Consider the following 57671-nt stretch of genomic DNA (forward strand, 5'->3'; position numbering starts at 1 on the left):
TCCTTGCGTGATCGGAGCGCCCGCGAGGCGCTTGTCGAAATTGTCGTCATGGCAGTTGGTGCAGGCAAGGTTGAGCTGGCCTTCGCGCTGCATGAAGAGGTCGCGGCCCTGGTCGACAAACGGCTTGAGTTGCGGATCGTCGCCGGCCGTGATCGGATTGCCACGCGACTGGTGGGCGACGAAGGCGGACAATGCGAGCAGGTCGCGGGTCTCGTAAGGTAGCGGCGTCGCCTGCTGATGATTGGCCCGGCAGAGATTGATGCGCTGGTCGAGCGTGACGGGACGGCCGAGGGCCTTGTCGAAGGCAGGATAACGCGCCGCGACGCCCTTCATGCTGGTGCGCGCATCGCCATGACAATCGGCGCATGCCCTGTCGGCGCTGCCGGTCTTCTTCTTCCACAGCTGCTCGCCGTCGAGCACGAACAGCATGCCGGGATTGGCGGTGTCGTCGTCCTGCATCGCCCGGGTGTCCGGGCCCATGAAGGCATAGCCGGAGCGGCGCGCATCGGGCGGGATCTCTGCGGCGAGCAGGGCTGGGCCCGTGACGAGGAATATCGCCGCCGCCGCTATCGCGCGCCAAGCGATCATTCGACCCTGATCGATGCGGATGCGGTGGACGAATAGCCGTTGTCGCCAATCCACTCGAACTCGAACTTGCCGCTCTCCTTGGCCACCGTGAAGAACGACAAATATGGGTTCGCCGCGATCGCCGGAAACAGGTCGGCACGAAAGATTTCGGCGCCGTTGTAGCGGCAGTTGAAGCTCGTGATGATGTCGCGCGGCACGAGCTTGCCGTCCGCGGTATGGCGGAATCCTGTTTCCATGATGTGCGAGGTCAGCGTGCGGATCTCGATGATCTCGCCGCGTTTGGCTTTCGAGGGAACGTTGATGAGGGCGGCCATCAGTTCATCTCCTCGGTGCAGGCCGCCAGCGTCACGACGACATCGGCGGCAACCTGCCAGAACGTGTCGTCGGACAGGCGCGCGATCGCGACCACCTTCTGGGTGTCGGCGAGCCGGATCCGGGTCGAGACCTGGGCGCGGCCGGAGGAGGGACCAAGATAGAAATTGCCGATGTTCGGCTGCGGGTTCTTCTCGTTGAAGACGTGGATGCTCTTGACGTGGTCGTCCGCCGTCATCGGGCTTGCAACGCTGACCGTTATCGGCACCGTATTGCCGTTCTCGACCAGCGACGGAATGTCGAGCCTGATCCTGCCGCTGCGAAGCTGGGCTTCGCCGACGAGGTTACGGATCGCAGCGTTGAGCATCGCCGGCGTCGCTTGAAGCGGCCGCAGCGTCACGATCGGGACCGTGCCGGCGACTGTCACGCCTCCGGCGAGGTTCAAGAATTGTCGTCGCGTGGTTGGCATGAAACCTAGTCCCGAAGCGTTGCAAGAAAAGCCACGATGTCCTCGATCTCCGCAGCCGACAGGATCGGCTTGCCGGCGAAGTTGCGTCCGACGCGGACGAGGCCGTCGTTGCGATAATAGGACGGCATGATGGTGTCCGGATTGAAGCGCGAGGCATCGACCAGTCGAAGCCGCAACTGGCTCGCGGACCACCGGTTCCCGGCACCGGCAAGATCAGGCGCGAGGTCGCCCTGAAACCGCGTTTCCGGAAATGGGCCGGAATGGCAGAGGATGCAGGTCGTCGTGCGTGCGAGCACCAGCGCGCGCCCACGCGTGGCATCGCTGGGCGAGCCGGTGAGCGAGGCGGGAATGCCGTCGCCGACGATTGTGTAGGGCACGAGCTCGTCCGCGCTCGCGCTGCAGGCGAGGCTGGCAGAGATCAGCGCTGCGATATGGATCGGTGCTCTAGCCAAAGGTGTCCGCCGTGATGGTTTCAAACCAGCGCTCGGCCTCGTCCGCCTCGCGGGCGCGCAATTCGCGCGGCGCGTCGACCGGGCTGGTGGCGCCGCCCTCGACCTCGGCGAAGATGTCGCCCCTGGGCTCGTAGTTGCCGGCCAACGAAAAGCCGTAACCGGGCGCGACGACGTTGTAGCAGACGCCTGTCAGGCGTGGCGTCTCCGGCGCGCGACCTGCAAAGAGATTCACGATCGCGCCAGCACAGGCCCTGCCTTGCGCGCTCGCAGCGGATGCTGATTTGGGAATGCCGCCGCCGAGGCAGGCATCGCCGATGACGTGGACGTTCGAAACGAGTTTCGACTCGAACGTGACGGGATCGATCGGGCACCAGCCCGTCGCGTCCGCAGCGCCCGCGATGGCGGCGATGCGCCCCGCGCGCTGCGGCGGGATGACGTTGGCGACGTCAGGGGTGTAGTTGCCGAACTCCGTGACGATGGTTCGCATCGTCGGATCGACCGAGGTGACGCGGCCGCCTTGCGACAGTGCGACGCGCTCGATCATGTCGCCATAGAGCTCCTTCCACGCTTTCTCGAACAGCCGCTGCTGAGAGAACGCGTCCTTGGCGTCGAGGATCAGAACTTTCGACCGCGGCTTTCTCGACTTCAGGTAATGCGCGATCAGGCTCGCGCGCTCGTAGGGCGCTGGCGGGCACCGGGAAGGATTGGCCGGGATTGCAATGGCGATCGTGCCGCCGTCCGCCATCGCTTCCAATTGCCGGCGCAGCAAAAGCGTTTGCGCGCCGGCCTTCCAGCCGTGCGGCATCGTCTCCGATGCGGCGTCGTCGTAGCCGGGCAGGGCTTCGAAATGGAAGTCGATGCCGGGCGAGAGCACGAGGCGGTCATAGCCGAACGTGGTGCCATCCCCCGTCGTCACACGACGCGTTTGCGTGTCGATGCCCGTCGCAGCCTGGATGACGATGCTGATGCCCCCGGCGGCAAGCTTGTCATAGCCGAACTGCTGCGCCTCGATCTCGCGCAGGCCCGCGATCACCTCGTTGCTGAATGGACAGGAGATGTAGGTCTGGTTCGGCTCGATCAGGGTGACCTGCAATTTAGCATCGGCGCGCGCGAGCGCGCGGGCGCAAGCCGCGCCGCCGAAGCCGCCGCCGACCACGACGACGCGGCCCGCCGATTGCGCGCGCAGGATCGAAGGGGCGGCGAGCGATGTAGCCGCGACGGCGATGCCGAGGACGGCATTCCGCCGCGTCACCGGCGCATTCATGAGACCTGTCCGGAAAATGCTGCGGCGGCCGATACGGCCGCCGCGATTTGTCCTTTGAGCATGATCTTTTCGGACAACAGCTCCACACTTCTCCGGATCATGCTTTACGCGAAGGTGATGTTCTGGTCGCGCAGCGGCACATGGCGGATGCGCTTGCCGGTCGCGGCGAAATACGCGTTCAGCACCGCCGGCGCCGCGATGCCGATGGTCGGCTCGCCGACGCCACCCCAGAACCCGCCGCTCGGCACCATCACCGCCTCCACCTTCGGCATCTCGTTGATGCGCATCGAGTTGTAGGTGTCGAAGTTGGTCTGCTCGATCTTGCCGTCCTTCACCGTGCAGCCGCCGTAGAACAGCGCGGAGAGGCCATAGACGAAGGAGCCGGCGACCTGTCGCTCCACCTGCGCCGGATTGACGACGTAGCCCGGATCGGTGGAGGCGACGATGCGATGCACCTTGATCTTGCTGCCCTCTGTCACCGAGATCTCGGCGGCGCCGGCGACATAGCTGCCATAGCCCATCACCTGGGCGATGCCGCGATAGACGCCTTGCGGCGCCGGCGTGGTCCAGCCGATCTTCTCGGCCACCGCATTGAGCACCGCGAGGTGCTTGGGGTGGTTGCCCATCAGCTTGCGACGGAATTCGAGCGGGTCCTGGCCTGCGGCATGGGCGAGCTCGTCCATGAAGCATTCCATGTAGATCGCGTTGTGATTGACGTTGACGCCGCGCCAGAAGCCGGGTGGGACGTGCGGGTTGCGCATCGCATGCTCGACCAGAAGGTTCGGCACCGAATAGCCGAATGCGGCTTCGCCGGATTGGGCGACGCCCTGGAATGCCGCGGGATCCATGCCGTTCTGCAACGCTTCGGGGCGGAGCGAGAACAGGATCGATTGCCCGGACAGGCGGTAGTGCAGCGCGATCAGGTTGTTGTTAGCATCGAACGCGCCGGTCATCTTGCACTGGGTGATCGGGTGATACCTGCCGTGCGCCATGTCCTCTTCGCGCGACCACAGCAGCTTGATCGGCGTGCCCGGCATCTGCTTGGCGATCATAACCGCCTGGCGGACATAGTCGGTCTGGCCGCGCCGGCCGAAGCCGCCGCCTAACATCACCTTGTGCACGTCGCACTTCTCCGGCGGCAGGCCGGACGCTTCCAGCACCGCTGCAAACGCCGCCTCGCCGTTCTGCGTGCCGCACCAGACCTCGCATCGGTCCGCCGTGTAGAGCGCGGTGGCATTCATCGGCTCCATCGTGGCGTGGTTCTGGTAGGGATAGGAGTAGACGGCCTCGACCTTCTTGGCGGCGCCGGCAATCGCGGCCTTCGCGTCGCCGTTCTTGTTGCCGACATAGGCCGGCTGCGCATTGTCGAGGCCCTCGGCCAGCCATTTCGCAATCGACTCGCTGGAGACTTTTGCGTTGTCGCCTTCGTCCCAGACGATCGGCAGTGCTTCCAGCGCGGTCTTGGCGTGCCACCAGGTGTCGGCGACGACCGCGACGGCGGTGTCGCCGACCCTGACGACCTTCTTGACGCCTTTCATGTTGGCGATCTTGGCTTCGTCAAAGCTCTTCAGCTTGCCGCCGAACACCGGGCAGTCCTTGATCGCAGCGTTCAGCATGCCCGGCAGCTTGACGTCGACGCCGTAGATCATCGCGCCGGTGGTCTTGTCGACCGTGTCGAGCCGATTGACGCCCTTGCCGATCAGCTTCCAGTCCTTCGGATCCTTCAGCTTGACGTCCGCCGGCGGCGTCAGCTTCGCCGCAGCTTCGGCGACCTTGCCATAGGTCGTGGTCCGGCCCGAGGGCGTATGGGTGATGACGCTGTTCTGGGCCCTGCATTCGGAGGCCGGCACCTTCCAGGCGTCGGCTGCGGCCTGGATCAGCATCACGCGCGCGGTGGCGCCGCCCTTGCGGACATAGTCCTGCGAGGAGCGGATGCCGCGGCTGCCGCCAGTCGAGAAATCGCCCCAGACGCGCTTGCGCGCGACGCTCTGGCCGGGCGTCGGATATTCGGTCGTGACCTTGGTCCAGTCGCATTCGAGCTCCTCGGCAACGAGCTGGGCGAGGCCGGTCAGCGAGCCCTGGCCCATCTCCGAGCGGGCGATGCGGATCACCACGGTGTCGTCGGGCCTGACCACGACCCAGGCGCCGATCTCCGGCGAGCCGTCGGCGGCGCGGACCACGGCGGGGCCGCCGAAGGGCAGGTCGAGGCCGATGGCAAGGCCGGCACCGACCGCAGCGGTGCCGATGACGAAGGCGCGGCGGTTGAGCCGCGGCGATATATGCTTGTTCATGTGGGGATTTCCTTACGCGCTCGCGATCGTGTGGATCGCCTCGCGCACCTGCTGGAAGGTGCCGCAGCGGCAGATATTCGTGATGGCCTCGTCGATGTCGGCGTCGGTCGGCTTCGGCTTCTCGTTCAAGAGCGCGGCCACCGCCATGATCATGCCGCTCTGGCAATAGCCGCATTGCGGCACGTCCTGGGCGATCCAGGCCTCCTGCACCTTGTGCAGCGTATTGCCCGAGGCGAGCCCCTCGATGGTGGTGATCTGCTTGCCCTCGGCCTCGCTGACCGAGATGCCGCAGGAGCGCATCGCAACGCCATCGAGGTGAACCGTGCAGGCACCGCATTGTGCAATGCCGCAACCGTATTTGGTGCCGGTCAGGCCGGCATTCTCGCGGATTGCCCAAAGCAGCGGCGTATCCGGCTCGACGTCGAGCGTGAAGGGTTTTCCGTTGATTGTTAGGTTTGCCATCGCAAGTCCCCTGATTGGCCCAATCCACCGATTGAACTCAGGGGCGCAATGTGTGCGGCAAACTGGAACGGTTCAAATCAACAGTCCGAGGTTCAAATCAACAAACCGAGCGCGACCAGGGCGCTTGGCCCCCGCTCTGGGTATGGACCGGGACGCCGTTTTGGCTCATCCCTTCGCAATCGATTCGGGTTGAGGCCTTGTTCCGAGGGCGCCAATCCGCGGCTTGAGGCGACGTCCGCCTGTGAATGCCGGTTCCAGGGCCCCGCGCGGCTTGCGCTGCGGCGACAGTTTGTCCCTATTGCCGGGGTGCAAGTCGCGGGCGCTTTGGTACACTGCGCCGACGCAAAAGGAGTTCCATGAACGTGCCGAGTCCCTGCAACGTACTGATGCTCTACCCGCTGTTCTCGGCAGAGTCCTTCTGGACCTTCGGCGAATCCTGCAAAGTGCTGGGCGTCAAGCGCCCGGCCGCCCCCCTGGGCCTGATCACCGTCGCCGCGATGCTGCCCGAGAGCTGGACCGTCCGGCTGATCGATTGCAACACCGCGCCGTTCGGGGAGGAGGATCTCGCCTGGGCCGACGTCGTGTTCACCGGCGGAATGTTGCCCCAGCAGGCCGACACCTTGCGTCTGATCGAGCTCTGCCGCGCTGCCGGCAAGCCGGTCGTGGTCGGCGGACCCGACCCCACCTCGAGCCCCCATATCTATGAACGGGCCGATTTCCGGGTGCTCGGCGAGGCCGAGAGCGTCATGAACGAATTCATCGCGGCCTGGGAGAGCGGCGCGCGATCCGGCCTCTTCACCGCACCGAAGTTCCAGGCCGACGTCACCAAGACGCCGGTGCCGCGTTTCGACCTGCTCAAGTTCGAGGACTATCTCTATCTCGGTGTGCAATATTCGCGCGGCTGTCCCTTCACCTGCGAGTTCTGCGACATCATCGAGCTCTACGGGCGCGTGCCGCGGACCAAGACGATCGAGCAGATGTTCGTCGAGCTCGAGACGCTCTACAAGATGGGCTATCGCGGCCATCTCGACTTCGTCGACGACAATTTCATCGGCAACAAGAAGTCGCTACGGCAGTTCCTGCCGAAGCTCGCCGAATGGCAGCGCACGCACGGCTATCCGTTCGAATTCTCCACGGAAGCCTCGGTCAATCTCGCCGACGACCCGGAGCTGTTGGAGCTGATGGGTGCGGCCAATTTCTTCGGCATCTTCGTCGGCATCGAAAGTCCGGACCCGGCGACGCTGGTCGCGATGCGCAAGAAGCAGAACACGCGGCGCAACATCGCCGAGAGCATCCACAAGATCTACGCCGCCGGCATGCTCGTCACCGCGGGCTTCATCGTTGGCTTCGACAACGAGAAGGTCTCGATGGCGGAGGCGATGATCGACTTCATCGAGGAGGCGGCAATCCCCGTCGCCATGGTCGGCCTGCTCTATGCCTTGCCCAACACGCAGCTCACGCGCCGGCTGGAGCGCGAAGGCCGGCTGCATTCCGGGCACGACGTGGCGCCGACGATTGGCGCCGATCAGTGCACGGCGGGCATCAATTTCGATCCGGTCCGCCCGTTGCGCGACATTCTGACGGACTACAAGCGGGTGCTGGAACACATCTACAGCCCGGCGGCCTATGCAGCACGTGTCGACCGCCTGATGACGCTGCTCGACCGGTCGAGGCAGCGTTCCGAGCTTGCCGAAGGCGATATCCGCTCCAAGCTCGGAGCCATGGAGACCGTGCACAAGGTGGTGTCCGCGCTTCCTGAGGCGCGGGGGCCGCTCTGGCAGACCTTCATGAACTGCGCCAAGCGCGACACGTCATCGGCGCGCATCGCCGTGCAGATGATCGCGGCCTATGCGCATCTCGGACCGTACTCGCGCAAGGTCATCGCGGCGATCGACCAGCGCCTGGCCGCGCTGGACAACGAGGCCGTCTCTCCTGTGGCTGTCGGCGTGACGGCGGCCTGAGGCCTTACTTCACCGCGAGCCGCAGGAAGCTCATCACGCTGCCGAGCGCGGCAAAGCCCGCGCCGAGCGCCAGCGCCAGCGTCGCGCCCTCGTGGCCAGCGAGTGCGAAGCAGGCGGCGGCGAGCGCCGCGCCAGTGGTCTGCCCAGTTAGGCGCGCGGTCGCGACGATGCCGGAGGCGCTGCCGCTGCGGTGCGGCGGCGCGCTTGCCATCACCGCCTTCATGTTCGGCGCCTGGAAGAAGCCGAAGCCCATGCCGCAGATCACCATCCGCCAGATGATGTCGGCAATGGCGGGATTGGGCGGCAGTGTCGCGAGCAGCGCCATGCCGAGACCCAGCAGGACGAGGCCGATGCCGCCGAGCAGCCCGACGGCATGGCGGTCGGAGAGGCGGCCTGCGATCGGCGCCATGATGCCGACCACCAGCGGCCAGGGCGTCATGAAGAAGCCGGTCTCGACCTGCGAGCGGCCGAGCACATCCTCGAAATAGAACGGCAGCGAGACGAAGGCGAGGCCCTGGACGGCGAAGGAGCACACCGCCGTTGCCGCCGACAGCGCGAACATCGGCCTGGCGAACAGGTCGATCGGCAGCATCGGCGCGGGATGGTCGGCGTGGCGGCGGGTCAGGATCACACCGAGCACGAGGGCGGTGACCAGCTCGATGCCGACCACGAATGGCGACAGATTGTGCGCGGCGCTGCCGATGCCGGTGATGAACAGGCCGAGGCAGGCGGTGGCCAGGATCGCGCCGAGCAAGTCGAAGCCGTGATCGGCGCGCGGGGTCTTCGGCAGCATGGCAAAGCCGATGCCGATGGCGATGAGGCCGAACGGGATGTTGACGGCGAACAGCCACGGCCAGGGTCCGAAGGCGAGGATGGCGGAGGCGATCGAGGGTCCGAAGGTGAAGGCGGTCGCGACCACGAGCGCGTTGTGACCGAAGCCGCGGCCGAGCATGCGGCCGGGATAGACGAAGCGCACCAGCGCCGTGTTGACGCTCATGATGCCGCTCGCGCCCAGCCCTTGCAGCGTGCGCGCCAGCAACAGGCTGTCGAGCGACCATGCCACCGCGCAGAACATCGAGGCAATGGTGAACAGGATCAGTCCGCCGAGATAGATGCGCTGGTGCCCGACGATCTCGCCGAGCGCCCCGAGCGGCAAGAGCGTCGCCACCAGCGCGATCTGGTAGACGTTGACGACCCAGACCGACTGCTCCGGCGTGACGTGCAGGTCGGCGGCGATGGCGGGCAGGGCGATGTTGGCAATGGCAGTGTCGAGCGAGGCCATCGCGAGCGCAGTGAAGATCGCGGCAACCGCCCAGCGCCGCTGCGTCGACGGAAGACCGTCGGCGGTGGGATGGTCGGGCTCGCGCGCGGCGGCAGGTAACGTGATCGTCATTTTGTTGGCGCGCTGCTCCGGCGGCGTAGCCATGGGGGACGTTCGGCATGTACTACGGAGGCGCCGGCTTCCACAGGCGCAAGCTTGCATGCTGTGTATGCGCGAAGGTCAGGCGATGCGGCTGCGCTGCGAGCGCAGGGCCAAATGAAAAGAGTCGAAAAATAACCCCATGCACAGTAGGAGGCCCTTTGATCGACAAGGCATTTTCCCGCCGTGTCGAAAACGGCGGTCGCAGCCGCAATCAAGTTGACCCGTCGGGCAAAACACTGGCAGGATGCCAGCGTGCCGGCGATCGGCCGGGAGCAGGCCGCATGCGCGTCCTGCGCGCGCCTTCTCCACCACGCCGGCGTTGAGACAGATCAACACTCGACCTGCGCGGCCGCCCGACCTTTCCATCAGCGCATCGATGGAAGGGCGGCTACATGCAGATTCTGCTCAGGGAAATCCGGAATACCCCTTTGCTCTGGATGCTGGCCTTCGTGCCCATCGTGCTGGTGGCCGAGGCGGTGGCGCCGCATTCCCACACGCTGCTGTTCGTGCTCGCGGTGCTGGCCATCGTTCCGCTGGCGGCGCTGCTCAGCCACGCCACCGAGGCGGTCGCCGCCAAGACTGGCGATGCCGTGGGCGGATTGCTCAATGCAACGCTCGGCAATCTGACCGAGCTGATCATCGCCATCACGGCGCTGCGCGCCGGCCAGTACATGCTGGTGAAGGCCTCGATCGCGGGCGCGATCGTCACCAACGCGGTGTTCATGCTGGGCGCCTGCCTGTTGCTGGGCGGCCTGCGCTATCATGTGCAGGAATATAACCGCGCCGGTGCGCGGCTCTCGTCCGGCCTGTTGCTGATGGCGACCGTCGCGCTGCTTGCGCCTTCGGCGGTCGCCGATCTCGACCACCTGCCGCAGGGCGGGGGCATCCTCAACAAGCTCAGCCTCGGCATTTCGGTCCTGCTCATCACAGCTTACGGGCTCGGCCTGTTGTTCTCGCTTCGAACGCACAAGGAATTGTTCGCAAGCGCCGGTCACGGCGACGACGACAAGGAGGCGCACTGGCCGATCGGAACGGCCGTCGGCACGCTGCTGGTCGTCACCGTGCTGGTCGCGCTGGTCAGCGAGATCTTCGTGGAATCGGTGCAGAAGGCGGCGGAAACCTTCGGAATGAGCCCGGCCTTCGTCGGCTTCATCGTCGTCTCGCTGGTCGGCGCCGCCGCGGAATTCGCGGTGGCCTTCGCCGCGGCACGCAAGGACCGGCTCGACATGGCCGTCAGCATTGCGCTCGGCAGCGCCTCGCAGATCGCGTTGTTCGTCGCACCCGCTTTGGTGCTGCTCAGCTATGTCGTGGGGCCGAAGCCGATGGACCTGCAGTTCTGGCCGGGCGCGGTCACCATGATGATGATCGCGACGGTGACGTCGGCCTTCATCACGGCCAGCGGGCGCTCGGCCTGGTTCGTCGGCGCCCTGCTGATCTTCATCTATTCCGTGTTCGCGCTGACGCTGTACGTGGTCCCGCCGGCGGGGCAGGGGTGAAGTTCGGTGCCCCTCGATCTCGCTCCGGCAGGCTATTGGTCGTACGAGAAAATGTCGGCTCCAGGCCGCGATCGTCGGCGTCAGCTCGGGTGCATGGCGGCGCGATGCGCAGGGATCAGCAAACCGCGAAGGTTAGGCGTGCTTCGTCGAACCCACCTTACGGCACAAACGTGCTGAGCTCGTAGACGACGACCGCAGCGCCGAGGCAGCGCCGCCAGGGATTCACGCCGCGGATAATCTCATCGGCGCCCCAAATCACTAGTCCGCTTTTAAAGACGATTGTCAGGGCGACGCTGGCTCTTCCCGCGGAAGGCCAGATCCAAAGCAGAAGGCCCGCGACGATCACGATCCATAGAATGAGGTTGGGCCATTGCGCGATGGTGATGGCACCGGTTTCGCGGCTCCTGAAGAACCAATCGAGGAATCGGCGCACGATCACCGCCTCAGTCAGATCACGACCTCACCCTCTTCGCGGCCCGTCCAATAAGTGATGCGCTTGGCTTTGACCTTGATCAGGACGATGCCCGGCGTATCGATTCCGTTTTCGAACCACTTGTCGAGGTCGCTGGTCCAATGCTGTTGGAAGGCGGCCTTGTCGCGGATCAGCTCGGCAGTCCCTTCGACCGCGAGGTAGATTCCCTTCGAGAATAGGCCCGCCTCCGATGAGAATCCGAGCGCTACCTTGGGATTTCGTTGGATGTCCGACACCGTTCGCGCCTGTTCGTAGGTGAAGTAGTACGAGGTGCCGTCGTAGGCGACGTCGCCGTTGTTGCTCATCGGACGGTTGGCAATCTCGCCGTTCTCGGTGTGCGTCGAGAGAATGGCGATGTCGATGCCGGCCATTTCCTTTGAGATTTCGGCGAGCGATTTCTTGGGCATGAACTTTCCTCCAGTGGAGCGGAGGCAACGATTGGATTGGGCCCATGTTCCCCGAAGCCGGGCACGAAGTGCGCGCCCGCGGTTCAGCAATGACTCGCTTATTGCCGGCGGCGGTCTGGCGGTTGGCCGCCATGCTCGCCGAAAATGGCCGCAGGTGCGGCCCTGCGCTGGTTGTCGCGCTGGCCGGCTCGTCAAGACCCGACGTGACGACCGACCTCGACCTGATCCTCCCAGTCCTCCCATTCGACATTGTTGATGTGGAGGTAGCTCGAGACGGCCGAGCCGATGGTCGGAAAGAACTGGGCTTCGCCGACCTGCGCATACAACCCGAACCGCTTCAGCTTGTCCTTCACGGGATCCTTCAGCTCGGCAAAGCAAAGTTCGATGCTCCTGACGTGGAGCGCCTCGTCCAGTTCGGCAATTGTGTCGCAGGCGGTGACGTCGACGCTCGTGACCGGTTCGGCGGCGACGACCAGCCAGCGCACGGGTGTCGGCGATTGCTCGACCGCGGCCAGAATACGTTCCTTGAAGAACTCGGCATTGGCGAAGAACAGCGGCGCGTCCCAGCGGAACAGCACCAGTCCGGGTATCAGGCGGGCATCGGGATATCTCGTGATGTCGTGATAGCCCTTGACGCCCTGCGCCCGCCCGAGAATTGCGGAGTGCGGACGCCAGCCGTCCCACAGAAACTCGGCAATGGCGACCGCGATGGCGAGGCCGATTCCGGGAATTGCGCCGAGCACGGCTACGCCCACGAAGCACAGCACGGTCAACCAGAATTCCCAGCGCTGGATCCGGTAGATTCGTTTGAGATCACTGATCTCGATCAGGCCGATTGCGGCTGCGATCACCACGGCGGCCAATGCGGCATTCGGCAGGTGCTGCAACAGGTTTGGCGCAGCCAACAGAAGGAACGCGATCGCAAACGCGCCGACGACACATGTGAGCTGGGTGCGGGCGCCGGCGGCTTCGGCAACGGGCGTGCGCGAGGAACTGCTGCTGATCGGGAAGCCTTGGAAAAAGCCGGTCGCCAAATTGGCCGCGCCGAGGCCCACCATCTCTTGGTTCGGATCGACCTTGTCGCCCAGACGAGCAGCATAGGTTCGCGACAACACGCTGGTATCGGCGAACGAGACCAGAGCGATGGCGCAGCCGCCGGCCAGCACGGGGATCAGATCGCCATAGCCGATCCTGGGAATGGAGAAGGCCGGCAGACCTTGTGGAAGTGGCCCCAAGACTTTCACACCATAACCAGTTCCCAGATCAAGGAGTGAGACGACAAGGGTCGCTCCGACGACGGCAATCAGGATTCCCGGCAGTCGCTTGCTGTCCTTGAGCAGCAGTATGACGATCAACGTACCAAATCCGACTGCGAATGCGGCCCAATTGATCTTGCCATCACCGATCCCAACGGCGATCGCCCATAGGTCTCTCAGCGGTCCTTCGCTTTCGATCGAGAAGCCGAGCAGCTTTGGCAACTGGCTGATCAAAACGGTCAGCGCGATCCCGTTCATGTAGCCGTACCGTATCGGCTTGGACAGCAGCTCCGTCACGAACCCTAACCGTGCGATGCCGGCCACAATGAGCACCGTTCCCGAAACGAGCGCCATCATGGCGGCAAGCATTGCGGCGCGGACCGGATCGCCGCCGGACAGGGGGACGATGACGCCGAGGATGACAGCTGCCAGCGCCGAGTCCGGTCCGAGCACGATGATGCGGCTCGGACCGAACATCGCGTAGGCCAGAAGCGGGACGATGGTCGCGTAGAGGCCGTGGATGCCCGGCAGACCGGACGCCACGGCATAGGCAATTCCGACCGGGACAAGCATGGTCGCCAGCACGAGACCTGCGAAGACATCATGCCGAAGCCAGGCCGCTTCGTAGTACCGAAGCGTATCGATCCCGGGCACCCAACGCGTCCAAACGTTCACCGCGCGCACTCCAAAGGCCGGTCGCCATGCAAAGCGATCGCCGGTCAACAGACGATCAACACGGATATCTGCAGTCACGTGTCGGCTCGCCGATAGCGCGCGACGATCTCGCAACGACTCGACCACTCGCTTGACGCAAATCAACGTTGCCGTAACCCCGACTATTCCGCGGCGCAGCAATCCTTGAGACGAGAGCCTTCGCTCCTAGACCTGATACCGCAACCCGCCATCCACCGAAGGGCCGAGAGCCTTTTTCTGTGCCATCCTTCGCGACGCCCGCTCAGGCGGGCTCCTGAGCAGGGCGTGTGTGGCTGCAGTCTCGGAAGACACTGACGCCGATTAGCCTCATCCTGAGGAGGCGCGTAAGCGCCGTCTCGAAGGACGAGGCGTGCGCACCGGCCAAGTCATGTGCGATAACCTGGCCATCCCTCACGTTCGTCCTCACCGCACGATCATCGACTCCGGCCAGTTCGGTGCTTGCCACACCGTCGACCACGGCTGGTCACCCCCACAGCCGCGCGCCGTGACATCCACGCGGACGAGCACGAAGCTGCTGGTGCCACTGGTAAAGCCTTCGGTCCTTCCAAGGCGGTAGACGTGACGAAGGCGAGAGCTCGGACACATGTCTGTTCCGGTCTCAGCCTCGAACTCACCGGCCTCCTTTCGCCAGGTGATGAGGCCCGGCCGCGGCGTGGTGCCGAACCCGGTGTTCTGTGCGAGGAATGGAAACACGACGAGCTTCGGGTGGCGCGCGTCCCTGAGGTCGAAGACGAGATGACTTCCCAAGATCCACTGACAATAAACGAGGACGAGACGGCGCTCTCTCTCTCGACCAAGAAGCGAAGCGGAATCTGTTTCATGCCTTTTTCGACGTCGCAGTTTTCGCGTTGTGCCGCGCGCGCCACCTGCCGCGGGACTTCGGCGAGGGCTGAGACCTGGAAATCCGTTCTGCCTCCAAACCGAATGGGATCGAACGCAGCGGCGTCATCTCGACTGCCGGCGCTCTGCTTGTCCTCGCCAAACGCGGCGGAGGTCAAGTGAACTGCGGCAACGAGCATCAAGAGGCCGACCCCAACCCTCACGCTCTTCAATGTCGAACGCATCGCATGAATTCCTAGAACTGATACCGCCGCAAGCCCCCCATCCACCGGGATCACCGCTCCCGTGATGTATCGCACCCGCGAGGCCCAAAACACTACGAGCGCACGCACTCATGCGGTCAAGCCGGGCCGTTTCGGCGATCTCGAGCCAGCTGTGGTGGCACGAGAACAACTGAAGGGACACGCCTGGGTGTGTAACGGGCATGGGCGCGATGAGGCAAGTGAAGGACCCGCATCCGGGAGTTACGATCCTCGAAATTTGAGGCGCTCCCAACGCGGGCTTGGGCTGTCGACTCGCCTACTGCCAAGATCGGCGTCGCATCGCCAAGCTACCAGTAACTTTTGAACGTTTGCGCATTCGTCGTTCCTCAGCCTTTTCCAGGCGGGTACGAAGGTTCTGAAGCTCCGTCAGTTGAGAGCTGAGCGACAAAACACGTTGACGCAGAATCGCAATACGGTCGCACTGACCACGAGTACTCATGACGCGCCCTAAACTATGACTGTCAGGAAATGAACAGCTGGGCCAAGAAACAGAATGGACTTAAACCTATGGGTGTTGATGACCATAGCAAAGGTTCATGAAATTTGATTGACACGCGCGGCAGGGACATCGCCGACCGCGATCGGAACATGCCAAAGATCAAAGCGCCGTTGGATCGGTGATTTTGCGCGACCACCCCAGTTCGATTCCGAGTTCTTACGGAAAACCGCTGCTAGAGCACAAGCCCGAGCACCAACCAGCTGGCAACAGACAAACAGACGCCAATTCCCAAATACGGCAATGCAATGCGCATGGTCATTCCTCCATGCCTAGACGCGACGAGAACATGGTCAGATACGCAGATTCGGGGCGCCAGCCCTATATTCCATGCGATGTATGAGGTGTTTAACGGCATCCGACGAGCATATTTAATTTGACTTTTGAATATGGTCAAAATTATATGTATTTGAGTTAATTGCTATATTTAATTTGGGCGTGTCGCCGCGCCGCAACACATTATCTACGCGTGTTCTGATCGGGTGCCGAAACCATGCGAACAGGCTGGGCGATCGCTCCATTGGAGTTGCTCTTGAGAGAGGCGTGATGCATGCGCCAATCAATCGATACTGCACCCAGGGACCGAGAAAGCACCCGAATAGAAGATGCGGCGGAGGAGCTCGGTCACGGGTCGCCCGAGACGGGCAGATGGGGCGCAAAGGACGGCTCAGCGCTCCGCTCTTCACGGACCCATTGGTGGGGTGAGACCGAGGATATCGATCCGGAGGAGACGGGTAGTTCGCTCATTGCAGCTGTCGTTCTGGTCGCCCTTATCTTCGCTGGGGTGACCCTGCTCGGTGCTTTCGACCCGTTCAACGCACAACCGACTGCCGAAACAACTCGAATCGACGGCGGGAGCGCCGCCGGCCTCGACCAGCGGCCTCACTTCGCGACCGGATCGCCAGCACTCCTTCAGAGCGAAATGTCCGAGGCCCCGATTCAGGCGGTCTCCGCAAGCGCGGCGGGCCCGCCACCACGGCTCGACGCCGACGGGCGCAGTGACGCGCTCTCCGGTGAACTGGCCGGCGCGCGCAGGGAGCTCGAAGAGGCGGTCCAGCGCACGCATGCAGCGGAAACTGCCACGGAGGAGCTGCGGCAGTCTCTTCAAATTGAGCGAGCCCGCAGCGCCGCCTTCGCGGACGAACTTGCCGGAACCCGCCGCGAAGTAGAGGCTCGTATCGCGCAGGCGCGCGAGGCGGACGAGGTGGCCGCACAGCAGAGGGATGCGGCGGCGTGGGAGATCGCTGAACTGCGGCAGTCCCTGCAGCAGGAGCGGGAAAAGAGCGCCGTCCTGGCGAAGCGAGTGAGCGCCGCGCAGGCGATAGCGGCAAGCGCTGAGCAAGAACGCTACGAGGCGCAGTCACGCGCCGCCGCCCTCGCGAGCGAGCTTGCCGGCATGACTGGCGGATCGGCTACGGCCGACGGTGCGACGGCGGAGCAAAGCGAGGCGGTGGGCGGGGAGATCGCGGAATTGCGGCAGTCCTTGCAGCAGGAGCGCGAAAGGAACGCAGCCCTCGCGCAACAAGAGGACGCCGCGCGGTCGGCAACGGCGAACGCCGAGCAACAACGCCGTGCCCTCGAAGAGGCCCAGGCTCATGCTGCCGCGCTGGAGAGCAAGCTTGCGCAAACGCGCGGCGTCATCGAATCGCTGAACGGGCATCTGCGCGAGGCGAACGATGCAGCCTCGCAGCAGAGACAGGCAGCGAACCGGGAGATCGCCGAACTGCGACAGTCGCTGGAGCGGGAGCGGAGCAGGACTGAAGCCAGGGAGAGCGAGATCGCCTCGGTATCGCGCCTTATCGATCAGCACGCCCCGGCGGCGCAAAGAAACGGCGGCCCGACCTTGTCGACGGCGCAGAACGTGACCGCAACGGAGCCGCCGACGAATCCAGGCCAGGACGAGGTGGAGGCCCGATTGATCCCGCGTGCCAGAGCGTTGCTCGATCAGGGCAATATCGGTGCAGCGCGGATTGTGCTCGAGCTTGCGGCTGAGAAGAACAGTGCGCAGGCGACCTTCATGCTCGCGGAGACATATGATCCGGCGGTTCTGTCGGCTTGGGGTGCCTATGGAACGCGCGGCGAGGCGGCCAAGGCGCGCGAGCTCTACGCGAAGGCACAGAGGAGCGGCATTCGCGGAGCCAAGGAACGACTGGATGCATTGCATCACTGAGAGTGGGCTTTGCATTCATGCCGGGAAGAGTGGTGAGGGTGGGCAATCCGGAAAGGAACGACATGAACAAGCTGCCAAGGTCGCTCTCGTCGCTCGTGCTCGCCGCGCTGGTGCCGATTGCCGTGCTGCTTCAAACGACTTGCCTGGAAGCACAAACCGCAAGATCCGCCAAGGCCGATGCACAAATGCTCCGACGGCCGCTCCCTCAGGAGAGCGAAAAGGGCCGGATGAACGCCTGGACCGTCGGGCTCGCCGGCGGCCTGCTCGAGGGCGCGCCGATCCGCCTCGCGGCAGAAATGGCCCGTGTCGTCGACGACGGAGCAGAGCTGCATCTCCTGCCGATCGTCACCCGGGGCGCCACCGACAATCTGAATGCGCTGCTCTATCTGCGTGGTGTCGATACCGCGATCATCAATTCCGACGCGCTCGAGGAGTACAAGCTTCAGGTTCCGCAGATCCAAAGCCGCATCACTTATCTGCTCAATCTGTTTCCGTCCGAGTTGCACATCTTCGTGCGGCCGGAGATCACGAGCCTGCAGGACCTTGCCGGCAAGAAGGTGAACTTCAATACTCAGGGCACCGCAGCCGCCTATTCCGGTCCGCTGATCTTCAGCCGCCTCGGCATCGACGTCGACAAGACGTTCATTCCGCATCAGCTTGCCCTGGAACAGATGCGCAAGGGGGAGATGTCGGCCGTCGTGTTCATCACGTCGAAGCCCGTGGACGCCTTCGTGCGAGGCCGCTGGGAAGCTGGATTCAAGTTCCTGCCGGTCCATTACGACAGGAAGTTCGAGGACTATTATCTGCCGGCGACCTTGAACGCCAACGAGTATCCCAATCTGATCAAACAGGGTGAGCGGGTTGCGACTCTTGCCGTGCCGACGGCTCTCGTTGCATTCAACTGGCCGCCACGCTCAAACCGCTATCAACGCGTGGCGCGCCTCGTCGAGTACCTGTTCTCGCGGATTGACCGCCTGCAGGCACCAGGCTTCGATCCGAAATGGCAGTCCATCAATCTCGCGGCGTCCGTCCCCGGGCTCACCCGCTTCCCGGCTGCGCAGGAATGGCTGGATCGCAAGGCACGCAGCGTACAGGCGAGGCCATGAAGAGTGCCGTTCCTCCGTTCGCCGTCGCCTTGAACGTAGCCTGCGGAATCGCTTACGCGCAAGACACGGGCGATGCCGTCGAATCACTTCGGGCTTGTTCGGCGATGGAAGGGCGGGGCCGGCTGGAATGCCTGCAAGAACTGTCACGTAAGATTCCGCCGCCCGGGCGGCGGGCGTCAGACGGCGGCTGGCTGATCAGCGAGACCACCTCGCCGGTCGACTATTCACCCGTCGTCACCGCCACCACCTTTTCGGTTGGCGGCTCGGATGGAGCCACGATGCAACTCGCAATCCACTGCCGCAAAGGCCGAACGGAAGTCACGGTCGCCGGACCGGCGCTGTCACGGAGCGCCAACGAATACGTCATCTCCTTTCGGCTGAATGCGGACACGCCGATGCAACTCGCGGCGGCGTCGCCGTCATTCGGCTCCGGCGTCGCTTTCGGGGGCGACGTCGTAAAGTTGCTGAACGCGCTACCCGACGAGGGTCACATCGTCGTGCGCCTTTTCGCCCGCACTGGTCAGGTGCAAGACGGACAGTTCCTGCTCAGCGGATTCGAGAACGTGCGCAAGAGAATGGCGGCTGCATGCAAATGGCCACATAGCGTCGCCAGACCGGGAAGGTGATGGTCAAGGAACGGGAGACACGAGATGATCAATCCGAAGTTGACGATAGCAATCATCGGCGGCCTGGCGATGGTGCTTCTGGTCGAACCAAGCGCGCAGGCGCAACAGGACAACCAGTTGATCCCGCAGATGAGCGAGAAGAATCAAGCACGCGATCCGAAGCAACCGACTAGACGGATGCACGTGAGCAAGCCGGGGCAGACTCACACGAGCAAGCAAACCGCTGCGACACGGGCGGCGATGGCTCAGGCGACAAAACCCGAGATCGTCAAAAAGCCGCACCAGCTGATATTGCAGGTCAATTCCAACGAACCTGCGATGATGAGCCTCACGCTCAACAATGCCACCAATGTCGCGCAATATTACCGCGATCTCGGTGAACCAGTCTCAATCGAGATTGTCACCTTTGGTCCCGGTCTTCATATGCTGCGCGATGATACCTCGCCGGTAAAGCCACGCATCGAGGTGCTCGCGATGAGCAATCCCGAAATCTCCTTCAAAGCCTGCGGCAACACCCAGGAAAATATGCGGAAGGCGGAGAACAAGGACATCAATCTGATTCCGCAGGCGACGGTGGTCAAATCGGGTGTCGTCCGCGTCATGGAGCTGCAGGAACAGGGCTGGAGCTACGTCAAACCGTGAGGTCCGGCGACAATGAGGCTGTCGGATGCGCAGTTAGAGCGGAATGGCTTTAGGTTGAATCGATTGCCACGGGCTCGGTGCAACCTCTCCCGCTCTTGTCAGCCGAAGCCTTGGCGAAGGCGGATGCGGGAGAGGTCACGCCACCGGCTCGCGCCCACGGCGCGCCCGACGACAGGCTCCGGCGCGGGTCAGGGCTTTCTCCTCTCGGGGCTATCCCATTGCGGAAACATTCCCCAGCCCTCTCTCACAAGCGGGAGAGGGAGTGCACTTGCCTTGTAGCAATCTCCTTCACCAGCTCGGCGAGGAGATCGGTACGGCGCGCCACGCCGATGACGCGCACGCCTTCGGCGGCGAGGCCCCTGGCGATGGCGCGGCCGATGCCGATGCTCGCGCCGGTGATGACAGCGGTTTTCGATTTGAGCCCGAGGTCCATGGTCGCACGCTCCCTTGGTCCTGCCTGCTTTTTGTTGTTCGTTTGCCGCTCTGTCCCGCGGGCTTGCGAATTGCCCGACCGGGACGAGCAGTGGTAACCAAGAGGCTTGCCGAAGGACAAGAGCCTTGGCGAGGGAAATACGAAGAACAAAGGCGTCGAAGGATGGTCTGGGATCCGCAGCAATATCTGAAGTTCTCCGGCCATCGGCTCCGGCCCGCCGTCGACCTGTTGATGCGGATTCCCGATTTTGCCCCACGCGCGATCGCCGATCTCGGCGCCGGCGCCGGCAACGTCACCAAATTGATCACGGAGCGCTGGCCGGAGGCACGCGTGACCGGGGTCGAGGGCTCGGCGGAGATGGTCGCGGCAGGACGCAAGGCCGCGCCTGACGTGGAATGGTCACATGAGGATCTCGGCCATTGGAGTCCCGCTGGGCAGTACGACTTGATCTATTCCAATGCCGCACTGCATTGGTTGCCCAATCATGCGGCACTGTTTCCCTCGCTGATGGAGAAGGTGACGCCCGGGGGCATGCTCGCGGTGCAGATGCCGCGCAATTTCCTCGCGCCTTCGCATGTGCTGATCGGCGAGACTGCGCTCGACGGCCCATGGCGGTCCAAGGTGGAGCATCTCGTCACCCGGCCGCCGGTGGAAGGGCCGGCCTTCTATCACGATCTGCTCGCGCCGATGTCGGCCAACATCGACATCTGGGAGACCGAATACCTGCAGGTGCTCGAAGGCGACAATCCCGTGAAGGAATGGACCAAGGGCACCTGGCTGACGCGCTATCTCGACGTGCTCCAAGGCGAGGAGAAGGCCGCATTCGAAGCCGCCTACGGGATGCGCGTCGCGAGCGCCTATCCGAAGAATGCGGCGGGGCAGACGCTGTTCCCGTTCCGGCGCCTCTTCATGGTCGCGCAACGGAAAGGCTGATGGCGCTGCCGCAACGCGGCATAGCACGCGTTGCCTTGGACACGCGCGGATGCCGGCTTGCGCATCCGGCGGTCATCACGTTAGCTTGGCAGCGCTTAGCTCTCGTTGTTACCGACGGCTGCGGCCCAATAACAACAATACCAACGGTCGGGGGCAATTGCGCTCCCGGCCGTTGCGCTTGAATGATCCAATCCGGGGGGACCAAGTTGCTGCGTGTGCTGAATCGTTTTCTCGATCATCTCGAGGAATGGCTGATCGCGACGATGATCGCGGCTGCGACGTCGCTCATCTTCGTCGCGGTGGTGCACCGTTACGGCGCCGGGCTGTCGATCGACCTCGCCAAATGGGCGGAAGCCCGCAACCTCACCGTCCTCGCCGTGCCCGCGCGCGCGACGTTCGCCTGGCTTGCCGCCCTCGATTTGTCATGGGCGCAGGAGCTCTGCATCTACATGTTCATCTGGATGGCGAAGTTCGGCGCCGCCTACGGCGTGCGGACCGGCATCCATGTCGGCGTCGACGTGCTGGTCAACATCCTGCCGGGCGGCTCGCGCCGCCGCATCATCACCTTCGGCCTCCTGTGCGGCGCGCTGTTCACGGCCATCGTGGGCTATTTCGGAGCCGCCTTCGTCAGCCACATGTGGCACAGCGGCCAACAGTCCAACGACCTCGAGGCGCCGATGTGGGTGGTGTATCTCACCATTCCGATCGGCTCCGGCCTGATGTGCTTCCGCTTCCTGCAGGTCGCCTGGTCGTTCTACCGCACCGGCGAGCTGCCGCATCATGATATGGCGGGCGTCGAGGGCGTCGAGGCGGATCCGGTGCATCCTGCGCCGGTCACGCCCACCCAGGTGGTCCGGGACGAGCGCAGCCCGCTCGGCTGGATCCTGATGCTGCTGCCGGTCCTGATCGTCGCGCTGTGCTTCGCGCATGCGGCCCATGTCATCACCTTGCCGCAGGGCCTGCGCGTCTTCATCGTGTTCGCGCTGCTGATCTCGCTGATGCTGACCGGCATGCCGATCTCGATTGCGCTGGGTCTGACCGTGCTCAGCTTCATGTTCACGCTGACCGACGTGCGAACCGAATCGGTGGCGCTGAAGCTGTTCACCGGCATCGAGAATTTCGAGATCATGGCGATCCCGTTCTTTATCCTCGCCGGCAACTTCCTGACCCATGGCGGTGTGGCGCGGCGGATGATCACCTTCGCAACCTCGCTGGTCGGCCATTGGTATGGCGGGCTCGCGCTGTCGGGCGTGGTCGCCTGCGCGCTGTTCGCCGCGATCTCCGGCTCCTCGCCGGCGACCGTGGTGGCGATCGGCTCAGTGATCCTGCCCGCGATGGTCGCGCAAGGCTTTCCGAAACGATTCGGCGCCGGCGTGATCACGACGTCGGGCTCGCTCGGCATTCTGATTCCGCCATCGATCCCGATGGTGCTCTACGCCGTCTCCACCAACAGCTCGGTGGGCAAGCTCTTCATCGCCGGCATCGTGCCGGGGCTTGCGCTCGCCACGCTGCTCGGCATGACGACGTTCTATCGCGCCTGGCGCAACGACTATCCGCGGATGCCGAAGGCGACCTTCATGGAGCGTCTCGATGCGTTCCGCAAGTCGATCTGGGGCATCCTCCTGATCGTGATCGTGATCGGCGGCATCTACAGCGGCCTGTTCACGCCGACTGAAGCTGCCGCCGTCAGCGCGGTCTACGCCTTCATCGTCGCGGTGTTCATATACAAGGACCTGAAGCTGCGGGACGTGCCGCGCGTGCTGCTGTCGTCGGCCAACCTTTCGGCGATGCTGCTCTACATCATCACCAATGCCGTGCTGTTCTCGTTCCTGATGACCTACGAGAACGTGCCGCAGGCGCTGGCGCAATGGATGATCGACCAGGGCCTGGGCTGGATCGGTTTCCTGCTGCTCGTCAACATCCTGCTGCTGCTCGCAGGCAATGTGATGGAGCCGTCCTCGATCATCCTGATCATGGCGCCGATCCTGTTTCCGGTCGCGGTCAAGCTCGGCATCGACCCGATTCATTTCGGCATCCTGATGACGGTCAACATGGAGGTCGGCCTGTGCCATCCGCCGGTCGGCCTCAATCTCTACGTCGCCTCGGGCATCGCCAAGATGGGGATCACCGAGCTCACGGTCGCAGTGTGGCCGTGGCTGCTGACGATGCTGGGCTTCCTCGTGGTGGTGACCTATTGGCCGGGCCTGTCGCTGTGGCTGCCGCGGCTATTGGGGATGTAGCGGGGTGAGCGGCGTAGGAAGGATGTTCGAGATCGCCGAGCCGAAGCGGGTGAGGGTCGGGTAGGAGGCCGTCGCCAAGTCCTCCGTCATTGCGAGCGCAGCGAAGCAATCCAGAGTCCCTCCGCGGAAAGATCCTGGATTGCTTCGCTGCGCTCGCAATGACGAATTGATAGGCCGGGCGCTTACGCAAATCATGGCCGGTACTGGCCCGGCCATGAGGTTTGCGCCTAAGTTGCCTTCCTACTCTGCGCTGCTCACCAGCTTGATCCGCGGTGCCTGCGCCTCGGTCAGGCTGCGATATGCGGCGAGGTAGTCCAGGGCCATGCGCCGCGCGGTGAAGCGCGTTTCGAACTGCTTGCGGATCGCGGCGCGGTCGAGTTGCGGAAGCCGGTTCACCACGCCCGCGGCGCTGATGACGTCCTCGACGATGAAGCCGGTGAGGCCCTCGTCGATGATCTCCGGCACCGAGCCGCGGTTGAAGGCGACGACCGGCGTTCCGCACGCCATGGCCTCGATCATGACGAGGCCGAACGGCTCCGGCCAGTCGATCGGCAGCAAGAGGCCGAGCGCGCCGCTGAGGAAATCCGACTTCTCGTGATCGCTGATCTCGCCGATGAAATCGACCAACGGATTGTTCTCGATCATCGGCCGGATCAGCTCGTCGTAATAATCCTGGTCGGCACGGTCGACCTTGGCCGCGATCTTGAGCGGAATGCCGCAATGGGTCGCGATCTTGATGGCGCGATCGACGCCCTTCTCGGGCGCGATGCGGCCGAGCACGGCGAGGTATTCCTGTTTCGCCGGCTTCGGCGTCAGCAGCTTCTCCGGCAGGCCGTGGTGGATCGTCGTCACCCAGTTCGCCTGCGGCACCGGCCGCCGCTGCGCATTGGAGATCGAGATGACCGGCATCTTGGTGAAGGTGTTGAAGACCGGCTGATGCTCGGGAAGATCGAGCCGGCCGTGCAACGTCGTCACGAACGGGGTCGGCTGGCGGTGGAACAACGACCAGGGATAATAGTCGAGATGGAAGTGGAGGAAATCGAACTCCTCGTCGTCACATTTTTGCCGCACCCGCTCCAGTAGCACCATGTGCAGCGCGTTGGGATCGCGCACGGAACCGTCGAGCCGAAGCGCCCGCGGCCATAATGCATCGAGCTTGGCCGATGTCCGCGAGTCGCCGCTGGCGAAAAGCGTCACGTCATGGCCCAGGGCCACCAGCTCTTCCGTCAACCAATGCACCACCCGCTCGGTGCCGCCATACAGCTTGGGTGGAACAGCCTCCGTCAACGGAGCTACCTGCGCGATGCGCATCTCACCATCTCCTCTGCGATCATGAAGTTGAAACCCCCGCCTTAACGGCACCGGCAATGCCAGACGAGGGAACGTTCCCGCACCTGCGAAGTTCCTTCCCCCGAACGTTACATATTCGACACGTCGGCGGAGCGTCGCGATGCTGCCACTACATCTTCGCACATCGTCCGCATCCGCATGTCGTGATGGGATTGCCCGGGAACCGAGGCGAAGCGGTCGATGTTCACTCGACCAGTAACGAAACGAAAAATCAGCATAACGGGGCGACAGCCATATGGATCAGCTTTCTGGGTACGCGCGTAGGCCATTTGCCTTTGTCCTGCGCTATCTCCGGCGTCGTCTCGCGTCGCATTTGGTGATCCTGACCGCGGTCGTGGGGGCCGTTGCCTGCTCCGTAGGCACCCAGTATGGCGTCAAAGCTCTGGTTGACGCCTTGTCGGCCGGTCCCTCGTATGGCGGTGGCGTATGGCTGGCATTCATTCTGCTCATGTCACTGATTGCCGCCGACAACTTCCTGTGGCGGATCGCTAGCTGGACGGCGAGCTTCACCTTCGTCCGGGTCACGGGCGATTTACGGCGTGACATATTTCGTCATCTGACCGGGCACGCCCCGAGCTACTTCTCGGACCGGATGCCCGGCATGCTGACGAGCCGCATCACCGCGACCTCGAACGCGGTGTTCACCGTCGAGAACATGTTCGTCTGGAATGTGTTGCCGCCGTGCATTGCCACAATTGCGGCAATCATCCTGATTGGAACCGTCAGTCCCTACATGGCGCTCGGCCTGATCGCGATCGCGGGCGGCATGGTGGTTGCGATGTTTCGTCTGGCCGCGGCCGGCAAGCCGCTGCATGACGATTTCGCCGACAAGGCCGCATTGGTCGACGGCGAGATGATCGACGTCATCAGCAACATGCCGCTGGTGCGCGCCTTCTGCGGCATCAGCCACGAGCATGAGCGGTTCGACGCGACCGTGAACCAGGAGCTGACCGCGCGCAGCCGCAGCCTGCGTTATCTGGAGAAGCTGCGGCTGTTGCATGCCGTCATCACCGTGCTTCTGACCATTGCGCTGATGGCCTGGGCGATCTCGCTCTGGCAGAAGGGCCAAGCGACGACCGGCGACGTCGTGCTGGTCTGTACGCTCGGCATCTCGATCCTGAGCGCAACGCGCGATCTCGCGGTGGCGCTGGTCGACGTCACCCAGCACGTCGCGCGTCTGACAGAGGCGATCGCCACGCTGCTGGTGCCGCACGAGCTCCGCGATCATCCCGAGGCCGAGCCCCTGGTCAAAAGCGGCGCGGCCATCGCGTACAACAACGTCACCTTCGGCTATCCCGGCAGCGACAAGATCTTCGAGCGCTTCAGCCTGCGCCTCCAGCCCGGCCAGCGCGTCGGACTGGTCGGCCAGTCCGGCGGCGGCAAGTCGACGCTGTTCACGCTGCTGCAGCGCTTCTACGACGTCGACGAGGGCAATATCACCATTGACGGCCAGGACATCTCGAAGGTGACGCAGCTGAGCCTGCGCGAGGCGATTTCCGTCGTGCCGCAGGACATTTCCTTGTTTCATCGCTCCATTCGCGAGAACATCCGCTATGGCCGGCCGAACGCGACCGACGACGAGGTGCTGCGCGCGGCGATCGCAGCGCGCTGCGACTTCGTCGAGAGCCTGCCCGAGGGCCTCGACACCATGGTCGGCGACCGCGGCGTCAAGATGTCGGGCGGCCAGCGCCAGCGCATCGCGATCGCGCGCGCCTTCCTGAAGGACGCGCCGATCCTGCTGCTGGACGAGGCGACCGCCGCGCTCGACAGCGAATCCGAGGAGGCGATCCGCGAGGCGCTGTCCCGCCTGATGCGCGGCCGCACCGTGATCGCGATCGCTCATCGCCTTGCGACGCTGCGCAATTTCGATCGTGTCGTGGTGTTGAGGAATGGTAAGATCATCGAGGACGGCTCGCCCGAGCGCCTGATGCAGGGTCACGGGCCGTATCGTGAGCTGGTCACGCAGGAAATGAGCCGGCTCGCGCAAGCCGCCGCGTAAACCAACAGTCGCGTTCTCGAGTCGGTCGCGTTTCGAATCAAGCGCAGGGGAGCAGCTCATGTCGGCAGAAGCCGTAACCCAGTTCGTCTCCGTGACGCGGACCCCGGAACAGGTCGCGGAACAGCCCTTCTACATTCCGATGACCGGGCCCTCGGCCCGGCCGCGGCGTTCGCTCAAGCACGACGACACCTTCATCGTGCTCGACAGCCACGGCGACATCGGCGCGTCCGCTGGCGGGCCGGACGGACTGTTCCATCACGACACGCGCTATCTTGCGCGGCTGGAGCTCGTGCTCGACGATCTCCAGCCGCTGCTGCTCGGCTCGAATCTGCGCGACGACAATTCGGCGTTGACCGTCGATCTTACCAATCCGGACATCTACCGGCAGGGCAACCTCGTTCTGCAAAAGGACCTGTTGCACGTCGTGCGCACCATCTTCCTGTGGCGCGGCACCGCCTACCAGCGCATCGGCGTGCAGAACCATGGCGACCGGCGCACCAGCTTCGAGCTGACGCTGCTGTTCGGCAACGACTTCGCCGATCTGTTCGAGGTCCGCGGCGAGCGGCGGCCGCGCCGCGGCGTCGGAACCGGCCGGCTGCTCGGGCCGACCGACGTCCTGTTCGAGTATCGCGGCCTTGACGACGCCGAGCGGACCACCGGCCTGCATTTCGATCCGCGTCCGACGCGGCTCTCGGTCAACGCTGCGACCTGGGAGCTCGACCTGGAGCCGCACCAGGCCAAATCGCTGTTCGTGGCCGTGTCCTGCAACCGGCCGCTGACGGAGAAGCCGGTGCGGTTCTTCCCGGGTCTGCTGGCGCACCGCCGCGAGATGCGGCAGTCGACCATGGGCGCGGCCAGCATCGAGACCTCCAACAACATCTTCAACGAGGTGCTGTGCCAGGCCATGGCCGACCTCAACATGCTGATGACCGAGACGCCGCAGGGACGCTATCCCTATGCCGGCATTCCCTGGTACTCGACGACGTTCGGGCGCGACGGCCTCATCACCGCGCTGCAGATGCTCTGGGTCGATCCGCGCATTGCCAAGGGCGTCCTGCGCCGGCTCGCGCATTTCCAGGCCGCGGCGGTCGATCCGCTCGCGGACGCCGCGCCCGGCAAGATCCTGCACGAGATGCGCGGCGGCGAGATGGCGGCGCTCGGGGAAGTCCCGTTCGCGCATTACTACGGCAGCGTCGATTCGACCGCGCTGTTCGTGCTGCTCGCAGGCAGCTATTTCGAGCGCACCGGCGACGAGGCCACGTTGATCGAGCTGTGGCCCGCGATCGAGGCGGGGCTCGCCTGGATCGACGGTCCGGGCGATCCCGATCAGGACGGCTTCGTCGAATACCAGCGCGCGACCGAGAAGGGTCTGGCCAACCAGGGCTGGAAGGATTCCTATGACGCGATCTTCCATGCCGACGGCCGGCTTGCCGAGGGCAATATCGCGCTCGCGGAGGTCCAGGGCTACGTCTTTGCCGCCAAGCAGCTCGCGGCGCGTTGCGCGCTGCGGCTCGGCAAGCCGGACCGCGTGCGCAAGCTCGAGGCCGAAGCCAGGGCGCTCGCCGAGCGCTTCGAGCAGGCGTTCTGGTGCGAGGAGCTCGGCACCTATGCGCTCGCGCTCGACGGCAAGAAGCGGCCCTGCAAGGTGAGGACCTCGAATGCCGGGCAGATCCTGTTCAGCGGCATGGTCCGCGAGGACCGCGCGCGTCTCGTCGCCGCCGATCTGATGCGGCCGCATTTCTTCTCGGGCTGGGGCATCCGCACCGTCGCGCAAGGCGAGGTGCGCTACAACCCGATGTCCTACCATGACGGATCGATCTGGCCGCACGACAACGCGCTGATCGCGCTGGGGCTGGCGCGCTACGGCCTCAAGCATTCGGTGGCGCATGTCTTCAAGGGGCTGTTCGACGCCGCGACCTACATGGATTTGCGCCGGCTGCCCGAATTGTTCTGCGGCTTCCGGCGCGAGAAGCGGCGCGGGCCGACGCTGTACCCGGTCGCCTGCGCGCCGCAGGCCTGGGCCAGCGCGACGCCGTTCACGTTGCTGGAGGCGGCACTCGGCCTCGAGTTCGACGTCGCGCGCGGCGAGATTCGCCTGCGCAACCCGCATCTGCCGGCGTTCCTCAACGAGGTGATCCTGCGCGATCTGCGCCTTGGCGAATCCAGCGTCGATCTTCGCGTCAGCCGTCACGGCGACGACGTGGCGCTGGAAGTGTTGCGCACGCGCGGTCAGATCCAGGTCTCGATCGTGCTGGCGCGCTAGAGGCGCGAGGAGGAGGTCATGCGTGCGATCGGAAGGTTGATCTTGGGCGTGGCGATCGTCGCGGGCTTGACGGTCGCCGAATCGCGCGCGGCCGAGGAGCCGCCTGCATCCCCGAGCGAGGCAAAGGCACCGGCAAATGTGCAACCGCCGGCTTCCACGGTGCCCGTTACGCCCAAGGACGCCGCGCCGCCGCCATCGGTGACCATCATCGGCGCGAGCGAGGCCCACGGCGTTCTCGGCCGCGACGTTCGCAGCGCCGCCGGCGAGGACATGGGTCGCATCGTCGACGTCATCGTCGATCGCACCGGCCATGTCCGCGCTGCGGCGATCGATTTCGGCGGCTTCCTCGGCGTCGGCAGCCGCAAGATCGTCGTCGACTGGAACGCGCTGCGCTTCGGCAAGATCGCCAACAAGAAGGACAGCATCACGCTGGAATTGACCAAGGCGCAGGTCGCGGCCGCACCGGAATACAAGGAGGACACGCCGATCGTCGTGCTCGGCGCGTCCGGCAGCCTTCAGCCGCTGCAAGCGATTCAGTGAGGTGCAGGGAGGGCTGACCGCCCGTGCTGTTGTCGAGGAAGCCGAATCATGCAGATCGCGGCGGCGTCGTCGAGCAGGACAACGTCGCGGAGCCGGCGGCTGAGGGCATTCCGGCGCCGTCGCGCCAGAGCCTGCGCGGCCTCGACTGGTTCATCTTCTTCCTCGCCGACGTGCAGACCGGATTCGGTCCCTTCATCGCGGTCTATCTGACGACGCAGAAATGGACCCAGGTCGAGATCGGGTTCGTGCTGTCGATCGGCGGCATCGTCGCCCTGATCGGCCAGATGCCGGGCGGCGCGATCATCGATGCCGCGAAATCGGAGCGCCTCGTCGCTGCCCTCGCGATCGCGACCATCGGCGCCTGCGCGCTGGCCTATGCGGCGATGCCGATCTTCGCCGTCGTGGTGACCGCCGCCACGCTGCATGCGATGGCGAGCTGCGTGCTCGGGCCGGCGATCGCCGCGATCAGCCTCGGCCTCGTCGGCCCGCTCGCGATCGGCGAGCGGCTCGGGCGCAACGCGCGCTTCGCCTCGCTCGGCAACGGCGTCGCGGCGGCGGTGATGGGCACCGCGGGCTACCTGTTATCGAGCCGCTCGGTCTTCCTGGTCACCTTCCTGCTCGTGATTCCAACCCTGATCGCTCTGTCGCGCATCCGCGAGAACGAGGTCGACATCAGGCGCTGTCACGGCGAGCTGCCGCCTGAAGCCGCCGACCGCGGCGATCCCAATATCTGGCACCTGATCCGGCAGCGCCCGCTCATCGTGTTCGCGCTCAGCGTGCTGCTGCTGCAGCTCGCGAACGCCGCGATGATGCCGCTGATGGCGAGCGCGGTGACGGCGCGATCGAGCCAATGGGCGACCGTGCTCGTCGCCTTTTGCATCGTCGTTCCGCAAGCGATCGTGGCGCTGCTGTCGCCGACGGTGGGGCGCAAGGCGCAAGCGTGGGGCCGGCGCCCGCTGCTGCTGATCGGATTCGGTGCTCTGGCGATTCGCGGCCTGTTGTTTGCGACCGTGCGCGATCCGTATCTGTTGGTGCTGGTGCAGGTGTTCGACGGCATCACCGCGGCGGTCTTCGCGGTGATGATCCCGCTGATCGTCGCCGACGTCGCGTTCGGCAGCGGGCATTTCAACCTGGCGCAGGGGATCGTCGGCACCGCAACGGGCATCGGCGCGTCGCTGAGCACGGTGCTTGGCGGCTATGTCAGCGACAAGTTCGGCAATGCCACCGCATTCATCGGGCTGTCCGGCGTTGCCGCAGCGGGGCTCCTGCTGATCTTCTTTGTGATGCCGGAGACGCGGCGCACGGGTCTGACCGCCACCAAAGAAGTGGCCGACTGAAACGAATTCAGCCGGCCAAAGTGGGGGGAGGAAGAAGCATCAGGCGTCGAGATTGTGCAGGCGCTGGCGGTTGCGCAGCACGATTTGGCGGGCACCGGAGAAACCGAGGATGCCCTGAGCGTGAAGCTGCGACAGCGCGCGCGACACGGTCTCCAGCGTGAGGCCGAGATAGTCGCCGATGTCGCGGCGGCACATCGGCAGCGCCATCATGCCGGCGACGGCGAGGCGGCCGTCCATTTCGAGCAGGAAGGTCGCGACGCGCTCCATCGCAGTCTTGCGGCCCAGCAGCAGCATGTGGTCCTCAGCGTGGCGCAGCTCGCCGGCGGTCATGGCCCAGAGCTTGCGGGCGACCTGCACGTCGGTGCCGGCGGCCTTTTCCAGGCTGGCGCGCTTCACGAGGCGAACGCTGGTGTCGATGATGGCTTCAGCGGCGAGGCGGTGAGCGGGACCGGATTCGAGGCCGAAGACGTCGCCGGGAAGATGGAAGGCGCCGATCTGGCGGCGGCCGTCGGAGAGAAGCTTGTAGCTGCGTACTGCGCCGGTGACGACCTGATAGACATATTCGGCCGCCTCCTCCTCGCCATAGATCTCCTCGTCCTTGCCGTAGGAGAACTCGGTGGCGACCAGACCGACATGGCCCACGATCGCGCCGAACTGGTCGGTAACAGGGTGGGCAGGGGCAATCTTGCCACCGATTTGGGTGTTGATCGCCGGGGTGTTGAGCGTCTGGGTCAGCATCTGCGCCATCTCCGTTGTGATGACGCTTTCCTACGTGGTATCGGGTGCCTCGAAAATTTCGCGAGATATCTTAAGGGGGGTGCCTTACGTAGAATCCCGTAGGTCAGGCGCGGGGGCGGTCCTTGATCGCGTGGCGGATGCACTTGACGAGGTTTTCATCCAGAAGCGGCTTCAAAACCACGTCCTTGATGCCCGCCATCGCGGCCCGGGCCGAGATGTTCTCGTCGGGATAGCCGGTGATCAGGATCACGGGCGCGTCGCGGTGGGATTTGCGAAGCCGGCCGGTCAAATCGATGCCGTTGATGTCGGGCATCTTGTAGTCGATGACGTAGCAGTCCGGCCCGGGGGCGGCGCCAAGATTGAGCAGCGCCGTGCCGCTCCTGAAGGTCCGCACGGCGAAGCCGTCGGTTTCCAACAGAAAACGCAGGGATCCGAGGACTGCGGCATCATCATCGACCACAAAGACGGTGGGTTGTGGGGAGGACGATGGCCGCGCACCATGTGGGCTGACATCAACCATGCTGTCTGGCTAGCATGGCCCCGTGAAGCCGCCTTGACCTGCCTCAATCGTTGAGCATGCCGGCGCGCATCGCGAGGCGAACCAGTTCCGAAAGGCTGCTCGCCTGCATCTTGGTCATGACGTTGGCCCGGTAGACTTCGATGGTCCGCGGGCTGATGTCGTATTCGCGGGCGATCAGCTTATTGGAGAGGCCCGCGACCAGCCCCTCCATGACCTGGCGCTCCCGCGGGCTCAAGGATGCGACGCGGGCAGCGATGTCCTGCGCGACGGCTTCGTTCCTGGCGGCGGGCTCGGCCTGGCGGAGCGCCGACTCGATCATGGCAGTGAGACGGTCGTCATCGAATGGTTTTTCCAGGAAGTCGACCGCCCCGAGCTTCATCGCCTCGACCGCCAGCGGCACGTCGCCGTGACCGGTCATGATCACGATCGGAAACGGGCTTTGCTGCGCCTTCATCCGCTTCAAGAGCTCGATGCCGTCGAGGCCGGGCATGCGCACGTCGGAGACGATGCAGCCGAAACCGAGGCCGGGCAGGGCTTCGAGAAAGGCGAGCGCGTCGTCGAACAAAGTGACGGCGAAGCCGGCGGAATCCAGCAGGAAGTTCAGCGAGTCCCGCATCGCCGCGTCGTCGTCGATGACGTAAACATTTCCCTTGGTCGTCATGGATCAGCTCTCGTCGGTTGCCGGCAGGGTGAAGCGGAACGTCGCTCCGCCCGCTGCGTTGCTCTCGGCCCACATGCGGCCGCCATGGGCCTCGATGATCGAGCGGCTGATGGAGAGTCCCACGCCCATGCCGGTGTCCTTGGTGGTGAAGAAGGTCTGGAACAGGTTTGGAATGATGTCTTCCCGGAAGCCGATGCCGGTGTCGGAGACCTCCACCTCGATCATGCCGTCGGCGACACGGGTGTTGGCGACAACGAGCTCGCGCCGCTGCGACTGCGCCATCGCCTCGAGCGCGTTGCGGAACAGGTTGACCAGCACCTGCTGAATCTGCACCCGGTCGGCGAGAACGAGGTCGGCGTCGGGATCGAGGCTGAAGCGGAGCTGCACGTTCTGCTCGCGCGCGCCGGCGAGCCCGAGCGCGCCGGCTTCCTCGATAAGCTTGGACAGGCTCTCGACCCGCTTCTCGGATTCGCCGCGGGAGACGAAGTCGCGCAGGCGGCGGATGATCTGGCCGGCGCGCAATGCCTGTTCCGCCGCGCGGTCCAGCGCGCTTTCGACCTTCGGCATGTTGGGATCGGTGCTGCCGGCGAGGAGGCGCCGCGATCCCTTCATGTAATTGCTGATCGCCGCCAGCGGCTGGTTGAGCTCGTGGGCGAGCGCGGAAGCCATCTCGCCCATCGCGGTCAGCCGCGACACGTGCACGAGCTCGGATTGCAGCTCCTGGAGCCGCGCCTGGGTCTGCTGGTGCTCGGTGAGGTCGCGGACGAAGCCGGTGAAATGGGGCTCGCCCGCGCGTTGCGTCTTCCCGACGGACAGGTGCATCGGGAAGGTCGTGCCGTCGCGGCGTTTGCCCGTCACGATCCGGCCGATGCCGATGATGTGCGGATCATTGGTCCTGAGATAGCGCGTGAGATAGCTGTCGTGACGCGACTGATCGGGCTCCGGCATGAGAATGCTCACGTTCCGGCCGATCGCTTCCTGCTTGCTGTAGCCGAACAGCCGCTCCGCCGCGCTGCTGAAGAGCTGCATGATGCCGCGTGAATCGATGACGATCATGGCATCGGGCACCGTTTCGAGAATCGAGCGAAGATGATTCTCCTGGGACCGCAGGGCCTCTTCGAGCTGCTTCTCCTCGTTGATGTCCAGGAATATCCCGCTGAGATGACGCGGCATGCCCGCATCGTCCCGGATCACGCCGGCCCTGGCCCGGATCCATTGGCCGTTTCCGGACGCGCCGCTGACCTTGAAGGACAAGTCGAGGCCCCCGCCACCTTCCGATGTGCGCCCGATCGCCTTCAGGAGGTGGTCCCGATCGCCCGGCTCCAACAGGGAAAGAAAGAGATCGTAGCTGACGGCCCGGTCCGGCTGCAGGCCGAACAGTCGCCTGGCCGTGTCCGACCAGTCGAGCTCGCGAGTCTGCAGGTCGAGGTCCCAGGTGCCGACCCCGAATCCCTCGATGCGGACTCGGAAATGCTCGCCCCGACCATCGTCTGCCGGATGGTTCCCGCGGGTCGGCGCCAAGGTTCTGCTCCTATTCTCGGCGGACCGGCAGGATGCCGTTACCGCTTCGGCAATGTCGCCCAAGGCTCGGCCGGAGGCAAGCGTGGACGTTGAATCCACTGCCGGACTCCCCATTCCGGGAGAGTGGGCAGCCAGAGACCTCGATTTGATCTAGCTCAGCCTGTTGCGCGGCAGCAGGTCTAGGATTCAAAAAATTCTGTAATGCTGGAGATCCCCGATGACATACGCCACCGTCATGGTCAGCCTGGCGCTCGATCAGCCCAACGAAGCGCGTCTTCAGGTCGCAGGCGAGCTCGCCGAACGATTCGAGGCGGCCATCGTCGGGGTCGCTGCGGCGCAGTTCGTCCCGCCGCTCTATTTCACCGACGGCGCAGAGGCGCAAGCGCTGATCGACGAGGGCGAAGCTTCGATCAAGCGGCGGCTGGCCGGGCTCGAAGCGCAATTCCGCGCCGCCGTGAAGAATCGCGGTGGGCATGCGGAGTGGCGCAGCGCGATGGATTATCCGGCCCGCTTCGTCACGGCGCAGGCGCGTTGCGCCGACATCGTCGTCAGCGGCGGGCAGAGCCCGGCCTTCTCCGATGCTTTCTCGCTGGCGAGTCCCAAGGACCTGGTGATGCAGACCGGCCGCCCGCTGCTCGTCGTTCCCGACCGGGCCAACTGGCTCGACCTGCGCAGCGTGCTGGTGGCGTGGAAGGACACGCCGGAAGCGCGGCGGGCGGTGGCGGGCGCGCTGCCGATGCTGCACAAGGCGAAGGACGTCACCATCGTGGAAATCCCGGAGCGGGGCGACGACCGTTCGGCCGTGATGGCCGGTGTCAGCGACGTTGCCGCCTGGCTCGGCCGCCACGGCATCACCGCGACTGCGCGGGTTCTCGAGGCCGCAGGAAACGAAACCCCTGCTGCGCGGTTGGAGAAAGTCGCCGGCGACACCGGCGCGGGCCTGATCGTCGCGGGCGCCTATGGTCATTCGAGATTTCGCGAACTGATCCTCGGAGGCGTCACCCAATATCTGGTGACGCAAACCGTCCGCAGCGTGCTGCTGTCGCACTGACCATCGTCCGGCCAGTTGGAGGAATCGAGGAGGACGCGCCGTGTACCAATTTCTTGAACAGACCGTCGACGGCTACATGACGCGCAACGTCAAGACGGTGCAGCGCGGCCTCGATTTGTTCCAGCTCAGCGAGATGTTCGAGACCGACGATTTCAATTCCTATCCGGTCGAAGACGACGGGCAGGTGGTCGGCATCGTCACCAAGTTCGACATCCTGAAGTGCTTCGCCTTCACGCCGAGCCAGATGTTGCCGCGCTACGACGACCTGATGAGCCGCAAGATCGGCGACGTCATGACGCCCGAGTTCATCTATGTCAGCCCCGACACGCGGCTGACGCGCGTGCTCCAGATCATGGTCGAGCACCGCATCAGGAGCATCATCGTGCTCGACGGCACACAGAAGCTGGCCGGCATCATCGCGCGCGAGGACGTCATCGCGGCGCTCAAGGCGACGGCGCGGGAGTGAGGTCTGGATCCTTCTGTTCCAACCTCCGCGATTTCACGGAGGTTATCTATCTTTCTTCCCTTCTCCCCTTGCGGGAGAAGGTGGCGCGAAGCGCCGGATGAGGGGTCCGCTTCAACGGAAAAACTTTTCGTGCGGAACCAACCCCTCACCCAAGTGAGTTTGCCGCACCTTTCTCGCTGCCCTCTCCCACAAGGGGAGAGGGCATTTCAACTGGCACTGCATCGGCTCACATTAACAGAAATCCATCTATCTTGATTTCAATCAATTCGCCGCGAGGGTGGATGTGGTTTCTGGCAGCGTGTTCTTTCAGAGAGAATCCGCATGAGCCAGCCCTCCATCTCAAAATCCATGACCATCGGTGAAAGCGGCTTGGCTGTCGTATTCGCAGTCACCGCTTTCCTCTGCGTGATCGCCTCGGCCAAGGCGCTCGATGCGCCCTTCGCGTTCCACGCTGCGCTCAGCGCGGCGGCGAGCCTCGCTGCGGTGTTCTTCATCGTCAACCGCTATTTCGAGAGGCCGGCGGCGCTGCCGGCCCAGGAGATCAACGGCCGCCCGAACTACAGCATGGGGCCGATCAAGTTCTCGGCCTTCATGGCGATGTTCTGGGGCATTGCCGGATTCCTCGTCGGCCTCATCATCGCCTCGCAGCTGGCCTGGCCCGCGCTGAACTTCGATCTGCCCTGGATCAGCTTCGGCCGCCTGCGTCCGCTGCACACCTCCGCTGTGATCTTCGCCTTCGGCGGCAACGTGTTGATCGCGACCTCTTTCTACGTGGTGCAGAAGTCCTGCCGCGCGCGCCTTGCCGGTGACCTCGCGCCGTGGTTCGTCGTGCTCGGCTACAACTTCTTCATCCTGATCGCCGGCACCGGCTATCTGCTCGGCGTCACCCAGTCGAAGGAATATGCCGAGCCGGAATGGTACGCCGATCTGTGGCTGACGATCGTCTGGGTCGTCTATCTGCTCGTCTTCCTTGCCACCATCTTCAAGCGCAAGGAGCCGCACATCTTCGTTGCGAACTGGTTCTATCTCGCCTTCATCGTGACGATCGCGGTGCTGCATCTCGGCAACAACCCGGCGCTGCCCGTTTCGGTGTTCGGTTCGAAGTCCTACGTCGCCTGGGGCGGCATCCAGGACGCCATGTTCCAGTGGTGGTACGGCCACAACGCGGTCGGCTTCTTCCTGACCGCCGGCTTCCTCGCCATCATGTACTACTTCATCCCGAAGCGTGCCGAGCGGCCGATCTATTCCTACCGGCTCTCGATCATCCACTTCTGGGCGCTGATCTTCCTCTACATCTGGGCAGGTCCCCACCATCTGCACTACACGGCGCTGCCGGACTGGACGCAGACGCTCGGCATGACCTTCTCGATCATGCTGTGGATGCCCTCCTGGGGCGGCATGATCAACGGCCTGATGACGCTGTCGGGTGCCTGGGACAAGCTGCGCACCGATCCCGTGCTGCGCATGCTCGTGGTCTCCGTCGCCTTCTACGGCATGTCGACCTTCGAAGGCCCGATGATGTCGATCAAGGTGGTCAACTCGCTCAGCCACTACACCGACTGGACCATCGGCCACGTGCATTCCGGCGCGCTCGGCTGGGTCGGCTTCGTCTCCTTCGGCGCGCTGTACTGCCTGGTGCCGTGGGCCTGGAATCGCAAGGGCCTCTACAGCCTCAAGCTCGTCAACTGGCACTTCTGGGTCGCCACCCTTGGCATCGTCCTCTACATCTCGGCGATGTGGGTGTCCGGCATCCTCCAGGGCCTGATGTGGCGCGCCTACACCTCGCTCGGCTTCCTCGAATATTCCTTCATCGAGACCGTCGAGGCGATGCATCCCTTCTACATCATCCGTGCCGCAGGCGGCGGCCTGTTCCTGATCGGCTCGCTGATCATGGCCTACAATCTCTGGATGACGGTTCGCGTCGGCGAACAGGAAGTCCAGATGCCCGTCGCTCTTCAGCCGGCGGAATGAGGAGCTCAAGCAATGTCGTTCTGGACACGTCACCAAATCTTCGAAAAGAACTCGATCATCCTGATTGTCGGCATCCTGCTGGTGGTCGCGGTCGGTGGTCTCGTCGAGATCACTCCGCTGTTCTACCTCAAGAGCACGATCGAGAAGGTCGATGGGGTCAGGCCCTACACGCCGCTGGAGCTGGCGGGGCGCAACGTCTATGTCCGCGAGGGCTGCTATCTCTGCCATTCGCAGATGGTCCGGCCCTTGCGCGACGAGGTCGAGCGCTACGGCCATTTCTCGCTCGCCGCCGAGAGCATGTACGATCACCCGTTCCAGTGGGGCTCCAAGCGCACCGGCCCGGATCTCGCCCGTGTCGGCGCCAAATATTCCGACGAGTGGCACGTCACCCATCTGGCCAACCCGCGCGCGATCGTGCCGCAGTCCGTGATGCCCGGCTATCCGTTCCTCAGCAAGGCCGAGATCGACCCGGATGCGATCGCCGGCGACATGCGCACCCTCAGGACCGTCGGCGTGCCCTATAGCGACGAGCAGCTCGCCAATGCCGCCGCCGACCTGAAGGCCCAGGCCGATCCGGACAATGCCGGCACCGACGCCTTCACCAAGCGCTACGCCAAGGCCGTCGTACGCAATTTCGACGGCAAGACCGGCACGCCGACCGAGATGGACGCGCTGGTCGCGTACCTGCAGATGCTCGGCACGCTGGTCGACTTCAAGATCTACAACGAGAAAGCCAATCTTCGCTGAGAAGGCATGAACGATGAAAGCCATCCTGACCGTCCATAATCTTGCGTCCGATCTCGTGACGACGATCTGGACACCGGTGTTCGTCGCGATCTTTCTCGCGATCATCGCCTACGCATTTTGGCCCCGTAACAAGGCTGCGTTCGACAAGGCAGCGCACCTGCCCTTGCGGGAGGAGTGAGAAAACATGACCGATCATTCTAGCGACATCGATTCCGTCTCCGGCAAGTCCACGACCGGACACGAGTGGGACGGCATCAAGGAGCTCAACACGCCGCTGCCGCGGTGGTGGGTGATCACCTTCTATCTCACCATCGTCTGGTCGATCGGCTACTGGATCGTCTATCCGGCCTGGCCGCTGATCCAAAGCAACACCACCGGCCTGTTCGGCTATTCCTCGCGCGCCGACGTCGCGGTCGAGCTCGCCAACCTCGAGAAGATCCGGGGTGACAAGATGGCGGCGCTGGGCTCGGCCTCGCTCGCCGACATCCAGAAGGATCCGGCTCTGCTGGCGCTTGCGCGCGCCAAGGGCAAGACGGTGTTCGGCGACAATTGCGCGCCGTGCCACGGCACGGGGGCGACGGGGTCCAAGGGCTATCCCAACCTGAACGACGACGAATGGCTGTGGGGCGGCTCGCTCGACCAGATCATGCAGACCATCCAGTTCGGCGTGCGGTCGGGCCATGCCAAGACCCATGAGGGGCAGATGCTCGCCTTCGGCAAGGATGGCGTGCTGAAGGGCGACGAGATCGTCACCGCCGCCAATTACGTGCGGTCGCTGTCGGGCCTGTCGACCCGCAACGGCTATGACGCCGCCAAGGGCCAGAAGATCTTTGCGGAGAATTGCGCCGCCTGCCACGGCGACGCCGGCAAGGGCAACCAGGAGATGGGCGCACCTGATCTGACCGACAAGATCTGGCTCTACGGCTCCGACGAGGCGAGCCTGATCGAGACCATCGGCCAGGGCCGCGCCGGCGTGATGCCGGCCTGGGAAGGCCGGCTCGATCCCGCCACCATCAAGGCGATGGCGGTCTACGTCCACTCGCTCGGCGGCGGCAAATAGGCCGATCCGCGACCGACGACTTCCGGCGGGGGCGAAGAAAAGCGCCCCCGTTTGCGTTGGATCAACCCGCGCGGCGGTGCCGGGTCTAGGTTTAATCGCACCTTTGAAGAAGCTCGAGGCGATGAACAAGACCGTCAATCCGAACGAACTGAAGCCCGCGGACGACGTCGGGCCGCTCTATGCGGCCCGCAAGAAGGTCTATCCCCAGAGCGTCTCCGGTACTTTCCGCCGGATCAAATGGGGCCTGATGGCATTCTGCCTCGGCGTCTACTACTTCCTGCCCTTCGTGCGCTGGAATCGCGGTCTCGGTGCGCCGAGCCAGGCGGTGCTGATCGATCTTCCCAACAGCCGCTTCTATTTCTTCTTCATCGAGCTGTGGCCGCAGGAGGTCTATTACTTCACGGGCCTGTTGATCGTCGCCGCGGTGGCGCTGTTCCTGATGAACTCCATCGGCGGGCGGATCTGGTGCGGCTATCTCTGTCCGCAGACGGTGTGGACCGACCTGTTCTACGCGGTCGAACGCCTGATCGAGGGCGACCGGCGCGAGCGGATGAAGAAGGACAAATCGTCCGATCCGATGAAGCTGGAGCGCATCTCCGAGATCGTGCTCAAGCATTCGATCTGGCTCATGATCGCCTGGTGGACCGGCGGCGCCTGGGTGCTCTATTTCAACGACGCGCCGACCCTGGTGAAGGAGCTCGTCACCTTCCAGGGGCCGATGCTCGCCTATATCTGGATCGGCATCCTCACCGCGACGACCTATCTGCTCGCCGGCTTCATGCGCGAGCAGGTCTGCACCTATATGTGTCCGTGGCCGCGCATTCAGGCCGCACTCACCGACGAATGGGCGCTCAACGTCACCTATCGCTATGACCGCGGCGAGAAGCGCACCTCGGTGAAAAAGGCCGCCGAGCTGCGCGCCCTCGGCCAGCAGGTCGGCGATTGCGTCGACTGCTACCAATGCGTCGCGGTCTGCCCGACCGGCATCGACATCCGCAACGGGCCGCAGATGGAATGCATCCAGTGCGGCCTCTGCATCGACGCATGCGACAACGTGATGACAAAGATCGGCCGGCCGAAGCGGCTGATCGGCTACGACAACGACATCAACATCCATCGCCGCCAGGAAGGCAAGGCGCCGATCTACCGGATCGTCCGGCCTCGCACCGTCGTCTATAGTGCCATTATCGCGGCCGTCGGCGGCTTCATGATCTATACGCTGGCGACCCGCAGCCTGCTCGACGTCAACGTGCTGCACGACCGCAACCCGGTCGCGGTCAAGCTGAGCGACGGCTCGATCCGCAACGCCTATACGGTGCGGCTGCTGAACAAGAGCGGCTACGACCGCGTCATCGCGATCGACGTCGAGGGGCCCGTGAACCCCACGATGCACGTCGTCGGCATCGATTCGGTCACGCCGGACCGTCCGATCATCGTGATCCCGCGCGATGCGACCAGCGAGCTGCGGCTGCTGGTCACCGCGCCGGCCGAAAACAATCCGGAGAAATCGATTCCGGTCCGCTTCCACGTCATGGACATCGGGCTCGGCGTCGCCGCGAGCGCCACCGACAATTTTGTCGCGCCGTAAGATCAGGAGACCACCATGTCATCCAAGCCGCTGACCGGAACCAAGGTCTTCCTGATGCTGGTCGCTTTCTTCGGCCTCGTGATCGGCGTCAACGCCACCATGATGAAGCTCGCCATCGCAACGCTGCCCGGCACCGACGTCGACAGCCCCTATGCCGCGGGCCTCGTCTACGATCGCGAGATCTCGGCGGCGCAGGACCAGGCCGCGCGGAAGTGGAAGGTCAACGCCCATGTCGAGCGCCGCAACGACGGCGGCGCCTCGGTCCAGGTCGAGGCCCGCGACGCCGGCGGCCAGCCGATCTCCGGGCTGAAGTTCGGCGGCCGGCTGGAGCGGCCGACCGACAAGCGCGCCGACCTCGCCGTCGAGCTCACCGAAGCCGGCATCGGCCTCTATCGCGGCAATGCGGCGTCCGTCGCGCCGGGCCAATGGGACCTGGTGATCGAGGGCGAGGCGCGGGGGACGCGCGTGTTCATGTCGCGCAACCGCGTGATCCTGAACTGAAGGATTCCGTCATGCAGGTCACGCGCGATTTCTCTCATTACGTCCGCGATGCGGGCGAGGGCCTCCGGCACATCGATCTCGCCGTCGAGGGCGTTCACTGCGCCGGCTGCATGGCCAAGATCGAGCGCGGGCTCTCGGCCATCCCCGACGTCACCCTGGCCCGCGTCAACCTCACCGACCGCCGCGTTGCGCTGGAATGGAAGGCGGGCACGCTCGACCCCGGCCGTTTCATCGACCGGCTCGAAGAGCTCGGCTACAAGGCTTATCCGTTCGAGACCGAGAGTGCGGAAGTGGCCGAGGTCGCCGAATCCCGCTTCCTGCTGCGCTGCCTCGGGGTCGCCGCGTTCGCCACCATGAACGTGATGATGCTGTCGATCCCGGTGTGGTCCGGCAACGTCTCGGACATGCTGCCGGAGCAGCGCGATTTCTTCCACTGGCTGTCGGCGCTGATCGCGCTGCCGGCGGCGGCCTATGCCGGCCAGCCGTTCTTTCGCTCGGCCTTGCGCGCTCTGTCGGCCAAGACCACCAACATGGACGTGCCGATTTCGATCGGCGTGATCCTGGCGCTCGGCATGTCCGTGGTCGAGACCATCCACCACGCCGAGCATGCCTATTTCGACGCCGCGATCATGCTGCTGACCTTCCTCCTGGTCGGCCGCTTCCTCGACCAGAACATGCGGCGGCGGACCCGCGCGGTCGCCGGCAATCTCGCCGCGCTGAAGGCGGAGACGGCCGCGAAGTTCATCGGGCCCGACGAGATCTCGCAGGTGCCGGTGGCGGCGATCAATCCGGGCGACATCGTGCTGCTCCGGCCCGGCGAGCGCTGCGCGATCGACGGCACCGTGATCGAAGGGCGTTCCGAGATCGACCAGAGCCTGATCACCGGCGAGACGCTCTATGTCACGGCCGAGCAGGGCACGCCGGTCTATGCGGGATCGATGAACATCTCCGGCAGCTTGCGGGTGCGGGTCTCGGCTGCCTCCGAGGCGACGCTGCTCGCCGAGATCACGCGGCTGCTCGACAACGCGCTCCAGGCGCGCTCGCGCTACATGCGCCTTGCCGACCGGGCCTCGCGGCTCTATGCGCCGGTGGTGCATGCGACCGCGCTCCTGACCATTCTCGGATGGGTCCTCGCCGGTGCGAGCTGGCACGATGCGATCGTGACCGGCGTCGCCGTGCTGATCATCACCTGTCCCTGCGCCCTAGGGCTTGCGATCCCGACGGTGCAGACGGTGGCCTCGGGCGCGATGTTCAAGGCCGGTGTTCTGCTCAATGCGGGCGATGCGATCGAGCGGCTGGCTGAAGCCGACCATGTGATCTTTGACAAGACCGGCACGCTGACGCTGCCCGAGCTCGAAGTGATGAATGCCGCCGACATTCCCACCGATGTCTTCGAACTCGCCGGCCGGCTCGCACTGTCGAGCCATCACCCGGTGGCTGCCGCCGTCGCGCAAGCTGCCGGTGCGAAGTCTCCGATCCTCAATGCGGTGGAGGAGGCCGGGCAGGGTGTCCGTGCGACCGTCGACGGCCTCGAGCTTCGCCTCGGCCGTCCCTCCTTCAGCGGTGCCGAGGCGCTGGTCGCCAGCGCCTTGGTCGATCCCGAAGCTTCCATCGTCGCGTTCAGCAAGGGCAGCGAAAAATTCATCCTCTCGGTTCGCCAGGGCCTGCGACCCGATGCCAAGGCGGTGATCGCGGCTCTGAAGGCGCGTAACATCGGCGTCGAGATCCTGTCCGGCGATCGCGAGCCGGCCGTGAAGGCCGCGGCCCGATCGCTCGACATCCCCGAGTGGCGCGCCGGCGTCACCCCGGCCGACAAGATCGCGCGGATCGAGGAGCTGAAACGGCGCGGTGCGAAAGTGCTGATGGTCGGCGACGGCATGAACGATGCGCCATCGCTCGCGGCGGCCCATGTCTCGATGTCGCCGATCTCGGCCGCGCATCTCAGCCAGGCCACCGCCGATCTCGTCTTCCTCGGCCGGCCGCTGGCTCCCGTCGTCGCCGCCATCGACGCCTCGCGCAAGGCGCTGCATTTGATGCGGCAGAACCTCTGGCTTGCGATCGGCTACAATGTGCTCGCGGTGCCGGTTGCGATCAGCGGCGTCGTGACGCCCCTGATCGCCGCTGCCGCCATGAGCGGATCGTCGATCCTGGTGATGCTGAACTCGCTGCGCGCCCGCAGCGCCTCGCGGGAGATCGTGTAATGGAGATACTGGTCATCCTGGTCCCGCTAGCATTGATGCTCGGAGGTGCCGGTCTCGTCGCTTTCCTGTGGTCGCTCAGGAGCGGCCAGTACGACGATCTCGACGGCGCCGCCTGGCGCGCGATCGCCGACGACGAGCCGCCGCAGGAAGCGCCGGCCAAGCGCTAGCGTTTCAGGGCGAATGTAAGCAGGGCTGCGGCAGCGAGCGCCGCGCCCACGCCGAATACGCACGCCTGCCATCCGAAAGCGTCGAACAGGCGCCCGAGCACGGCCGTACCGACCAGTCCGCCGCAGAAGTAACACGTAAGATAGGTCCCGCTGGCGATGCCGCGATTGTCGGCTGCGGCCTGTCCGACGAAACCCGTCGCGGCGGCCTGTGCGAAGAATGTGCCGACCCCGACCAGGACCATGCCGGCGAGCACTTCGCCCAGACGCGGCGACAGCATCAAGGGCAGGCCGAGCCCGGCAACAGCGAGCGCGCCCCAGATCGTGGGCCGCGTTCCCAGCCGGGCCGCCACCCTGCCGGCCAGAAGCGTCGTGACGATCGACGGCAGGAAGACGAAATAGACGAGGCCGAGATCCATCATGCCGAGCGACAGCGGCGGCCGCACCAGCACGAAATTGACGTAGGTGAAGGTACCGATGAAGGCGAACAGGATGCAGAAGCCGATGCCGAAAGAGGCGCGCAGCTGCGGATTGCGCCAATGCGCGATGGTGGCGGCGAGCGGCGCAGCCGCCGGCATCATCGCATGCATCGGCCGCACGCGGTTGACGGTGAAATAGACCAGCGCTGCGCCGGTAAGATTGAGCGCCGCGAAGAAGTAGAAGTTCCAGGCGAGGCCGAGGCCATCGGCCAATGCGGCCGAGATCAGCCGGCCGACGAGGTTGCTGGCGACGTTGCCGGTGATGTAGGCGGCAAAGGCGCCGCCGGCGTCCATGGCGCTGCATTGCTCGCCGAGATAGGCGAGGGTGAGCGCGAAGGCGGACGCCATGCACAGGCCCTGCGCGACCCGCAACGCGGTGAAGACGGCAAGATTGGGCGCGACAGCAAGCAGGCTGGTGGGAACCGCAAGCAGGGCCAGGCTGAGCAGGATGCCCGTTCGCCGGTCGATACGCGGGCTGAAGAAGCCGACGACGAGGCTGGCTGCGGCCATGCCGAAGGTGCTGGCATTGACGGCAAAGCCCATTGCCGCGGGTGTGACGCCGTAGTGCCGTGTCAGCGAGGGCAGGATCGCCTGCGTCGCGAAGAGATCGACGACCGTCAGGAATGCGGTGAGGCCGATCACGAGCGAGCGAAACGCGAAGCCAGGGGAATGCGCATTCATCGTCGTCGCGGTCGGTTTGATCGATGCGGAAAGATCGGTCATGTCGTTGCGCTCCCTCATGCCCTGGCATGCCCCGAGCGCGCGCCTCGTCCTTTGAGACGACCGCGGAGCCTGTCATCGGGCCGCGCTCTGCGCGGAACCGGTGGCGGTCTCCTCAGGATGAGGCTAAGCGACATCGTGGCCGCCGAGGCTGCTGCCGCACACTCCGTCCTCATCCTGAGGAGCCTGCCTGAAGCGGGCGTCTCGAAGTATGGCCGCAGGGAATTACATATGGCGGTCGTTGGGATCCTTGCGGACGTCGCCGACATAGAGAATGACGGTCTCCTTGCCGAGGTTCTTCCACCAGTGCGAGGTGCCGTGGACTTCGGGGCGGATGTCGCCGGCCTTGTGCACGATCGGGTCGACGCAGTTGGAGGCGTATTCGACGATCTCGCCCTGCTGCACGAAGATCAGGGCCGGACGGTCGTCATGGCTGTGCCAGGGCACGATGCCGCCGGGCTCGATGGTCAGCTTGCGGAAGCGCAGCTCGCGGCCCTCGATACGGGCGGGCTGCTTGCCGAGATCGATCGTGCCGAGCGTCACGTCGGTGACGCCGACCGGCTTGTAGTCGACCATCGGCTGCGCATTCGGCTTGGTCTTGCCGGCCGGACATTCGCCGGCGAAAACCGGCGTCGCAAATGTCAGCGCGCCGAGAACGGCAACGCCTGTCCAAACCACGCGCGACATTGTGAGATGGCTAGACATGGAAAGTCTCCTCTGTTGGCCGCGAGCCCTGATGGCCGCGGGCTATGGCAGGAGCTTCGTCGAGACCTTTTCCATGTTGAAATGCCGGCTTGCTTTCGATGCGATAGCCCCGCGCTATGCCGATAGGCGGCAGCTATCGAACCGATTGGGCATCGGCATTTCCGCTTTCGCAGCATCCGGCGTCCGATGCCAGCACGCCCGATTGTGGTCGCCCCTTGCGGGCGGGCGAACCGGGAAACTAATATTCGCCCGCAAGGAAGCCGGAGCAGGAAGATGACGTCTCTCTCGCCAGCCGATGCCGAACAGCTCAGGCTCGCGTTCCAGCGCTGCCGCGACATGGACAGCACGCTGAACGAACAGCTCCGCGCCTATGCCGATGCCAGCCGCGAGGTCTTTCCGGCCTATGGCGAGGCGGTCGATCGCCTGGTCGCGCGATTGAGCGACAACGGCGGCGGCGAGACCGCGCCGCGGCCGGGCGACCCGATGCCGCCCTTCATGTTGCCCGGCGAGGGGGGGCATCTCGTGTCGCTGCCCTCGCTGCTGGAGGAAGGCCCCGTCGCGGTGATGTTCTTCCGCGGCCATTGGTGTCCCTATTGCCGGCTCAATGTCCGCGCCGTGGTCCAGGCGCTGGACCGCATCAAGGCGATGGGGGCGCAGGTCGTCGCGATCGTGCCGGAGACGCAGGAATATACCGGGCAGCTCAAGTCCGAATCCGGCGCGCCGTTTCCGATCCTGACGGATCTCGACAACGGCTATGCGCTGTCGCTCGACCTCGCGATCTGGTTAGGTGCCGAGATCCAGCAATTGCTGTCCTATCAGGACATGGCGAAATTCCACGGCAATGACGGCTGGATGCTGCCGATCCCGGCCGTGTTCGTGGTCGGACGCGACGGCATCGTGAAAGCCCGCTTCGTCGATCCGGATTTCCGCAAGCGCATGGAGATCGACGATCTGATCGAAGCGCTGGAGCGCGCGAGCCAGGAGAATTGAGCTACGCTCTCTTCCTTCTCCCCTTGTGGGAGAAGGTGGCGCGAATCGCCGGATGAGGGGGGGTACCTCCGCAATCACAAATGAGGATTGGAGTCGCGGAGAGATACCCCTCACCCGTCTCGCCGCTATGCGGCGAGCCACCCTCTCCCACAGGGGGAGAGGGGAAGGGCGGTCGACACTGTAAAGACTACCCCGCGATCTCGCGCCAGTCGGCGCCGCGCAGCATCCGCATGACGGCGTTGCCCACGGCGGTGCGTTGCCGGCCGGCGACCCCATAGAGATTGACGGTGCGGCGGGCGTCCAGCCCCGTGACCGCGGCGCGGGTCAGCCGCTCCGGCACGGGCGAGGTGTGCGGCACCATGGCGATGCCCATCTCGGCCTCGACCAGCTCGATCAAGTCGCGCTCGTTCGAGACCTCATGACCCTGTTCGATGTCGATGCCGTGCTCGCGCAGGCTCGCGGAGATGCGGCGCGCGTGCTCGCAGAAAGTTCGGCTCAGCAGCAGCTCCGATCGCAGATCGTCCAGTTCGACCGAGCTGCGGCCGGCCAGCCGGTGCCCGTCGCCGACGACGAGCTCGAAGCTCTCGGTGAACAGCGGCCAGACATCCAGCCGGTCCCAGGCCTCGTCGATCTCGGCAGCAATGCCGAGCTCGGCTTCGCCCTTCTTCAGGAAGTCGCCGACCTCCCGGCCCGAGCCGCGCAGAAAGCGGAATTCGAGCCGGTTGAACTGCCGCTTGATCTCGTTGAGATGCGGAATCAGCAAAGCGAGGTCGATCGAATGCGTCAGCGCAATGCGGAGCGCACCGATCTCTCCGCTCCTGAACGAGGAGGCGAGCGAGCGCGCGCCGATGGCCGCGTCATAGCACTGCTTCAGGAGTGGATGCATGCGCTGGCCGAGCTCAGTCAATTGCGCGGCGGGGCGTTCGCGGCGGAACAGGTCGCCGCCCAGCTCGGCCTCGAGCTGCTTGATCGCTCGCGTCAGCGAGGGCTGCGTGACGTTGCATTCCTCGGCCGCGCGCGTGAAGTTCAAGAGCTGCGCCACCGCGAGGAAATAGCGGACCTGGTGCATTTCCATGGATCGGCTCCCAGCAAAAATCGACCGGAAATCTAGCCGATCAGGGCGAAAAATGACATCCCGCCTGCGATAGCGCGGACGTATCGACTCGGAAGCCAACCGGCATTTCCGCAAATCCCGGAGATCCCGCACATTTCGCTCCAGGCTGGCGCGGTGTCGCGCTGAGAAGAGGTCTGGATCATGAATATTCCCATCAAGACGCAGACGTCCGCTTCATCACGCGTGCTTGCCGGCAAGGTGGCGCTTGTCACCGGGTCGACCAGCGGCATCGGTCTCGGTATCGCGCGGGCCCTCGCCGCCTCGGGCGCCGACATCGTGCTCAATGGCCTTGGTGTCGCCAGCGAGATCGGCCGGACGCGCGAGCAGATCGCCGCCGAGTTCGGCGTCAAGGCCAGCTATTCGCCGGCGGACATGACGAGGCCGAAATCGATCGCCGAGATGATCGCGGCAACGGTGGCCCAATCCGGCCGGCTGGACATCCTGGTCAACAACGCCGGCATCCAGCATGTCGCGCCGCTCGACCAGTTTGCGGTCGAGAAGTGGGACCAGATCCTCGCAATCAACCTGTCCTCGGCCTTCCACACCACGCGGCTCGCGTTGCCGGCAATGCGGCAGAACGGTTTCGGCCGGATCATCAACATTGCCTCCACGCACGGCCTGGTCGGTTCGCCGTTCAAGGCAGCCTATGTCACCGCCAAGCATGGCATCGTCGGCCTCACCAAGGTGACGGCGCTGGAGACGGCGGAGCAGGGCATCACCTGCAACGCAATCTGCCCTGGTTATGTCCATACGCCGCTGGTCGAGGCGCAGATCGACGGCCAGGCCAAGGCCCATGGCATCTCCCGCGATCAGGTGATCCGCGACGTGCTGCTGGCGCAACAGCCGAACAAGCGCTTTGTTGCGGTCGAGGAGCTCGGCGCACTCGCGGTGTTCCTGTCGACGGACGCGGCGGCCTCGATCACCGGCGTTGCGCTGCCGGTCGACGGCGGTTGGACCGCGCATTGACATGGGCCGGCGCAGCAAGTCGAATACTCGAACAGTGCAAGCTCACCAGGAGCGAGACATGGGCACGCAGGACAATTCTCAGCATAAGCAGCACGACCTGCCGGGTCAGGTCGTGCTCGTGCTTCAGGGCGGCGGCGCGCTCGGCTCGTACCAGGCGGGGGTCTACCAGGCCTTGCACGAAGCCGGCATCGAGCCGGACTGGATCATCGGCACCTCGATCGGTGCGATCAATGCGAGCCTCATCGCCGGCAACGCGCCCGAGCACCGGCTCGCGCGCTTGCGGGAGTTCTGGAAGCGGATGGAGCAGAAGCCGGTCTGGGACTGGCGAGCCGCGTTTCCCGGCTTCAACGAGAAGCTGGCCTATTGGTCGACCGTGACCCACGGCATTGCCGGTTTCTTCCGGCCCAATCCGCTGGCCCATGCCGGCGATTCCTATCCGCTGGGCGCCGATCACGCCGGCTATTATTCGACCGCGCCGCTGGAGAAGACGCTGAGCGAGCTCGTCGATTTTGATCTCGCCAACCGCTGCGCACCGCGTCTGACGGTCGGTGCGGCTCATGTCGGCACCAGCGAAATGCGCTATTTCGACAGCCGCGACGGCGAGCTGACGGTGAAGCATGTGATGGCTTCGGGCGCGCTGCCGCCGGCTTTCCCCGCCGTGCGCATCGACGGCGAGCTCTATTGGGACGGCGGCATCCTGTCGAACACGCCGACCGAAGCCGTGTTCGACGACAATCCACGCAGGAACTCGCTGATCTTCTCCGTGCATCTGTGGAATCCGGTCGGGCCGGAGCCGACCACGATGGCGGAGGTGCTGAACCGGCACAAGGACGTGCAATATTCCAGCCGCATCGCCAGCCAGATCGTGCGACAGCAGCAGGCCCATCGTCTGCGCCACGTCATTAACCAGCTCGCGGCGCGGCTGCCCGAGAGCGAGCGCAACGATCCCGCGGTGAGGGAACTGACGAGCTACGGCTGCCCGACCCGCATGCACGTGGTGCGGCTGCTGGCGCCTCAGCTCGAGCACGAGACCCATACCAAGGATATCGACTTCAGTCCGTCCGGGATCACGCGGCGCTGGCACGCCGGCTATGCGCACACGAAATCGGTGCTGGCGCGCAAGCCCTGGATCGGCGAATTCGATCCGCTCGCCGGCGTCGTGCTGCACGAGCATATGGACGAGATGCCGATGGCGGCGGAGTGAGGCTCTGTTCGTCATAGCCTCGCACGACGACGATTTTGCAGGCGCGCGGTCCGGAGTATGGTCGCCGTATCTTCGTCGCGAGGCTTGCAATTGGTCGCTGAGAAAGATCTGGAGGAGTCGCTCGAGACGCTGCGTGCCAACGCGGCGGGACCGGTCGCGGGCGTATTCGGTCCGGCCTCACTGACCTGGCAGATCGACCGGGAGGCCGTGCTCTTTCTCGGCGCCGGCCGTGCGCTGCTGCTGCAACTGGCCCATCCCTGGGTGGCGGCGGCGATCGCCGAGCATTCGCGCACCCTTGCCGATCCGATCGGCCGCTTCCATCGCACCTTCGACATCGTCTTTACGATGGTGTTCGGTTCGCTGGACCGGGCGCTGCTGTCGTCCCGGCAGCTACATCGGCGTCACAGCATGATCGTCGGCGAGATGCCCGAGACCGTGGGGCCGTTCGCGGCCGGCTCGCGCTACTGCGCCAACGACATCCCCGCGCTGCGCTGGGTCCACGCCACGCTGGTCGAGACCGCGCTTATGGCACATGATCTGGTGCTGCCGCCACTCTCGGCGGAGGAGCGCGATCGCTATTGGAGCGAGGCCAGGCTGTACGGCGCCCTCTTCGGATTAAAGGGGGATGATTTGCCGGCGGACTGGTCCGGCTTCGTCGCCTACACCAAGGCAATGGCGCAGTCGGAGACGCTAACCGTTGGCCCTGCGGCCCGCGAGATCGCCGCGCAGATATTCAGCGGCGCGCGCCCGTGGCTGCGGCCGCCGCGCTGGTATTGCGCGCTCACCGCGAGCATGCTGCCCGAGCGCTTGCGCGCGGGCTTCGGCTTCGAGCTCGACGCGCGTGCGATCCGATCCGCCGATCACGCGCTGCGGTGGATTCGGCGCGTCTATCCGAAATTGCCTGGCCGGCTGCGCTATGTCGGTCCCTACCACGAAGCGCAGGCGCGGCTGCGGGGCGAAGCGCGGCCCGACTGGATGACGCGGTGTCTTAATCGCGCCTGGATCGGCCGTCCGCAGATGGATGTGCGCGGGAAATAGGGACTCGAGGCAAGCTTGTCGCAGCTTGTCATTCCGGGGCGCGCGGAGCGCGAGCCCGGAATCCATTTCTCCGAGCGTTCCGGCCGCACGATGGATTCCGGGCTCGCGCCAAACGGCGCGCCCCGGAATGACAGCAGTGCCTCACACCGACGCCAGCTTGCGGTACAGCGCGCTGTAGCTGCCGGCCGAGATGCTCCAGGAGAACGAGCGCCCCATGGCGCTGCGGCGCATCGTATCGAGCTGGTCGTGGGCCATGAAGGCCGAGAAGGCCCGCCGCACGCCGCCGAGGAAAGATTCGTGCGACGGCCTCGAGAACAGGAATCCGGTCTCCCCGTCGCTAATGGTTTCGGCGAGGCCGCCGGTCTGGTGACCGATCGGCAGCGAGCCGAAGCGCTGCGCGTACATCTGGCTGAGCCCGCACGGCTCGAACCGCGACGGCATCAAGGTGAAGTCGCTGCCGGCGAAGATGCGCCGCGCCTGGGCCTCGTTGAAGCCGATCGCGACCCCGATGGCGTCGGGGCGGCGGCGGTGCGCGTCGATCAGGGCCTGCTCGAGCGCCGGCTCGCCGGAGCCGGTGACCACGATCTGCCCGCCGGCATCGACGATCTCGTCCGCCGCCGACAGAACGAGGTCGATGCCCTTCTGGTGCACGAGACGCGCGACGATGCCGAACATCGGCCCGCGCGAGACCGCCAGTCCGAACTGCTTGCGGACGTAGTCCGCATTGGCCTTCTTGCCGACCCAGTCGCCAGCGCCGAATTGCTGGGCAAGCTGGGCGCAGGAGCGCGGGTCCCAGCTCTCGTCGATGCCGTTGAGGATGCCGGTGAGCTCGGCGGCGTCGGAGCGCAGGCGGAGCAGGCCCTCCAGGCCACAGCCGAATTCGGCCGTGGTGATCTCCCGCGCATAGGTGCCGCTGACCGTGGTGAGGTGGGAGGCGTAGACGAGGCCCGCCTTGAGGAAGGAGACCTGGTCGTAGAACTCGACGCCGTCGATGTGGAAGGAGCTCTCCGGTGCGCCGATCCGCCGCAGCGAGTCCTTCGGGAAGAGGCCCTGATAGGCGAGGTTATGGATGGTCAGGATGGACGGCAGCTTGGCGCCCTGCCAGGCCAGATAGGCCGGCACCAGCGAGGCCTGCCAATCGTTGGCATGGATCAGGTCTGCTGCCCAATTCTTGTCCAGCTTGCCCATGGCGAGCTCAGCGGCGGCCGAGGCGAAGCGCGCGAAGCGGATGTCGTTGTCGGGCCAATCGCGCCCGAACTCGTCGCCATAGGGGTTGCCGGGTCGGTCGTAGAGCTGCGAGCACAACAGCACATAGACCGGCAGGCCGTCCTTGGTCGCGGCACGGCCGAGCGAGCAGGCCGGCATCTCCGCGAATGCGGGACAGCGGCCAACGACCTGAATATGCGTGAGTTGCTCGATGATGTCGCGATAGCCGGGCAGCATGATCCGGATATCGGCGAAGGAGCGAAGTGCGCGGGGGAGGGCGGCGGAAACGGCGCCCAATCCGCCGACGCGAACGAAGTCGTCCATCTCTGTGGTGACGAACAAGACCCTCAAGAACAACCGCCCTCTTTCGACCCCGCTTGCTGCTATGCAAGAACGGGTCCAGTTGTGCTGGAAATCCAAAGCCCGCCCACGCGGCACGTCTGTTCGGTAAACACTTTCCTACTCAGCCGCCGCCCTCTAGGGTCGCCGCATCAACAACAAAGATCTTCGATGGTTCCACGAGTTCAAGGGCGCAGGCAGGCATGCAGCTAGCAGATAAGCATGAGGGGACGACGACAAAGGCCTTCGCGGGCCTGCGGGTGCTGGATTTTTCGACCACCATCGCCGGGCCCCATTGCACACGGATGCTCGCCGACATGGGTGCCGAGGTCATCAAGATCGAGACCGACGGCGGGGAGACGATGCGGACCCGGCCTCCCCTCCGCAACGGCTGCAGCACCGCGTTCGGCCAGCTCAATGTCGGCAAGAAGAGCGTGGTCCTCGACCTCAAGTCCGAGGACGGCAAGGAGGCGGTGCGCCGGCTGGCCGCGACGTCGGATATTCTGGTCGAGAACTTCCGTCCCGGCGTGATGCGCCGCCTTCGGCTCGACTACGACAGCCTGCGTCAGGTCAACCCGAGGCTGATCTACTGCTCGATCTCGGGCTATGGCCAGACCGGCCCTTCGGCCGAGCTGCCGGCCTACGCCCCGGTGATCCACGCGGCCTCGGGCTACGACATGGCCCATCTCGCCTACCAGCCGGGCCGCAACCGTCCCGACTATTGCGGTATCTACCACGCCGACGTCGTCACCGGGACCTATGGTTTTGGCGCGATCGCGTCGGCGCTCTATCAACGCAGCGTGACGGGCGCCGGCCAGCACATCGACGTCTCCATGCTGGAAACCATGCTGTCGCTGACGCTGACCGAGCTGCAGAGCTCGCAATTCGCGGTGCCGCCGCCGCCACGCCCGATGTTCGGACCGACCGAGACGGCAAGCGGCTACGTCATGATCACGATCGCCAGCGAGAAGACGTTCCAGGCCCTGATGGGGGTGATCGGCCGCCCGGACTGGGTCTCCGATCCGCGTTTCGCCACCTATGCCGCGCGGCGCGAGAACTGGGCCGAGCTGATGGACGGCGTCGAAATCTGGTCGCGGCAGCTTTCGACCGATGCGTGCTTGCGCGTGCTTGGCGCTGCCGGCGTGCCGGCCTCGGCCTATCGCAGCGTGTCCGAGGCTTTGGCCGATCCGCAGCTTGCGCACCGCCAGGCACTCTCCGAGGTGCGGGACGAGGGCGGCTCGTTCCAGGTGCTCAACCTGCCGTTTCGGATGTCGGGGGCTGACACGGCGCCGGCCAAGACCGTGTCCGTGCTCGGGGAGCACACCGACGCGTTGCGCCAGGAGATCGGCCTTGCGGACCGTACGGCAATTCCGCCAGGCAAAACGGCCGCGACATCCTGAGTCTCATCGCCGCCACATGCGGCGTTCGAACTCTCGTTCGTTCCTCTTGCCGAGGCGGGCATTTGTCGCCAAGCTCGCCTCCGAGTCATTCACGATCCGAAACATCGGACGAGGGATCCCGGGAGGAACCATGACGAACGCGGCGGCCTTGGCACGCAGGCGCGTGCCTATTTTCCTCGTTGCGGCATTTGCACTGGCTACGCCAGCGCAGGCGCAGAAATCGGGCGGCAGCATCACCGTCGGTCAGGAGCTGGAGATCGCAGGCTTCGATCCGCTCAAGGTCGGCGTCTACGACACCTCGACCTTCACCGCTGCCGCCGCGATCTTCGACACGCTGACGACGCTGAATGACAAGGGCGAGGCCGCGCCGAAGCTCGCGGTGTCCTGGAGCCATTCCGAGGACTACAAGACCTGGACCTTCAAGCTCCGCGAAGGCGTCAAATTCCACGACGGCACGCCGTTCAATGCGCAGGCCTTCAAGGAGAATTTCGACCGGCAGAAGGACCCCGCCAACAAGTGCCGCTGCGCCTTCTACATCACCAACGTCAAGGAGGTGCTGGCGCCGGACGAATACACAATCGTCTATAATCTCACCGATCCTTCCGTGAACCTGCCGGCGACGATCACCATCCAGAGCCAGAACAACGTCATCCATTCGCCGACCGCCTGGAAGACCAAGGGCGACGATTACAACCGCAATCCCGTCGGCACCGGCCCCTACATCCTGAAATCCTGGACCGCCGGCGACCGCATGGTGCTGGAGAAGAACCCGAACTATTGGGACAAGGGTCGCCCGTATCTCGACCGCATCGTCCTGAAGCCGCTGCCCGACGCGCAGTCGCGCTTTGCCTCGCTGCAATCGGGCGAGGCCGACATCATCTGGGATGACGAGAACGACGCCGACAACATCATGAGGGCGCAGAAGGACCCCAAGCTCACCGTGCACACCTACAAGGGCTCGGGCGCGCAGGTCTACGCCTTCAACACCAAGGTGGCGCCGTTCGATGACGTGAGGGTGCGGCAGGCCCTGGTGATGGCGATCGACCGTCCCAAGATGTCGCAAGCGATCAGCAACGGCCTGAGCCGGCCCGCGAGCAATCCTTACGGCGACGGCTCCTGGGTCAAGTGCAAGGACGACGGGGCGCTGCCGTTCGACGTTGAGAAGGCCAAGGCGCTGATCAAGGAGTACGGCAAGCCGGTCGAGTTCAAGATGCTGGTGACGGCGACGCCGCGCGGCCGCATGGTCGGCCAAGTGCTGCAGCAATTCTGGAAGCGCGTCGGCGCCAACATGGAGATCGAGCAGGTCGACCAGGCCACGATTCCGACGCGCGCCTTCACCCGGCAGTTCCAGCTGACGCCGTGGCGCATCGTCGATCTCGCCGATCCCGATCCGCAGATGTACGCGAATTTCCGCAGCGGCAGCCCGCTGGCGCTCGCCGGATACGCGAACCCCGAGCTCGACAAGCTTCTGGACCATGCGCGCGTCACCGCCGACATCGGCCAGCGCACCGAGGATTATTGCGCCATCAGCCGTCTGATCAACAAGGAGGCGATCTGGTTCTGGACCTTCCAGAATACCTATTACGCGCTGTCCAGCGCCAAGCTGAAGGGCTTTCCGAAGATCTACAACGGCGTGATCGACGTCTCGACCACCTGGCTGGAATGACCGCGCGATGCTGAACTTCGTCGCGCGGCGGCTGCTTGCCATGCTGCCGGTCCTGCTCGCCGTCTCGTTGCTGACGTTCCTGATCGCCTCGCTGCTGCCGGGCGATCTCGCGCTCGTCATCCTGGGCGATCAGGCAACGCCGGAGAACGTCGCGGCGCTGCGCCGCGACATGGGACTCGACCAGCCGCTGTGGTGGCGTTACCTGAGCTGGCTCGGCCACGTGGTGCAGGGCGATCTCGGCCGCTCGTTTCGCACCGGGCAGACGGTGCTGCAGGCGGTGGCCGAGCGCATCCCGGTCTCGCTGCAGCTGATGCTGATGGCCGAGTTCATCGGGCTCCTGATCGGTGTTCCCGTTGCGATCGCCTGTGCCGCGCGCGCCGGCGGTGCGTTCGACCGCTTCATGACCGGCAGCGCTTTCGCGATGCTGTCGATGCCGTCGTTCCTGACTGCGATCCTGCTGATCTATCTGTTCGCGGTCGAGCTGCGCTGGCTGCCGGCGACCGGCTATGTGCCGTTCACCGAGGCGCCGCTGGCCAATTTGCGCTTCTTCGTGCTGCCGGCGCTGACGCTGGCGCTGGCGGAATGGCCGGGCATCATGCGGGTGCTGCGCTCCGACATGATCGCGACGTTGCAGGAGGACTATATCGCGCTGGCGAAAGCAAAGGGTCTCAAGCCATCGCGCATCCTGTTGGTGCATGCGCTGAAGCCTTCTTCGCTGACCCTGGTGACGGTGACGGGCATCAATATCGGTCGCCTGCTCGGCGGCACGCTGATCGTGGAAACGATCTTCGCGCTGCCCGGCATCGGCCGGCTGCTGGTCGGGGCGATCTACACCCGGGACCTCGTCATTCTCCAGGGCGTGGTGCTGCTGGTCGCCTGCGGCTTCGTCATCGTCAACTTCATCGTCGACATGCTCTATGCCGTGCTCGACCCCAGGATCCGCCATGGCCACGCTTGAGCTGTCGATCCAGGACGAGGAGGTAGCTGCGCCGGTCGGCCGCAAGCCCAAGCTCGGCCTGTTGTTCTGGATCGCAAGCGCCTGGGTTGCGATCATCCTTTCGCTAGCGATCCTGGCGCCGGTGCTGCCGCTGCAGAACCCGACCGATATGGACATGCTGGAACGGCGCGCCGCCTTCTCCGGGGAACATTGGCTCGGCACCGACGGGCTCGGCCGCGACGAGCTCGCCCGGCTGATCTTTGGCGCGCGGGTGTCGCTAACGGTCGGGCTGATCGCGCCCATGATCGGCCTCGTCATCGGCGGCGCGCTCGGCCTGCTGGCCGGCTATTTCCGCGGCCGGTTCGAGACGCTGGTGGTCGGCAGCATGGATGTGTTGCTCGCCTTTCCGCCGCTGATCTTCGCGCTCGCGGTGGTCGCCTATCTCGGGCAGTCGGTCCCCAACCTCACTATTGTCCTCGGCGTGCTCGGCATTCCCGCTTTCATGCGCGTGGCGCGCGCGGCGACGCTGACGCTGGCGCGGCGAGAATTCGTGATCGCCGCCGAGGCGTTAGGGGCGAGCCATGCGCGCATCCTGCTGCGCGAGCTGCTGCCGAACGTCATCCTGCCGCTGCTCGCCTTCTTCCTGCTCGGCGTCGCCGTCACCATCGTGGTCGAGGGCGCGCTGTCCTTCCTCGGCCTCGGCGTGCCGCCGCCGATGCCGAGCTGGGGCAGCATGATCGGGGAGGGACGTGACAGTCTGGACGTCGCGCCGCGCCTCGCCTTTCTGCCGGCGGCAGCACTGTTTGCGACCGTGCTGGCGTTCAACCTCGTCGGCGACACCTTGCGGGCTCTCACCGACCCACGTCAGGGGGCACTGTGACCGCGCCGCTCCTGGCCATCGAGGATGTCGCGG

General features: G+C 64.8%; 52 protein-coding genes and 2 pseudogenes (2 of these 54 cut by a window edge). 32 read left to right on the forward strand and 22 right to left on the reverse strand.

The annotated features are described in order from the left end of the window. From soxA to I6F36_RS15365, 7 genes are all read right to left on the reverse strand, one after another. Positions 1-588, reverse strand: the 5' portion of a protein-coding gene (gene soxA / locus I6F36_RS15335; RefSeq protein ID WP_036004313.1) for a sulfur oxidation c-type cytochrome SoxA. The gene continues 195 nt to the left of window position 1, outside the view; 588 of the gene's 783 nt are visible here — the first part of the coding sequence; its start codon is at positions 586-588; the stop codon falls past the left edge of the window. Further along, on the reverse strand, positions 585-902 hold the full coding sequence (gene soxZ / locus I6F36_RS15340) for a thiosulfate oxidation carrier complex protein SoxZ (protein WP_225171702.1): 318 nt from the start codon (positions 900-902) through the stop codon (positions 585-587). The genes soxA and soxZ overlap by 4 nt, the downstream gene beginning before the upstream one ends. After that, positions 902-1369 carry a SoxY-related AACIE arm protein gene (locus I6F36_RS15345; protein WP_225171703.1) on the reverse strand — a complete coding sequence of 156 codons (468 nt, stop codon included), beginning with the start codon at positions 1367-1369 and terminating at the stop codon, positions 902-904. Before I6F36_RS15345 ends, soxZ begins: the two co-directional genes overlap by 1 nt. Positions 1370-1374: 5 nt before the next feature. Then, complete coding sequence (gene soxX / locus I6F36_RS15350) at positions 1375-1821, reverse strand: sulfur oxidation c-type cytochrome SoxX (RefSeq protein ID WP_036004323.1); 447 nt, start codon at positions 1819-1821, stop codon at positions 1375-1377. After that, positions 1814-3085, reverse strand: coding sequence for an NAD(P)/FAD-dependent oxidoreductase (locus I6F36_RS15355; protein ID WP_225171704.1), 1272 nt, complete (start codon positions 3083-3085; stop codon positions 1814-1816). The genes soxX and I6F36_RS15355 overlap by 8 nt, the downstream gene beginning before the upstream one ends. A 104-nt stretch (positions 3086-3189) precedes the next feature. Then, complete coding sequence (locus I6F36_RS15360) at positions 3190-5376, reverse strand: xanthine dehydrogenase family protein molybdopterin-binding subunit (RefSeq protein WP_225134181.1); 2187 nt, start codon at positions 5374-5376, stop codon at positions 3190-3192. A gap of 12 nt (positions 5377-5388) precedes the next feature. Continuing rightward, on the reverse strand, positions 5389-5838 hold the full coding sequence (locus tag I6F36_RS15365; RefSeq protein WP_036004329.1) for a (2Fe-2S)-binding protein: 450 nt from the start codon (positions 5836-5838) through the stop codon (positions 5389-5391). A 356-nt stretch (positions 5839-6194) separates the two neighbouring features. Here I6F36_RS15365 and I6F36_RS15370 point away from each other — a divergent pair, with 356 nt between their 5' ends. After that, positions 6195-7799 carry a B12-binding domain-containing radical SAM protein gene (locus I6F36_RS15370; protein ID WP_036004332.1) on the forward strand — a complete coding sequence of 535 codons (1605 nt, stop codon included), beginning with the start codon at positions 6195-6197 and terminating at the stop codon, positions 7797-7799. Positions 7800-7803: 4 nt separating this feature from the next. Here the strand turns inward: I6F36_RS15370 and I6F36_RS15375 are convergent, their stop codons facing one another. Then, positions 7804-9192 carry an MFS transporter gene (locus I6F36_RS15375; protein WP_225171848.1) on the reverse strand — a complete coding sequence of 463 codons (1389 nt, stop codon included), beginning with the start codon at positions 9190-9192 and terminating at the stop codon, positions 7804-7806. A 422-nt stretch (positions 9193-9614) separates the two neighbouring features. Here I6F36_RS15375 and cax point away from each other — a divergent pair, with 422 nt between their 5' ends. Further along, a complete protein-coding gene (gene cax / locus I6F36_RS15380; protein WP_225127482.1) occupies positions 9615-10718 on the forward strand; it encodes a calcium/proton exchanger in 1104 nt (367 codons plus the stop codon). 157 nt (positions 10719-10875) lie between these two features. Here cax and I6F36_RS15385 read toward each other — a convergent pair whose 3' ends face one another. The 4 genes from I6F36_RS15385 to I6F36_RS15400 form a co-directional block, all read right to left on the reverse strand. Next, a complete protein-coding gene (locus I6F36_RS15385; protein WP_225127481.1) occupies positions 10876-11151 on the reverse strand; it encodes a hypothetical protein in 276 nt (91 codons plus the stop codon). A gap of 14 nt (positions 11152-11165) precedes the next feature. Further along, positions 11166-11597 (reverse strand): pyridoxamine 5'-phosphate oxidase family protein, encoded by a 432-nt coding sequence (locus I6F36_RS15390; protein ID WP_109144574.1) that lies wholly within the window; start codon positions 11595-11597, stop codon positions 11166-11168. Positions 11598-11788: 191 nt separating this feature from the next. After that, positions 11789-13528 (reverse strand): sulfate permease, encoded by a 1740-nt coding sequence (locus tag I6F36_RS15395; RefSeq protein WP_225127480.1) that lies wholly within the window; start codon positions 13526-13528, stop codon positions 11789-11791. Positions 13529-13969: 441 nt separating this feature from the next. Continuing rightward, positions 13970-14314 carry a hypothetical protein gene (locus tag I6F36_RS15400; protein WP_225143661.1) on the reverse strand — a complete coding sequence of 115 codons (345 nt, stop codon included), beginning with the start codon at positions 14312-14314 and terminating at the stop codon, positions 13970-13972. Positions 14315-15716: 1402 nt separating this feature from the next. On the opposite strand from I6F36_RS15400, the gene I6F36_RS15405 reads away from it, so the two are divergent. The 4 genes from I6F36_RS15405 to I6F36_RS15420 all read left to right on the forward strand — a co-directional run bounded on the left by I6F36_RS15405 (position 15717) and on the right by I6F36_RS15420 (position 19710). Continuing rightward, a complete protein-coding gene (locus I6F36_RS15405) occupies positions 15717-17336 on the forward strand; it encodes a hypothetical protein (RefSeq protein WP_225171705.1) in 1620 nt (539 codons plus the stop codon). Between the two features lie 62 nt (positions 17337-17398). After that, positions 17399-18442, forward strand: a complete 1044-nt coding sequence (locus I6F36_RS15410) for a TAXI family TRAP transporter solute-binding subunit (RefSeq protein ID WP_157783996.1) — start codon at positions 17399-17401, stop codon at positions 18440-18442. Continuing rightward, positions 18439-19068, forward strand: a complete 630-nt coding sequence (locus tag I6F36_RS15415; protein ID WP_074447514.1) for a hypothetical protein — start codon at positions 18439-18441, stop codon at positions 19066-19068. The genes I6F36_RS15410 and I6F36_RS15415 overlap by 4 nt, the downstream gene beginning before the upstream one ends. A 24-nt stretch (positions 19069-19092) precedes the next feature. Beyond that, a complete protein-coding gene (locus I6F36_RS15420) occupies positions 19093-19710 on the forward strand; it encodes a hypothetical protein (RefSeq protein WP_225127477.1) in 618 nt (205 codons plus the stop codon). Between the two features lie 280 nt (positions 19711-19990). Here the strand turns inward: I6F36_RS15420 and I6F36_RS15425 are convergent. Beyond that, positions 19991-20143 (reverse strand): annotated as a pseudogene (locus I6F36_RS15425) (SDR family NAD(P)-dependent oxidoreductase); the annotation flags it as partial. A gap of 162 nt (positions 20144-20305) precedes the next feature. Between I6F36_RS15425 and I6F36_RS15430 the strand changes: the two are divergent. The 3 genes and pseudogenes from I6F36_RS15430 to I6F36_RS39860 all read left to right on the forward strand — a co-directional run bounded on the left by I6F36_RS15430 (position 20306) and on the right by I6F36_RS39860 (position 23316). Continuing rightward, positions 20306-21076 (forward strand): methyltransferase domain-containing protein, encoded by a 771-nt coding sequence (locus I6F36_RS15430; RefSeq protein WP_225143664.1) that lies wholly within the window; start codon positions 20306-20308, stop codon positions 21074-21076. Between the two features lie 263 nt (positions 21077-21339). Continuing rightward, positions 21340-21816: pseudogene (locus I6F36_RS39855) on the forward strand (TRAP transporter small permease); the annotation flags it as partial. Positions 21817-22035: 219 nt separating this feature from the next. Continuing rightward, positions 22036-23316 carry a TRAP transporter large permease gene (locus I6F36_RS39860; RefSeq protein ID WP_036004463.1) on the forward strand — a complete coding sequence of 427 codons (1281 nt, stop codon included), beginning with the start codon at positions 22036-22038 and terminating at the stop codon, positions 23314-23316. Positions 23317-23556: 240 nt separating this feature from the next. Here the strand turns inward: I6F36_RS39860 and I6F36_RS15445 are convergent, their stop codons facing one another. Further along, positions 23557-24627, reverse strand: a complete 1071-nt coding sequence (locus I6F36_RS15445; protein ID WP_036004379.1) for a glycosyltransferase family 4 protein — start codon at positions 24625-24627, stop codon at positions 23557-23559. A gap of 274 nt (positions 24628-24901) precedes the next feature. On the opposite strand from I6F36_RS15445, the gene I6F36_RS15450 reads away from it, so the two are divergent. The 4 genes from I6F36_RS15450 to I6F36_RS15465 are packed head-to-tail and all read left to right on the forward strand — an operon-like array spanning position 24902 to position 30805. Further along, a complete protein-coding gene (locus tag I6F36_RS15450) occupies positions 24902-26665 on the forward strand; it encodes an ABC transporter ATP-binding protein (protein WP_036004382.1) in 1764 nt (587 codons plus the stop codon). A gap of 58 nt (positions 26666-26723) precedes the next feature. Further along, positions 26724-28928, forward strand: coding sequence for an amylo-alpha-1,6-glucosidase (locus I6F36_RS15455; protein ID WP_036004384.1), 2205 nt, complete (start codon positions 26724-26726; stop codon positions 28926-28928). Between the two features lie 18 nt (positions 28929-28946). Continuing rightward, a complete protein-coding gene (locus tag I6F36_RS15460) occupies positions 28947-29468 on the forward strand; it encodes a PRC-barrel domain-containing protein (protein ID WP_057026798.1) in 522 nt (173 codons plus the stop codon). A 23-nt stretch (positions 29469-29491) separates the two neighbouring features. Then, positions 29492-30805: an MFS transporter gene (locus I6F36_RS15465; RefSeq protein WP_225171706.1), complete on the forward strand. Its 1314-nt coding sequence runs from the start codon at positions 29492-29494 to the stop codon at positions 30803-30805. A gap of 39 nt (positions 30806-30844) precedes the next feature. On the opposite strand, the gene I6F36_RS15470 is transcribed toward I6F36_RS15465, so the two are convergent. From I6F36_RS15470 to fixL, 4 genes are all read right to left on the reverse strand, one after another. Then, the gene (locus I6F36_RS15470) at positions 30845-31543 is read right to left on the reverse strand and encodes a helix-turn-helix domain-containing protein (RefSeq protein ID WP_225171707.1); all 699 of its coding nucleotides are present in this window, start codon (positions 31541-31543) and stop codon (positions 30845-30847) included. Between the two features lie 103 nt (positions 31544-31646). Beyond that, positions 31647-32063, reverse strand: a complete 417-nt coding sequence (locus tag I6F36_RS15475; RefSeq protein ID WP_036025947.1) for a response regulator transcription factor — start codon at positions 32061-32063, stop codon at positions 31647-31649. A 43-nt stretch (positions 32064-32106) separates the two neighbouring features. Beyond that, positions 32107-32724 carry a response regulator FixJ gene (gene fixJ / locus I6F36_RS15480; RefSeq protein ID WP_036025946.1) on the reverse strand — a complete coding sequence of 206 codons (618 nt, stop codon included), beginning with the start codon at positions 32722-32724 and terminating at the stop codon, positions 32107-32109. Positions 32725-32727: 3 nt separating this feature from the next. Next, positions 32728-34245: a sensor protein FixL gene (gene fixL / locus I6F36_RS15485; protein WP_074447512.1), complete on the reverse strand. Its 1518-nt coding sequence runs from the start codon at positions 34243-34245 to the stop codon at positions 32728-32730. A gap of 217 nt (positions 34246-34462) precedes the next feature. Between fixL and I6F36_RS15490 the strand changes: the two genes are divergently transcribed. The 10 genes from I6F36_RS15490 to ccoS all read left to right on the forward strand — a co-directional run bounded on the left by I6F36_RS15490 (position 34463) and on the right by ccoS (position 43997). Beyond that, a complete protein-coding gene (locus I6F36_RS15490; protein ID WP_225171708.1) occupies positions 34463-35296 on the forward strand; it encodes a universal stress protein in 834 nt (277 codons plus the stop codon). A 40-nt stretch (positions 35297-35336) separates the two neighbouring features. Then, complete coding sequence (locus tag I6F36_RS15495; protein ID WP_225134168.1) at positions 35337-35762, forward strand: CBS domain-containing protein; 426 nt, start codon at positions 35337-35339, stop codon at positions 35760-35762. Between the two features lie 321 nt (positions 35763-36083). Further along, positions 36084-37733: a cytochrome-c oxidase, cbb3-type subunit I gene (ccoN, locus tag I6F36_RS15500; protein ID WP_036004408.1), complete on the forward strand. Its 1650-nt coding sequence runs from the start codon at positions 36084-36086 to the stop codon at positions 37731-37733. Between the two features lie 12 nt (positions 37734-37745). Beyond that, the gene (gene ccoO / locus I6F36_RS15505) at positions 37746-38480 is read left to right on the forward strand and encodes a cytochrome-c oxidase, cbb3-type subunit II (protein ID WP_036025943.1); all 735 of its coding nucleotides are present in this window, start codon (positions 37746-37748) and stop codon (positions 38478-38480) included. A gap of 13 nt (positions 38481-38493) precedes the next feature. Then, positions 38494-38658 carry a cbb3-type cytochrome c oxidase subunit 3 gene (locus I6F36_RS15510; RefSeq protein ID WP_025034779.1) on the forward strand — a complete coding sequence of 55 codons (165 nt, stop codon included), beginning with the start codon at positions 38494-38496 and terminating at the stop codon, positions 38656-38658. A gap of 6 nt (positions 38659-38664) precedes the next feature. Continuing rightward, complete coding sequence (ccoP, locus tag I6F36_RS15515; RefSeq protein WP_225143672.1) at positions 38665-39540, forward strand: cytochrome-c oxidase, cbb3-type subunit III; 876 nt, start codon at positions 38665-38667, stop codon at positions 39538-39540. Positions 39541-39661: 121 nt separating this feature from the next. Continuing rightward, on the forward strand, positions 39662-41128 hold the full coding sequence (ccoG, locus tag I6F36_RS15520; RefSeq protein WP_036037795.1) for a cytochrome c oxidase accessory protein CcoG: 1467 nt from the start codon (positions 39662-39664) through the stop codon (positions 41126-41128). Between the two features lie 15 nt (positions 41129-41143). Next, positions 41144-41629 (forward strand): FixH family protein, encoded by a 486-nt coding sequence (locus tag I6F36_RS15525; protein WP_036004419.1) that lies wholly within the window; start codon positions 41144-41146, stop codon positions 41627-41629. Between the two features lie 11 nt (positions 41630-41640). After that, a complete protein-coding gene (locus I6F36_RS15530) occupies positions 41641-43830 on the forward strand; it encodes a cation-translocating P-type ATPase (RefSeq protein ID WP_036004422.1) in 2190 nt (729 codons plus the stop codon). Continuing rightward, a complete protein-coding gene (gene ccoS / locus I6F36_RS15535) occupies positions 43830-43997 on the forward strand; it encodes a cbb3-type cytochrome oxidase assembly protein CcoS (protein WP_008550618.1) in 168 nt (55 codons plus the stop codon). The genes I6F36_RS15530 and ccoS overlap by 1 nt, the downstream gene beginning before the upstream one ends. Here the strand turns inward: ccoS and I6F36_RS15540 are convergent. Together I6F36_RS15540 and I6F36_RS15545 are read right to left on the reverse strand one after the other, a co-directional pair. Continuing rightward, the gene (locus I6F36_RS15540; RefSeq protein WP_036004473.1) at positions 43994-45196 is read right to left on the reverse strand and encodes an MFS transporter; all 1203 of its coding nucleotides are present in this window, start codon (positions 45194-45196) and stop codon (positions 43994-43996) included. The genes ccoS and I6F36_RS15540 overlap by 4 nt on opposite strands. A 222-nt stretch (positions 45197-45418) precedes the next feature. Further along, the gene (locus tag I6F36_RS15545; RefSeq protein ID WP_036004428.1) at positions 45419-45898 is read right to left on the reverse strand and encodes a cupin domain-containing protein; all 480 of its coding nucleotides are present in this window, start codon (positions 45896-45898) and stop codon (positions 45419-45421) included. Positions 45899-46171: 273 nt separating this feature from the next. Here I6F36_RS15545 and I6F36_RS15550 point away from each other — a divergent pair, with 273 nt between their 5' ends. Continuing rightward, on the forward strand, positions 46172-46888 hold the full coding sequence (locus tag I6F36_RS15550) for a peroxiredoxin-like family protein (protein WP_225171709.1): 717 nt from the start codon (positions 46172-46174) through the stop codon (positions 46886-46888). Positions 46889-47075: 187 nt separating this feature from the next. Here I6F36_RS15550 and I6F36_RS15555 read toward each other — a convergent pair whose 3' ends face one another. After that, on the reverse strand, positions 47076-47963 hold the full coding sequence (locus tag I6F36_RS15555) for a LysR family transcriptional regulator (RefSeq protein WP_036004434.1): 888 nt from the start codon (positions 47961-47963) through the stop codon (positions 47076-47078). 180 nt (positions 47964-48143) lie between these two features. Here I6F36_RS15555 and I6F36_RS15560 point away from each other — a divergent pair, with 180 nt between their 5' ends. From I6F36_RS15560 to I6F36_RS15570, 3 genes are all read left to right on the forward strand, one after another. Next, positions 48144-48968: a 3-hydroxybutyrate dehydrogenase gene (locus tag I6F36_RS15560; protein ID WP_225139632.1), complete on the forward strand. Its 825-nt coding sequence runs from the start codon at positions 48144-48146 to the stop codon at positions 48966-48968. A gap of 58 nt (positions 48969-49026) precedes the next feature. Then, a complete protein-coding gene (locus I6F36_RS15565; RefSeq protein ID WP_128263539.1) occupies positions 49027-50172 on the forward strand; it encodes a patatin-like phospholipase family protein in 1146 nt (381 codons plus the stop codon). A gap of 90 nt (positions 50173-50262) precedes the next feature. Further along, on the forward strand, positions 50263-51210 hold the full coding sequence (locus tag I6F36_RS15570; RefSeq protein WP_225171710.1) for an oxygenase MpaB family protein: 948 nt from the start codon (positions 50263-50265) through the stop codon (positions 51208-51210). Between the two features lie 141 nt (positions 51211-51351). Here I6F36_RS15570 and glgA read toward each other — a convergent pair whose 3' ends face one another. Then, a complete protein-coding gene (glgA, locus tag I6F36_RS15575) occupies positions 51352-52767 on the reverse strand; it encodes a glycogen synthase GlgA (RefSeq protein WP_225143686.1) in 1416 nt (471 codons plus the stop codon). 191 nt (positions 52768-52958) lie between these two features. On the opposite strand from glgA, the gene I6F36_RS15580 reads away from it, so the two are divergent. From I6F36_RS15580 to I6F36_RS15600, 5 genes are all read left to right on the forward strand, one after another. After that, the gene (locus tag I6F36_RS15580; protein WP_225171711.1) at positions 52959-54155 is read left to right on the forward strand and encodes a CaiB/BaiF CoA-transferase family protein; all 1197 of its coding nucleotides are present in this window, start codon (positions 52959-52961) and stop codon (positions 54153-54155) included. Between the two features lie 130 nt (positions 54156-54285). After that, on the forward strand, positions 54286-55821 hold the full coding sequence (locus I6F36_RS15585; protein WP_109144553.1) for an ABC transporter substrate-binding protein: 1536 nt from the start codon (positions 54286-54288) through the stop codon (positions 55819-55821). 7 nt (positions 55822-55828) lie between these two features. Next, on the forward strand, positions 55829-56779 hold the full coding sequence (locus I6F36_RS15590) for an ABC transporter permease (protein ID WP_036025925.1): 951 nt from the start codon (positions 55829-55831) through the stop codon (positions 56777-56779). After that, the gene (locus I6F36_RS15595; RefSeq protein WP_036004454.1) at positions 56766-57638 is read left to right on the forward strand and encodes an ABC transporter permease; all 873 of its coding nucleotides are present in this window, start codon (positions 56766-56768) and stop codon (positions 57636-57638) included. The genes I6F36_RS15590 and I6F36_RS15595 overlap by 14 nt, the downstream gene beginning before the upstream one ends. After that, a protein-coding gene (locus I6F36_RS15600; RefSeq protein ID WP_057026784.1) for an ABC transporter ATP-binding protein crosses the window boundary here: on the forward strand, positions 57635-57671 show its 5' portion. Its footprint extends 956 nt past the window's final position; the window shows 37 of its 993 coding nt (coding positions 1-37); its start codon is at positions 57635-57637; its stop codon lies off the right edge, out of view. The genes I6F36_RS15595 and I6F36_RS15600 overlap by 4 nt, the downstream gene beginning before the upstream one ends.

Origin of the sequence: Bradyrhizobium sp. BRP19 (assembly GCF_020194195.1) — a bacterium.
GTDB classification, from domain to species: domain Bacteria; phylum Pseudomonadota; class Alphaproteobacteria; order Rhizobiales; family Xanthobacteraceae; genus Bradyrhizobium; species Bradyrhizobium yuanmingense.

Coding starts and splice junctions, on each gene's coding strand:
- soxZ (WP_225171702.1), bottom strand. CDS start 902: ATGGCCGCCCTCATCAACGTTCCCTCGAAAGCCAAACGCGGCGAGATC.
- I6F36_RS15345 (WP_225171703.1), bottom strand. CDS start 1,369: ATGCCAACCACGCGACGACAATTCTTGAACCTCGCCGGAGGCGTGACA.
- I6F36_RS15355 (WP_225171704.1), bottom strand. CDS start 3,085: ATGAATGCGCCGGTGACGCGGCGGAATGCCGTCCTCGGCATCGCCGTC.
- I6F36_RS15360 (WP_225134181.1), bottom strand. CDS start 5,376: ATGAACAAGCATATATCGCCGCGGCTCAACCGCCGCGCCTTCGTCATC.
- I6F36_RS15365 (WP_036004329.1), bottom strand. CDS start 5,838: ATGGCAAACCTAACAATCAACGGAAAACCCTTCACGCTCGACGTCGAG.
- I6F36_RS15370 (WP_036004332.1), top strand. CDS start 6,195: ATGAACGTGCCGAGTCCCTGCAACGTACTGATGCTCTACCCGCTGTTC.
- I6F36_RS15375 (WP_225171848.1), bottom strand. CDS start 9,192: ATGACGATCACGTTACCTGCCGCCGCGCGCGAGCCCGACCATCCCACC.
- cax (WP_225127482.1), top strand. CDS start 9,615: ATGCAGATTCTGCTCAGGGAAATCCGGAATACCCCTTTGCTCTGGATG.
- I6F36_RS15390 (WP_109144574.1), bottom strand. CDS start 11,597: ATGCCCAAGAAATCGCTCGCCGAAATCTCAAAGGAAATGGCCGGCATC.
- I6F36_RS15405 (WP_225171705.1), top strand. CDS start 15,717: ATGCGCCAATCAATCGATACTGCACCCAGGGACCGAGAAAGCACCCGA.
- I6F36_RS15410 (WP_157783996.1), top strand. CDS start 17,399: ATGAACAAGCTGCCAAGGTCGCTCTCGTCGCTCGTGCTCGCCGCGCTG.
- I6F36_RS15415 (WP_074447514.1), top strand. CDS start 18,439: ATGAAGAGTGCCGTTCCTCCGTTCGCCGTCGCCTTGAACGTAGCCTGC.
- I6F36_RS15420 (WP_225127477.1), top strand. CDS start 19,093: ATGATCAATCCGAAGTTGACGATAGCAATCATCGGCGGCCTGGCGATG.
- I6F36_RS15430 (WP_225143664.1), top strand. CDS start 20,306: ATGGTCTGGGATCCGCAGCAATATCTGAAGTTCTCCGGCCATCGGCTC.
- I6F36_RS15445 (WP_036004379.1), bottom strand. CDS start 24,627: ATGCGCATCGCGCAGGTAGCTCCGTTGACGGAGGCTGTTCCACCCAAG.
- I6F36_RS15450 (WP_036004382.1), top strand. CDS start 24,902: ATGGATCAGCTTTCTGGGTACGCGCGTAGGCCATTTGCCTTTGTCCTG.
- I6F36_RS15455 (WP_036004384.1), top strand. CDS start 26,724: ATGTCGGCAGAAGCCGTAACCCAGTTCGTCTCCGTGACGCGGACCCCG.
- I6F36_RS15460 (WP_057026798.1), top strand. CDS start 28,947: ATGCGTGCGATCGGAAGGTTGATCTTGGGCGTGGCGATCGTCGCGGGC.
- I6F36_RS15470 (WP_225171707.1), bottom strand. CDS start 31,543: ATGCTGACCCAGACGCTCAACACCCCGGCGATCAACACCCAAATCGGT.
- I6F36_RS15475 (WP_036025947.1), bottom strand. CDS start 32,063: ATGGTTGATGTCAGCCCACATGGTGCGCGGCCATCGTCCTCCCCACAA.
- fixJ (WP_036025946.1), bottom strand. CDS start 32,724: ATGACGACCAAGGGAAATGTTTACGTCATCGACGACGACGCGGCGATG.
- I6F36_RS15490 (WP_225171708.1), top strand. CDS start 34,463: ATGACATACGCCACCGTCATGGTCAGCCTGGCGCTCGATCAGCCCAAC.
- ccoN (WP_036004408.1), top strand. CDS start 36,084: ATGAGCCAGCCCTCCATCTCAAAATCCATGACCATCGGTGAAAGCGGC.
- ccoO (WP_036025943.1), top strand. CDS start 37,746: ATGTCGTTCTGGACACGTCACCAAATCTTCGAAAAGAACTCGATCATC.
- I6F36_RS15510 (WP_025034779.1), top strand. CDS start 38,494: ATGAAAGCCATCCTGACCGTCCATAATCTTGCGTCCGATCTCGTGACG.
- ccoP (WP_225143672.1), top strand. CDS start 38,665: ATGACCGATCATTCTAGCGACATCGATTCCGTCTCCGGCAAGTCCACG.
- ccoG (WP_036037795.1), top strand. CDS start 39,662: ATGAACAAGACCGTCAATCCGAACGAACTGAAGCCCGCGGACGACGTC.
- I6F36_RS15525 (WP_036004419.1), top strand. CDS start 41,144: ATGTCATCCAAGCCGCTGACCGGAACCAAGGTCTTCCTGATGCTGGTC.
- I6F36_RS15530 (WP_036004422.1), top strand. CDS start 41,641: ATGCAGGTCACGCGCGATTTCTCTCATTACGTCCGCGATGCGGGCGAG.
- ccoS (WP_008550618.1), top strand. CDS start 43,830: ATGGAGATACTGGTCATCCTGGTCCCGCTAGCATTGATGCTCGGAGGT.
- I6F36_RS15540 (WP_036004473.1), bottom strand. CDS start 45,196: ATGACCGATCTTTCCGCATCGATCAAACCGACCGCGACGACGATGAAT.
- I6F36_RS15545 (WP_036004428.1), bottom strand. CDS start 45,898: ATGTCTAGCCATCTCACAATGTCGCGCGTGGTTTGGACAGGCGTTGCC.
- I6F36_RS15550 (WP_225171709.1), top strand. CDS start 46,172: ATGACGTCTCTCTCGCCAGCCGATGCCGAACAGCTCAGGCTCGCGTTC.
- I6F36_RS15555 (WP_036004434.1), bottom strand. CDS start 47,963: ATGGAAATGCACCAGGTCCGCTATTTCCTCGCGGTGGCGCAGCTCTTG.
- I6F36_RS15560 (WP_225139632.1), top strand. CDS start 48,144: ATGAATATTCCCATCAAGACGCAGACGTCCGCTTCATCACGCGTGCTT.
- I6F36_RS15565 (WP_128263539.1), top strand. CDS start 49,027: ATGGGCACGCAGGACAATTCTCAGCATAAGCAGCACGACCTGCCGGGT.
- I6F36_RS15580 (WP_225171711.1), top strand. CDS start 52,959: ATGCAGCTAGCAGATAAGCATGAGGGGACGACGACAAAGGCCTTCGCG.
- I6F36_RS15585 (WP_109144553.1), top strand. CDS start 54,286: ATGACGAACGCGGCGGCCTTGGCACGCAGGCGCGTGCCTATTTTCCTC.
- I6F36_RS15590 (WP_036025925.1), top strand. CDS start 55,829: ATGCTGAACTTCGTCGCGCGGCGGCTGCTTGCCATGCTGCCGGTCCTG.
- I6F36_RS15595 (WP_036004454.1), top strand. CDS start 56,766: ATGGCCACGCTTGAGCTGTCGATCCAGGACGAGGAGGTAGCTGCGCCG.